The following is a 56596-nucleotide window of genomic DNA, read 5'->3' as shown; positions in this document are numbered from 1 at the left end:
TGATATGTTGAAAAAACAGCCGCTTGACCAGCAAAATTGATAATCAATACCACTTTTATAAGTTAACGTAATGTTAATGTTATGTTCTTGCAGGCGATTAATGGCGTATAACTGCATCAGCTAAGCGATTTATCAGGCCTGACCATAAATTTAAGGTAAATATTGCTGCCTGACACGGTTCGCGATGCGTTTTACCAATAAAATCAAAATTTCTGTTTTATCGCAGTAGATCACAATCGCTATTTTCAGTAGGTTATAAAAAGTTTGTTACTGTTTCATTTTTTCAGTCAATGGAAAAGAAACGGCATGTTTTGCCGCTTAACCGTCGTCTGTAAGAAAAGAAAAACCATCATCAAAAACCGATGGAAGGGAAAACTATGCGTATCGGGGTACCAAAAGAACGGTTTGCCAATGAAACCCGCGTCGCTGCCACGCCGAAAACGGTGGAGCAGCTGCTAAAACTCGGGTTTACCGTTGCCGTTGAAAGCGGCGCGGGTCATCTGGCAAGTTTCGATGACGAAGCCTTTGTCCAGGCGGGTGCAGAAGTCGTAGACACCGCTGGAGTCTGGCAGTCATCCATTATTCTGAAGGTGAACGCACCAGAAGAACATGAAATTGCATTACTCAATCCGGGCACCACGCTGGTGAGCTTTATCTGGCCTGCGCAAAATCCTGAGCTGATGCAGAAATTAGCGGCTCGCAACATCAACGTCATGGCGATGGATTCGGTGCCGCGTATTTCTCGCGCCCAGTCGCTGGATGCGCTCAGCTCGATGGCCAACATTGCCGGCTACCGGGCGATTGTTGAAGCGGCCCACGAATTTGGTCGTTTCTTCACCGGTCAGATCACCGCTGCCGGGAAAGTTCCGCCGGCGAAGGTCATGGTCATTGGTGCCGGCGTCGCTGGACTGGCGGCCATCGGCGCGGCGAACAGCCTCGGCGCGATTGTCCGTGCCTTCGATACGCGTCCGGAAGTGAAAGAACAGGTGCAGAGTATGGGCGCCGAGTTCCTGGAACTGGACTTTAAAGAAGAGGCGGGCAGCGGCGACGGCTATGCCAAAGTGATGTCCGAAGCCTTTATCAAAGCCGAAATGGCGCTGTTTGCCGCGCAGGCCAAAGAGGTGGACATCATCGTCACCACGGCCCTGATCCCGGGCAAACCGGCGCCGAAGCTGATTACCCGTGAAATGGTGGACTCCATGACGGCGGGCAGCGTGGTGGTCGACCTGGCCTCGCAGAACGGCGGCAACTGTGAGTACACCGTTCCTGGCGAAGTGGTGACGACCGCCAACGGCGTGAAGATCATCGGCTATACCGACCTCCCGGGCCGTCTGCCGACGCAGTCCTCGCAGCTGTACGGGACCAACCTGGTCAACCTGCTGAAGCTGCTGTGCAAAGAGAAAGACGGCAATATCACCATCGATTTTGACGACGTCGTGGTTCGCGGCGTGACGGTGGTTCGTGAAGGTGAAGTGACCTGGCCGGCGCCGCCGATTCAGGTTTCTGCCCAGCCGCAGGCTGCGGCGAAGCCCGTTGATGCGCCGAAAGAAGCTGAAAAACCGACCTCCCCGTGGCGTAAATACGCGCTGATGGCGCTGGCGATTATTCTCTTTGGCTGGCTTGCCAACGTGGCGCCGAAGGAGTTCCTCGGTCACTTTACCGTCTTCGCGCTCTCCTGCGTGGTGGGTTATTACGTGGTATGGAACGTTTCTCATGCGCTCCATACGCCGCTGATGTCGGTGACCAACGCAATTTCAGGGATTATCGTTGTCGGAGCGTTATTGCAGATCGGCCACGGTGGCTGGGTCAGCTTCCTGAGTTTTATCGCGGTGCTGATCGCCAGCATTAATATTTTTGGTGGTTTCACCGTTACTCAGCGCATGCTGAAAATGTTCCGCAAGAACTAAGGGGTAGCACATGTCTGGAGGATTAGTTACAGCTGCATACATTGTTGCCGCTATTCTGTTTATTTTTAGCCTTGCGGGGCTGTCAAAGCACGAAACCTCGAAGCAGGGTAACCTGTTCGGCATGGCCGGGATGGCTATCGCGCTGCTGGCAACCATTCTCGGGCCGGATACCGGCAACGTGGCGTGGATCATCCTGGCGATGGTTATCGGCGGCGCAATTGGTATTCGCCTGGCGAAGAAAGTCGAAATGACCGAAATGCCGGAACTGGTTGCGGTGCTGCACAGCTTTGTGGGCCTGGCTGCGGTGCTGGTCGGCTTTAACAGCTACCTGTATCACGAAGCGGGAATGGAACAGATCCTGGTGAATATTCACCTGACGGAAGTGTTCCTCGGCATCTTTATCGGTGCGGTGACCTTCACCGGCTCGATTGTGGCCTTTGGCAAACTGCGCGGCAAAATTTCGTCTAAACCGCTGATGCTGCCGCATCGCCATAAGCTGAACCTGGCGGCGCTGGTGGTTTCCTTCCTGCTGCTGGTGGCCTTTGTTCGCACCGACAGCACAGGAACTCAGGTTCTGGCGCTGCTGGTGATGACGGTCATTGCCCTGGCCTTTGGCTGGCATCTGGTGGCTTCGATCGGCGGGGCAGATATGCCGGTCGTGGTCTCAATGCTGAACTCCTACTCGGGCTGGGCGGCAGCGGCGGCGGGCTTTATGCTCAGTAACGACCTGCTGATTGTCACCGGGGCGCTGGTGGGCTCGTCGGGTGCGATTCTGTCTTACATCATGTGTAAGGCGATGAACCGTTCATTCTTCAGCGTGATTGCCGGCGGTTTTGGTACCGATGGTTCCTCTACCGGCAGCGATGAAGAAGTGGGTGAACACCGCGAAATCAGCGCCGAAGATACCGCGGAAATGCTGAAAAACTCGCACTCCGTGATCATCACCCCGGGCTACGGTATGGCGGTCGCACAGGCGCAGTATCCGGTGGCGGAAATCACCGAAAGATTGCGTGCCCGCGGCATCAAGGTGCGCTTTGGTATTCATCCGGTTGCCGGGCGTTTGCCAGGGCACATGAACGTACTGCTGGCGGAAGCGAAAGTGCCGTACGACGTGGTGCTGGAAATGGATGAGATCAACGACGATTTCACCGATACTGATACCGTGCTGGTTATCGGCGCCAACGACACCGTTAACCCGGCGGCGCAGGACGATCCGAAGAGTCCGATCGCCGGGATGCCGGTGCTGGAAGTGTGGAAAGCGCAAAATGTGGTGGTCTTTAAGCGTTCGATGAATACAGGTTATGCCGGTGTTCAGAACCCGCTGTTCTTCAAAGAGAACACCCATATGCTGTTTGGTGATGCGAAAGCCAGCGTCGACGCAATTCTGAAAGCGTTGTAATGGTTTGCGATCCTAAATAATGTTTGCTTCTGAAGCCGTCTCTGCTGAGACGGCTTTTTTATATATACAGCAAGGTCATGAATTGCTCATAAAGTCGTCAGCCTGGAGTGCTATACTAAGCCTGTTTTTTCATCACTCTGAGGATATTATGGATACCGAATTAACCCCGGCGCAAATGGCAATCGAGTTTCTGCGTCGTGACCCAACAGCGTTAACCCCCGCGCAGTATCTGAAAAAATTCAAACTTCTTGAGCTGGAATTTGCGGATTTGATGTCGCTCTCCTCCAGCGAGCTGAAAGAAGAAATCGATCATGCCTGGCGCTTAGGTATCCATTAAAAGCATTGTTGCTGTATATGTGTTGTCGATGACGGGGCCGAAAGGCCCTTTGTTTTTTCTGTCGCCGGGGAGGCAACACAAAAAAATCCCCCGCCGAAGCAGGGGAGCGTGTTTTACGCAGCATCAACCCGCGGTGGATTAATCGTCATCCTCGTCATCCATTTCAACCGGCGTTTTGTACTGCTCAGGTTTGAGGACCAGCAGGTCGCAGCGCAAATGGTCGATGACCTGCTCGGCGGTATTGCCGAGAAAGGCCGCCGACAGTCCGGTGCGCCCGACGGTGCCCAGCACCACAATCCCCGCCTGCAGGTGTTCAGAGAGGTCAGGAATGACCTCTTCCGGTAGGCCTTTTTCAACGTGGGTGCGGTTCTCATCAATGCCGAATTTTTGCCGCAGCGCCTTCATGGCCAGCAAATGCTGACCGCGAATGGCGTCGTTGTAGATACTGGGGTCAAAATCGGGGAGTTCGATGGCGATATTAATCGGTGTGACCGGGTAGGCGCCCACCAGATGGACTTCGGTATGGTTGACCTGGTCCGCCAGCTCGAGGGTTTCTTTAACCAGTTTTTCGTTTAACGCGTCGTGGTAATTTTCTTCGCTGGCCAGATTGACGGCCACCAGCGCTTTGCCGCCTTCCGGCCACGGCTGATCTTTTACCATCCAGACCGGACATGGACATTTACGCAGCAGATGCCAGTCGGTCGGGGTGAAAATCACGGCCTCCAGCTTGTCATGCTGGTGCGCCATTTTCAGCAGCAAATCGTGTTTGTCGCTGAGGATTTCCTGAATAATGGCTTCGAAGGGGCGATTGTGCCACACCACCTTAATCTCAATGGGAACGCCGGACTCAATATAAAACCGGGCCTGTTCTTTGATCCAGGCGCTACGTTGGCTGATAACGCCCTGGCGCATTGCCGTCCGCTCATCGGGCGACAGCAGGGTTGTCATCTCATAGGAAAAATCGTAGATCGGCAAAAAGGCTTTGATGCGTCCACCAATCCGTTGGTGTAGATACACCGCACGCCGCAATGCAGGCTGGTCGTCCTGATTGGGGTCGATTACTACCAGCATGTTCTGATACTTGGCCATACAGGGTCTCCTTACAACTGTAACCACAGTCTGTAATTAAAAGATAACCTATATGGATGAAATGAAACAGGGGATGACCCTGGCCAGATCAACAAATCAGAAAAAAATGAGCGATCTGGCGGAGGGACAAAGAGGATCAGGCGACGTTGCGGGCCTGACCAGCGAGCTGAGCGAGCAGGTCGCTATTTTCGATGGTGATGTATTTGCCTTTTACCGCCAGCATGCCGCTTTTCTGAAAACGCCCCAGCAGACGGCTGATGGTTTCGACGGTCAGACCGAGATAGTTGCCGATATCACCGCGGGTCATCGTCAGGCGGAATTCGCGAGGCGAGAAACCGCGCTGCGCGAAACGACGAGACAAATTATAAATAAAGGCCGCCAGACGCTCTTCCGCATTCTTTTTAGAAAGCAGCAGGATCATGTCCTGGTCGCCTTTGATCTCGCCACTCATCAGACGCATCATCTGCTGGCGCAGATTTGGCATTTTACCGGAAAGATCGTCCAGCGTTTCGAAAGGGATTTCGCAGACCATTGAGGTTTCCAGCGCTTGCGCAAAGCTCGGATGTAGCGCGGTACCAATGGCATCAAAACCAACCAAATCACCCGCCAGGTGGAAGCCGGTAATCTGCTCGTCACCTTGTTCGGTAATGGTATAGCTTTTAATGGTGCCAGAACGAATCGCATACAGCGATTTCAGCTCATCACCCGCTTTGAATAAGGTTTGCCCTTTCTGGATTGGCTTTTTACGCTCGATGATATTATCCAGCTGATCAAGCTCGTGCTCGTTCAGAGTAAAAGGGATGCAAAGCTGACTAATGCTGCAATCCTGACAATGGATTGCGCAACCGCCAGACTGAATGCGTCGTATAATTCTCTTTTCCGGGATCATAAGTCTGCTCAAGCCTTAATTGATATTGGTCAATTTTAACATCTTTTTGGTGAGCAGGTAAGTCTCGAACCCGTGAAACACGTAATATTAAAAGGGTAAAGCTTTTATCACTTTTATCTCATTGATAAACAATACAATGTTGGTCGGAAGCTTATTGTAAAGTTACCTGATGCTTCCGATAAAAGGCACGTAGCGTCAAAGAAGCAGATACCCCTCATGGCGCAATAACCACTCTTTCCGCTGCACGCCGCCGGCATAGCCGGTCATGGTGCCATTTCGCCCAATCACGCGGTGGCAGGGCACGACAATGCTGACCGGGTTTGAACCGTTGGCCGCGCCGACCGCACGCGCCGCGCCCGGACGCCCCAGTGTTTCCGCCAGCTGGCCGTAATGCATCACCTGACCGCAGGGAATGGTGCGCAGGGCTTGCCAGACTTCACGCTGAAAGGGGGTGCCTGCCGTTGCCGTCGGCAGCGTCTCGATGATGCTGAGATCGCCGGCGAAGTAGGCGTCAAGTTGGCGACTCAGCCCGCCGGGATCGCGGGCATCGATGCGTTGATAACCTTCATGCCGATAGTGCAGATCAAGCAGTTGCGTCATACGGTCGCTATGCTCCTCCCACTCAACGGCGCGAAGGCGAAACTGCTCGTCGCAAAGAATCCATAATGGCCCCAGCGGGGTGTCGATTTTATCCTGAAGCAGTACCAGCATCGTTTCTCCTTGTTACCTGATTAGCAAGATAACTATTGCGCTCTATTGACAAGATATCACGCACGCCGTTCTGGCAACTATACTCCTGAAAGATAATCCACCGCTGTGCGGATAAAGGCCGGGAACAGGGGAAAGAAATGACGCGCGATTTCAATCTGCGTACGGCTGCTGATACGGATAAAATCGCCGATATATCGTCTGCGGAGATGTTTATTTTTGTATTAATTGCGCCGCGCGGGGGCGACGGGTTTTTGTTACTTTTATTCGGCGGCGAATTCCCCTGTGCGGAGGAGCGTTCAGTTCGTTTTTCTCTGCAGTTTGTCATACGCACGCGGATTAGTAAGAACTGGCTAATTCATCGGGAGGCACCCGGCGCCGCGAATAAATATACAGGCATTCCTTGAGTCAATTATTTTGCCAGCACCCCGGTGTTGGCTTTTTTTTACAACCATTAGAGGTATCGATATGCAATATATGCTGACAGGACTTTTAATCTTGATTATCAGTGGGTTATTGTTAAACGCTGTCTCTCTTGTGCTTGAGTCTGTATATAAGATGCTGAAAGAGATGCATTTAAAAAAACGGCATCTTTAAGAATGTCGCAAGACAACCCTGGATGCCGAAAAAATGCGTCTCAGACAAGGCTGATATAATCAAAGCAGGTCTGGAGACGAAGATCCTCTCCAGGTGGTGACAAGTGTCGTCACGCGCGCAGCGGAGGGTGACCAGATTCTGGCCACCCGGCTTTGTCAGGACAGGCGTGGGTAAATTCCTGGCCCGATGGGTAATCCCAGCCAGTACCATATCACCAGCATCAGAAGCCACACGCCGAGGAATATCAGGGGATAGGGCAGGACGAGAGAATAATAGGTGCCGAGTTTCGCATCTGAACGATAGCGTTGCAGGAAGCCCAGAAACAGCGGGACAAACGGCGATACCGGCGCCAGCGGCAGGACCGACGAATCCGCGATGCGGAACAGTATCTGTGCAAAGGCCGGATGAAACCCGAGTAGCATAAACATCGGCACAAAGATCGGCGCCAGAATGGACCAGATTGCCGAGCCGCTGGCGATGAACATACAGAGAAATGCCGACAGTAACGCCAGGCCAACAAAAGCCGGCACCCCGTTCATTCCCGCCTGCTCCAGTAAATCAGTCAGCCCCACGGCCATAAATTTACCCATATTGCTCCAGTTAAAAATGGCAACAAACTGGGCCAACGGGAACACCATAACGATAAACCCGGCCATCTCTTTCATCGGTTCGATCATTAACGGCGGCAAATCTGCCTGACGGCGAATTTTTCCGGTGGCAATACCGTAGGCCAGCGAGACGAAGCAGAAGAAAAAAATAATCAGCGGCACAATGCCTTTAATAAAGGGTGAGGGCATCACCGTATGAGTGACCGGATCGCGCAGAATCCCGTTCTGCGGCACGACCATGATGGCGACCAGAGCGATAAAAACCAATGACGCGATACCGGCTACCCGCAGCCCGAAGCGTTGCTCTGGCGTCAGCGCCGCAAGTCTGTCCTCACTGCGGCCTTCCCATGTTCCCAGCCGCGGTTCAATCAACTTATCGGTGATAAGCCCGCCTACCAGGGTCAGAACGATGACCGAACAAGCCATGAAATACCAGTTGTCGATAACGCTGACATGCAGCGAGCCATCCAGCGTCTTTGCCGCCTCGGTACTGATGCCCGAGAGCAGCACATCGGTTGTGACAATCAGCAAATTAGCGGTGAACCCGCAGCCGACGCCGGCAATCGCCGCCAGTAATCCCGCCACCGGGTGGCGGCCGACGGCGAGAAACATCAGGGCGCCTAACGGCGGCATGATCACCAGAGCGGCGTCGGATGAGATATGGCTAAAAAAGGCGATAAACAGCACCATATAGCTGGCGTAGCGCGCGCTGACGTGCGAGGCCATTTTGACCATCAGCGCCGGCAGCAGACCCACCCGTTCGGCCAGTCCCGCGCCGAGCACCAGCGCCAGAATCGCCCCCAGCGGGGCAAATCCGCTGAAGTTCTTGATGACGTTCGGCAGAAACCAGTGTAGTCCTTCGATGCTGAGCAGGTTTTTGACTACCACGGTGGAGCCGTCTGTCGGGTTGATCACCCCCACGCCAAAGGCCGACAGTGCGGCGGTGGCTACCGCCAGCACCACGATCAGATAAATAAACAGCAAAAAAGGGTGTGGAACCTTGTTGCCGATCTTTTCAACCCAGCTGTACAGCTTCCCGTTGGGGGAAGGCGACGGTATGGATGACATACTCATGGGCATTCCTCAGTCGTTGTTGTGTTAGTTGTGGTGTTTATTGCGTGAGCTATTGTTTTTATTTTAAAGGTGACGGTGTCACGTCTTGCGGGATCGGGCAATGATATGGCCTTTCCGCCAGCTGTTGCGCCAGTTCGTGTTGACTGGCTTGCAGCAGCGCGCCGTCGGTGAGCAGGCGGATCGCCGTGGCGCCGAGCACTTTTCCGGCCAGCAGCATCCCCTTGTGGGCGATGGCCGTGCGGCCCTGGCTCACCAGCTGCCAGGTATGCAGCGGTGTTCCGACGGCAAAACAGGGGCTGAAACATTGGGCGACCGGGGTTTTCCAGCTGACGTCGCCCACATCGGTTGACCCTGCCAGGATATTATCCGTCGCGGCCCAGGGAGCGACTTCATCGATCAGCACCGTGTCCCGGTGGCGGCGGGCGAAGTTTTTTCCCTCTTCGCCGCCGGTGCCGGCGATATTTTTCAGGCTGTTGTTGAGGTCGTTCTCGCTTAATGTTGCACGAATTTGGTCGGCAAACGCGCGATCTTCCTTGCTCCATGACGGCGTGCCGTAGTGGCAAACGGCCTGATACATCGCCGCCTCCAGCGTGCGATTTGGTAAATAGCTGGAGCAGGCCTTCTCGAAACGACAGGTGACCGAGGTTTCAGTCATCAGCGCCGCGCCCTGGGCGATTTTCTCGATGCGGGCATAGATTTGCTGCGCATCCGCCATCTCCGGCGCGCGGATTAAATAGAGCACTTCCGCCTGCGCCTGGACCACGTTGGGGGAAATGCCGCCGCTGTCGGTAATGGCATAGTGGACCCGCGCTTTCTCAATAATATGCTCATTGAGGAAGTTGCTGCCGGTGGTCATCAGCGTAACGGCATCCAGAGCGCTGCGACCCAGATGCGGCGAGTTGGCGGCGTGGGCGGCGGTGCCGCTGAACCGCCAGGCGGCCTGAATGTTGGCCAGCGTGCTGGTGCTGAACATACCGGCGAAGGCTTCCGGGTGCCAGGTCAGCGCGGCGTCCACATCGTCAAACAATCCTTCGCGCACCATAAACGTTTTGCCGGAACCGCCTTCTTCACCCGGACAGCCGTAGAAACGAATCGTCCCACGACCGCCGTGCTGCGCCAGCCAGCTCCGGCAGGCAATGGCGGCGGCCAGCGCCGCGGTGCCCAGCAGATTGTGACCACAGCCGTGGCCGTTCGCCCCTGGGGTTGCGGCAGCAGGATGCGCGCAGTGCGCCTGCTGACTGAGCCCGGCCAGCGCATCATATTCACCCAGCAGGGCAATCACCGGCTTTCCGCTGCCGTAGCTGGCGACAAAGGCGTTCGGGATCCCGCCGGCTTCACGGCAGACCTGAAAATCTTCTGTTTCAAGGGCCAGCGCCAGCCGTTCGGCTGACCAGTACTCCTCAAACCGTGTTTCCGGATGATCCCAGATTGCATCGGCGATGGCGGTCAACTCCCCGGCGCGGGCGGCAATCGCCTCATCAACGTAGCGGTAGAGAGTCTCCATTACACACCTCGTTGCCAGGGGAAATTGAGCGCGGTGCGGGCCAGGGTTTCAACGGCGATGGCCATCACGTTCTCATCAAAGTCGAATTGTTCGTTGTGGTGGCCGGCGCTGAGTTGCGTGCCAAAAACCATATATGAGGCCAGACCATTATGCTGTTGAACCCGGGCCATCATCAGGGTGGCATCTTCTGAGCCGGCAGGCGCGGCAATACGGTCGATAGCCTGTTCCACGCCGGGCACCCGGGCCGCCTGCTCGCGCAGATAGTTTACCCACGCCGGGGAGGGGGCGCTGGAGGTCGCCGCGCCCATCAAACGCACGTCGACGCTGGCCCCGTACATCGCGGCAGCCCCCTGGATAACCTCTTGTGCGCGTTCAAACACATAGCGATTAATGTCTTCCGTGTCACCACGGGTTTCCACCTTCAATAGCGCGCCGGAAGGGACAACGTTCCGCCCGGTGCCTGCCTGCATGACGCCGACGTTGACCCGCGACGCGCCGGCGCTATGCGGCGCGATGGCGTGCAGACCAATTGCCGCCTGCGCCGCGGCGAGCAGAGCATTGCGTCCGTCTTCCGGTTTACCTCCGGCGTGGGCGGCGACGCCGGTGAATACCGCGTCGAATTTGGTGGTAGCCATAAAATTATCGCTGCCGCATACCACCGTACCGGCCGGTACGCCGGTACCGATATGAATAGCGGTAAAGTAATCGACATCATCCACCACGCCAGCGGCGACCATGGCCCGCGCGCCGCGGGTACCTTCCTCCGCAGGCTGGAAAATCAGCTTGATCACGCCGTGCAGCCGATCGGCATACTGTTTCAGAACGTGGGCCAGACCAAGGCCGATAGCCGTATGACCATCATGTCCGCAGGCGTGCATCATCCCAGGGTTACAGGAGGCAAAGTTCTCGCGGAACGGGCGGTGGTGGCCGTCGCTATGTTCATTCAGATCGAGGGCATCCATATCGACCCGAAAGGCCAGCGTGGGGCCGGGACGCCCGGTATCCAGCGTCGCGACGATACCGGTGAAGCCGCCTTCAAACGCGCTCAGCCACGGTTCTGGCGCCCCTTGCTCACGGGCGCGCTGAAAAGCTTTGGCCAGGGTGGCCTCATCCGGTAATCCCATCCGGCTATCGGCATCGATCGCGTCGCGGCCCAGCGTCAGGTCGTAGCCCAGCTGGTGCAATCGTTCTGCAACTTTACTGGCGGTGCGGAACTCGACCCAGCCGGACTCGGCATAATGGTGTAAATCGCGACGCCATTGCGTCATCTCTGGCAGCAGTTGACGGATGTATTCATTGAGTAACGGCATAACCTGTCCTGTCATATTTAAAAATGTGATGAGGTTCACGGTGTGATAGCTTTTACTTATCGCTGACGGGTTTTTCAGCAGCGCATTCTTACGTTGCCACAACGCTTTGCATTACAGTAGATGCCATTTTCTTCTGTTTGATAAACAATGGTTATCACTACGGCGATGTCTTTTCAGATCAAATTTCACCAAATTCGCGCCTTCGTCGAAGTGGCGCGTCAGGGCAGCATTCGCGGTGCCAGCCGGACGCTGGCGTTATCGCAACCGGCCTTGACCAAGGCGATTAAAGAGCTGGAAGAGGGGCTGTCCGCCCAGCTGTTCGTGCGCCGTAGCCAGGGGGTATCGTTAACCGAAAATGGCGAAAGTTTTTATCAGCACGCCAGTTTGATTCTTGAGGAGCTGCGGGCGGCGCAGGAGGATCTGTTACAGCGCCAGGGGGCGTTGACCGGGCAGATCAATATTGGCCTTGGAGCCAGCGTGGCGCGCTCGCTGATGCCCTCGGTGATTGGGCGTTTTCATCAGCAGCACCCGCTGGTGAAGGTGCGTATCATGGAAGGTCAACTGCTGTCGATGATCAACGAGCTGCGGCAGGGGGAGCTCGACTTCACCATCAATACCTATTATCCCGGCCCTTACGATCATGAGTTCAGCTTTGAGAAGCTGTTCGAAAAGCCGTTTGCGGTCTTCGCCCGCGTCGGGCATCCCGCAACCCAGGCGACCTCGATTGAACAACTGCTGCCTTACAGCTGGACCATGCCGACGCCGCGCGGCAGCTACTTTAAGCAGCTCCAGGATCTGTTTAGCCACCGTGCGCAGATCCCGCATGTCGGCATCGTGTGCGAAACCTTCTCTTCCTGCATCAGTCTGGTGGTACAGAGTGATTTTCTGAGTATCTTACCGGTTGAGCTGGGCAGCGACCCGATGATTGCCGACAAGCTGGTGATGATCAAGGTGAGCGAAACGTTACCGAAAGCGACCTATTACCTGATCCAGCGTCGCGACTCGCGCCAGACGCCGCTAACGGCCTCGCTAATCACCCAGTTTCGCCGACAAAGTCGCCAGCAGTTTCCCGCCTGAGCCGGGAGGGTAAATTGTCGCCGGTTGTCGACAAACGCATTGAGGAGGCGGGGCGCGGCGGATATAGTAGCCTCCGGTAGCAGCCGGAGGAGTGCACATGAATCTTGACGACAAATCGCTATTTCTTGGCGCCATGGAGGACGTTCAGCCTCTCAAGCGTGGCAATGACGTGCATTGGCATCCTGAACGCAACCCGCGCCCGACGCAGCGTCTTGATGTCCTGCAGCTCGATAATTTTCTCACCACCGGCTATCTCGATATTCTGCCGCTGACGACGCCGCTGGAATTTAAACGCGAAGGGCTGCAAAACGGTGTGCTGGATAAGCTGCGGCTGGGGAAATATGACCCGCAGGCGAGCCTGAATCTGTTGCGCCGTCCGGTCGAACAGTGCCGGCAAATGCTGTTTGCCTTTGTCGTGCAGGCGCAAAAAGAGGGGTTGCGCAATCTGCTGATCGTCCACGGGAAAGGGCGGGATGATAACGCCCACGCCAATATCGTGCGTAGCTATCTGGCGCGCTGGCTGGTCGAACTGCCCGAGGTGCAGGCGTTCTGCGTGGCCTCGGCACCGCATGGCGGCAGCGGAGCGTGTTACGTCGCGTTGCGTAAATCCGCCGAGGCGAAACAGGAAAACTGGGAGCGCCACGCCAAACGCAGCCGCTAGCGCAGCAGCAGCGTCAGCTCGCGAGCCGCTTTTTGCAGCTCGGGCAGTACTCGTTCCAGCATTTCGCGGGTGGAGACCTGCCCGGCATGCACGCCGACGTTCAGCGCGGCCTGTATCTGGCCCTGCGGGTTGAACAAAGGCACCGCCAGCGAGCGGAGCCCCATTTCCAGCTCCTGATCGTTGAGCGCGTAGCCCTGCTGCTGGACGCGCTTCAGCTCCGCGCGCAGTTTGTTCACTGAATCCACCGTTTGCGGGGTGTAGCGAATCATCGTGACCCGCGCCAGCATATCGTTCAGCTTCTCTTCCGGCAGATGGCTTAACAGCACGCGCCCCATCGAGGTCGCCCAGGCCGGCAGGCGGCTGCCGATATCGAGATCGATGGTCATAATCCGCGAACTGGAGGCGCGGGCAATATAGAGAATATCGTCGCCATCGAGGGTGGCTATCGAGCAGGACTCGTTCAACATTTCACTCAGATGTTTAAGAACAGGCTGCGCCGAACGCGCCAGCGGCGTGGAGGCTAGCCATGCGTGGCCGAGAGCCAGAATGCGCGGGCGCAGCTGAAAGTTTTTGCCATCTTCCGCATAGACGAACCCCAGTTTCCCCAGCGTATACAGGCAGCGGCGCACCGCCGCGCGCGGAATGCCGGTCTTCTGACTGATTTGCGAGATAGACAGAACCGGGCGCTGCGGGGTGAAGGCCTGAATCACTTCCAGCCCGCGGGCCAGCGAGGCCATAAAGTTCGGATCGCCTTTAAACGGATCGCTGTCGCCCGTCAGTAAATCGTCTGGATGCTTCTCCATTTTCTTCTCCATATTTGCCATCGATCACATTCTTTCGCTAAAGATATACGATGTTCGATTATCGCACCATATTTCGATTATCGCCCTTGACCAACATCGTTAAGCGGGTCACATTTTGTGCGAACAACGCATAAAAGTGCGATTACCGCACGTAAAGGAGCGACCTGATGATTGATAAAAGCGTGTCGACGCTAAGTGATGCCATCGCCGGGATTCACGACGGGGCGACCATCATGATCGGCGGTTTTGGTCCTGCCGGTCAGCCAACGTACCTGATTGATGCCCTGATTGAACAGGGTGCCCGCGAACTCACCATTATCAACAACAATGCGGGCAACGGTGAAGTTGGCCTGGCGGCACTGCTGAAGGCCGGACGCGTGAGAAAGATGATCTGTTCTTTCCCGCGCCAGGTCGACTCACAGATTTTTGACGATCTTTATCGTCGCGGCAAAGTGGAGCTCGAACTGGTCCCGCAGGGTAATCTCGCGGCGCGAATCCAGGCCGCCGGCGCCGGTCTGGGCGCGATTTTTACGCCGACCGGCTACGGCACGCCGCTGGCTGAAGGTAAAGAGAGCCGCGAAATCGATGGTCGTCATTACGTCCTCGAATACCCGATCAAGGCCGATTTTGCCCTGATCAAAGCGCATCAGGCTGACCGTTGGGGCAATCTGGTGTACCGCAAAGCGGCGCGCAACTTCGGCCCCATTATGGCCACCGCCGCAAAAACCACCATCGTTGAAGTCTCCCGTCTGGTGAGTCTTGGCGACCTTGACCCGGAAAATGTGATCACGCCGGGGATTTTCGTCCAGCGGGTGTTCTCGCTGGAACACCTGACCACCGCACAACGCGCCTGAGGAGCCAGCCATGCAAAAACTAACCCGTGATGAAATGGCCCAGCGAGTGGCGCGCGATATTCCTGAAGGGGCCTATGTCAATCTGGGCATCGGTTTACCTACGCGCATCGCCAACTATCTGCCGACCGACAAAGAAGTGTTTCTGCACAGTGAAAATGGCCTGCTGGGGATGGGGGGCAAGCCGCAGCCGGGCGAAGAAGACCCCGAGCTGATTAATGCCGGTAAAGAGTACGTGACCCTGCTTAAAGGCGGCTGCTTTTTCCATCATGGCGACTCATTCGCCATGATGCGCGGCGGCCACCTCGACATTTGCGTACTGGGGGCGTATCAGGTCTCCGCCAGCGGCGATCTCGCCAACTGGAGCACCGGCGCGCCGGACGCGATCCCGGCGGTGGGGGGGGCGATGGATCTCGCCATCGGCGCCCGTCAGGTGTTTGTGATGATGGATCATCTGACCCGCGACGGCGAGTGTAAGCTGGTTGAACAGTGCAGCTACCCGCTCACCGGAGTGGGCTGCGTCAGCCGGATCTACACGGACCTGGCAGTCATCGACATCACGCCGGCCGGCCCGGTGGTACGCGAAATTTTCAACGGCCTCTCTTTTGAGGAGCTGCAGCGCATCACTCCGGTGGCGTTGACCTTCGAACATCTGGCGGAAAGCGCATAAGGAACCTATGATGAATCAGGCATTTATCTGTGATGCGGTGCGTACACCGTTCGGACGTTTTGGTGGTACGCTGGCGACGATGCGCGCCGATGATTTGGCCGCTCTGCCGCTGAAAGCGCTGCTGGCGCGTAACCCGGGGCTGGATCCCGCGCGCATTGATGATGTGATTTACGGCTGCGCAAACCAGGCCGGGGAAGATAACCGCAACGTTGCCCGCATGGCTCTGCTGCTGGCCGGGCTACCGCAAACGGTGCCGGGCAGTACCATTAACCGGCTGTGCGGCTCCAGCCTTGATGCGATCGGCGTCGCAGCGCGCGCCATCAAAAGCGGCGAAACTCAGCTGATGATCGCCGGCGGCGTGGAGAGCATGTCGCGCGCGCCGTTCGTGATGGGCAAGGCGGAGAATGCCTTCAGCCGCAACATGCAGATTGAAGATACGACGATCGGCTGGCGCTTTATCAACGCCCGGATGAAAGCATTGTACGGCGTGGATTCGATGCCGGAGACCGCCGAGAACGTCGCCGCTGATTTTGCCGTTTCGCGTGCCGATCAGGACGCCTTTGCGCTGCGTAGCCAGATGCGTACCGCCGCGGCGCAGGAGGCCGGCCGGTTTGCTGATGAGCTGATAACGGTCTCTATCGCCCAGCGAAAAGGTGATCCGCTGCTGTTTACCCGCGATGAACACCCGCGCAGCACTTCTGCGGAAGCGCTGGCGAAACTCAAGGGGGTAGTGCGCCCGGACGGCTCGGTGACCGCGGGGAACGCCTCCGGGGTGAACGATGGCGCCTGTGCCTTGCTGTTGGCCAGCGAATCGGCGCTGAGGGCCAACGATCTGCACCCCCTGGCCCGGGTTGTCGGCGTGGCGACGGCGGGTGTGGCGCCGCGGATTATGGGCTTCGGACCGGCTCCGGCGGTACGTAAAGTGCTGGCGCAGACCGGGCTGACGCTGGAGCAAATGGATGTGATTGAATTGAATGAAGCGTTCGCCGCACAGGCGCTGGCGGTGACCCGCGATTTAGGGCTGGCCGACGATGCGCCCCACGTCAATCCCAACGGCGGCGCCATTGCGCTGGGCCATCCTCTGGGGGCGTCGGGCGGGCGTCTGGCGATGACCGCCGCGTATCAACTACGTCGCACCGGTGGGCGCTATGCGCTGTGTACCATGTGTATTGGCGTCGGTCAGGGCATTGCGCTGATTATTGAACGTGTTTAAGGAGCCAACATGAGTTTGTTGACCCCCATGCTGCGCAGCAGTCCGCTGACCGCCTGGTTTAGCGATGCGCAGCGGGTGCAGGGGATGCTGGATTTTGAAGCGGCGCTGGTCCGCGCGCAGGCATCCTGCGGCATGGTGCCGCAGGATGCCGTCGCCCCCATCGTCAGCGCCTGCCAGCATTCGGCCATCGATTTTCCGGCCCTGGGGCTGGCCGCCGCCAGCGCGGGCAACCTGGCGATTCCGCTGATGAAACAGCTCACCGCCCGGGTGAAGACGCAGGATGCCGGGGCGGCACGCTATGTTCACTGGGGGGCGACCAGCCAGGATGCTATCGATAGCGGACTGGTCTTGCAGCTGCGCGGCGCGCTGGACGAAACGGAACGGCTGTTGCAACAGCTGATTGACGGCTTCGCCATGCAGGCTGAACGCTATCAGAACACGGTCATGCCCGGTCGTACCTGGATGCAGCACGCGCTGCCGGTCACCTTTGGCCTGAAGCTGGCGGGCACGCTTGATGCGCTGCTGCGCTGGCAGCAGCGTTTGCGGGAGATGCGACCGCGGGTGCTGGTGCTGCAGTTTGGCGGCGCGGCGGGTACCCTGGATTCGCTGAAAGCCGATGCATCGCCGGTTGCTGCGGCGCTGGCCAGCCAGCTCGGGCTGACTCTGCCGGATACGCCGTGGCACAGCCAGCGTGACCGGCTGCTTGAAGTGGGGGCCTGGTTTGCTGGCCTGTGCGGCACGCTGGGCAAATTTGCTAACGATTTTTCCCTGCTAATGCAAACCGAAGTGGCGGAAGTCAGCGAACCGGTTGCGGAAGGGCGCGGCGGATCGTCGACCATGCCGCACAAACGCAACCCCATCGCCTGTAGCGCGATTTTAACCGCAGCCCAGCGCACGCCAGGACTGGTGGCGACGCTTTACGCCAGCCAGATTCAGCAGCATGAACGCGCCCTTGGCGGCTGGCAGGCGGAATGGGAGACCCTGCCAGAGCTGATTATGCTGGTGGGAGGGGCGCTGGCGCAAAGCGATGCGCTGGTTCGCGAGATGCAGGTCTTCCCGCAGAAAATGCGGGCCGATCTGGAGATCACTCACGGACTGATTATGGCCGAGGCGGTGACGCTGGCGCTGGCGGCGTTTATTGGCAAAGCCGATGCCCATCACCGTATTGAGGCGCTGTGCCGCCAGGCGATCGACGAATCTCGCCCGCTGCAGGCGCTGCTGGAGAACGACCCGCTGGTCAGCCAGCATCTTTCGCCACCCCGTTTAACGCAGCTGCTGGACCCGGCCACGGCCACCGGCAGCGCCGAACGTTTTGTGCGCCAGGTCGTGGCGCGTTACAAGGAGCAACGTGATGAACCTTGATTATCAGCTGGACGGGCCGGAAGGCGCGCCGGTCATTGTGCTTTCTAACTCGCTCGGGACCACCCGCGCAATGTGGCAGCCGCAGATGGCGGCCTTAACCCAACGGTTCCGCGTACTGCGCTATGACACCCACGGCCATGGTAAAACCCAAAAGTCAGGCAAGGTGACGCTGGCGCAGCTTGGTGAAGATGTTATTGCGCTGCTCGATCATCTCAATATCGCCAAAGCCTGGTTTTGCGGTATCTCGATGGGCGGCCTGACCGGGCTATGGCTGGGGCGTTTTGCCGCGGATCGTTTTTACGGTATCGCGGTGGCCAACACGGCGGCGCGGATTGGCGATCAGGCCAGCTGGCTCTCCCGCTCGCGGGCCGTGCGTCAGGAAGGAATGGACGTAGTGGCCGCCGGTGCGGCGGACCGCTGGTTCACGCACGCTTTCCGTCAGAAGGCGCCGGAGGTGGTCGAGGCGCTGTGCCATCAGCTGACCCATAGCAATGCCGAAGGGTATGCCGAGTGCTGTGAAGCCCTGGCGGCGGCCGATTTGCGCAGCGAAGTCGGACAAATTAGCGTGCCGACGCTGATCATTGCCGGTGAAAGTGACCCTGTCACTACCGTTGCCGATGCGCATTTTTTACATCAGCAGATCTCCTCTTCGCAGGTGGTGGTGGTTCCCGCGTCCCATCTGTCCAGTATCGAGTCGCCGGAGGCCTTTAGCGCGGCGCTGTTGGCTTTTTTGCAAGGGGACGATCGTGGACGATAAAACCCGTTACCAGCAGGGCATGAACGTTCGGCGCAAAGTGCTGGGCGATGCCCATGTGGAGCGCACGCTGCACAATCTGACGCCGCTCAATGACGAGTTTCAGGATTTTATTACCCGCTATGCGTGGGGAGAGACCTGGACCCGGCCGGGGCTCGATCACCATACCCGCAGCATGATAACAATCGCCATGCTGATTGCGCTCAACCGCGAAGCGGAGCTGAAAATGCATCTGCGCGCGGCGTTTAATAATGGTGTGACCCGCGATGAGCTGAAAGAGTTGATTATGCACTCCGCGCTGTACTGCGGGCTGCCTGCCGCCAATGCCACGATGCATCTTGCGCAGCAGGTGTTTGATGAGCTGGACGGGAAACCGGCCTGATGCGGTTGTGCTGGCCGGTTTTCGCCGGCCAGCATCGTGACTTATCTCTCTGTTATCTGTGGGTCTTTCGCCGCCGGCGCGGCGTACCAGTCCTCTTTTGCCACCATCACAGCTCCCTTCGGCTGCATAACAAAGTTCGGCGACATGATCTGCACGCCAAATTCATTAAAGACATCCTGAATGTTGCTGTGTAGCACGGTTCGTCCGTCGGCCAGCGAGGTTTCCGCCAGTAGCAGGACCTGCAGCTCATAGGCGACGTACCAGTCCATCAGCCCAAGCTGACGCACCTGCGGCGGCTGGCGGTGGTCGATACCCGGCGCGCGCCGCGCGGCCAGTTCCAGCAGCGCCTGAACCTGTCGCCACGGCGTGTCGTAGCCGATGGTGACGCCGGTGGTCAGGTTAAGGCCGCTTTCGCTGCTTTGTGCGCTGAGGTTGGTGATTTTCCCGCTCACTACCACGGCGTTTGGCACCGTCACGATATAGTTTTCCCGGGTGACGATTTTGGTGGCCAGCATCCCAATTTCACTGACCTCACCCTCATTATCGGCAATCCGAATCACATCGCCTTTGCGCAGCGCGCGCGAGTAAATCAGCACCAGACCGCTCATGGCATGGTTCATGACTCCTGCCGATCCCAGGGTTAACATCAGACCGAAAAAGACGCTAATCCCTTTGAACGCCAGCGAGTTGGCGCCAGGTAAAAAGGGGTAAGCGGCGGAGAGGGCGAAGAGCCAGATGACCACCGAGATAAGTTTGCGCGTTGCGCCTACCGTTTCGGGATGCAGACCCGGAATTTGCAGACGACCGGCTTCCACCTGACTGAGCAGCAGCTTTACCAGACGGATAATAAACCAGGTGATCAGCAAGATAATCAGAACAATCAGCAGCCCGGGTAGCGCCGAAACTATTGCCAGGGCAATCTCCTGCAGGACGCGTACCGACCACTCTCCCAACGATTCGCTCCACACGCGCGTCCAGGGAAACAGGCCGAAGGCCCAGCTTAGCCAGGCATAAAGCGCCACTATGCCCAGCAAAACCATCAGCAGGGCATAGAGTCTGGTTTCGATATTGCCGAGAAACCGCCGCCAGTTCTGGGGGATCCAGCCGCGCTTTTGCAGAATACGCAGCAGAAAATAGCGGCGAACCCGACGCCAGGAGCGCCAGGCGGCGTAATAAAAGGCCGCCAGCAGCAGCGCGCCACCCCCCACTTTAACGACCGCCAGCGTCAGATAGGATGTATTGAACTGTTCACGAAGCGCGGTGCGCTGCGCCTCCATTCGGGCGAGAACCCGCTGGCTGGCCTGGTCGAGGGTCAGGTCGTCACCTTCGTCGAGGTCGGCCTGGCTCAGTAACATAATGGGTTTACCGTTCATAAGGAACAAACGACCCGGCAGGTTGTAGCGCGTGACCGGAACAACCTGCAGCGGCTGGCTGATATCCGCCTCGGTAAAAGCGCGTAGCGTATTGCGAATTCGCAGCACCCGCTCTTCGGGCGTCGTCTGACCGAAGGTCGCCTGTAACATCACAATCGGCTGGTGGAAAATTTTCACCGTACGGGCCTGTTCACGTTCTGTGGGCTGTTGGCGAGGTTCCGCCGCCGAAAGGGGGAACGCCAGGCATAGCGCGAGGCCGGCCAAAAATAACGCCTGTATTTTGTTCATATGCAGCACCCAAAAAAAGAGAATTATCGTTATTTTTCAGGTGGTCAACAGCATTTTCTGACCAGGCCTTGCTTTGAGCATAGACCAGCGATAAGCGAATACAAGCGCGGCGGAGAGGTCGCGAATATCGAGGGCGGGGCCGGCAAACAACCTCGGGCGCGGCGTCTCGCTGCGCTGAGCGGCGGCCTTTGCGCTGACAAAACGTGCGATCTTCTTGACACTGCGTTGACAAATAGATGCCTGGTCAGTAGTTTCATCTGTAATTACTGACCAGGCAAATATCATGAATAACCATCCGGGTATTATTAACAATAAATTTCACTTAGGTTTGTTGATCCATCTGGCTAACCAGTTCAAGGACCAGCTGATTAGCCAGCACTTCTCCGGCATGGACATTACCGCCGCGCAGTTCAAGGTGCTGATCAGTATTTATAAAGGCTTTAACAGTCCGGTCGAGATCAGTAAAAACCTGGTCATGGACGCCGGCGCCATGAGCCGAATGGTGGATCGAATGGTCAAGCGTGAGCTGATCAGTCGCTCCCCCAATCCACAGGATAAACGCCAGGTGATTTTGGCATTGACCGACAAAGGGCTGCTGATTTGCGAGCGCTTTGTCAATGAAGCGCTGGTATCGATCATCAGCGAACTCACCGCCCGACTCACTCCCGATGAATCCCGACAGCTGGTCGATCTGATGACAAAAATGTTGCCAGACGAGATCGTCGCCCCTCATCGCTAATGCATTCAAAAAGGTCCTGACAAGATGGAAACCACTGCGGTACAACAGGCTGAGCGCGGCAGCAAGCGCAAACGTAACTTTATTATTTTATTGATTATCCTGCTTCTGGCCGCCGGTGGCGGGGTGGCGTGGTATTTGCTGTACGCCCGCTACTATGAAACGACCGACGATGCTTATGTCAATGGCAACCAGGTGACGCTCACTCCTCAGATTGGCGGTACGGTCACTCAGGTGACGGTGGATGAAGGCGACTTCGTACAGAAGGGGCAGCCGCTGGTGCTGCTCGACCCCAGCGATACCGAAATTGCGCTGCAGCAGGCGGAAGCCAGTCTGGCGAATACGGTTCGCCAGGTTCGCGGGCTGTACAGCACCGCGGATAACTACCGCGCGCAGGTCGCCGCGAAAAAAGTGGCGTTACAAACGGCGCAAAACGACTATGCGCGGCGGCAGAAAATCTTCCAGAGCGGGGCGATCGCCGCGGAAGACCTGGCGCATTATCGCGATGCGGTCACCAGCGCGCAAAGCGATCTTCTCGCCGCACAGGAAGCGTTGCGCACCAATATGGCCATGGTGGATGACACCGTAATCGACAGCCACCCGGAAATTAAAAGTGCCGTCGCCACCCTCCGTCAGCGCTATCTCGACAATTCCCGCAGCACCATCGTGGCCCCGGTCAGCGGCTATGTGGCGAAGCGCGCGGTACAGCTCGGCATGCGCGTTGATTCCGGCACCACGCTGATGGCTATCGTGCCGCTGAACGAAGTCTGGGTAGATGCCAACTTCAAAGAGAGCCAGATGAAGGGGATGCGTCTCGGACAAAAAGTCACCCTCAACGCCGATCTGTACGGCGATGATGTCGAGTATCACGGCACCATCGAAAGCCTGGGCATTGGCACCGGTAGCGCGTTCTCGCTGCTGCCGGCACAGAACGCCAGCGGCAACTGGATCAAAATTGTCCAGCGTCTGCCGGTCCGTATTGTACTCGATCCCCATGATATGCAGAAAAACCCGCTGCGCGTCGGCCTGTCGATGAACGTCAGCGTCGATATTCGCGACGCCGACGGCCACCTGCTGCCGCAGCAAACCGTTAGCAGCCCGCGTTTCACCACGGACGTGTATCAAAACCCGCTGGCAGAAGCGGACAAACTGGTGGCTAAAATCCTTCATGACAACAGCAAAACGGTAGCCGCCGGCGCCCGTTAAGAGAGACGTTATGCACGATAAGGCTGCCTTTACACCGCCCAATATGTGGCTGGCGGTGCTTGCGCTGTCTCTGGCCACGTTTATGCAGGTGCTGGATTCCACTATCGCCAACGTGGCGTTGCCGACGATTGCCGGCAACCTCGGGGTCAGCGCGGATCAGGGGACATGGGTGATCACCTCATTTGCGGTGTGTAACGCCATCGCGCTGCCGCTGACCGGTTGGTTTACGCGCCGCTTCGGGCAGTTAAAGCTCTTTATTGGCTCGGTGATGATGTTTACGCTGACCTCATTCCTGTGCGGATTTGCCCACAGTATGACCGAGCTGATTATCTTCCGCGCGCTACAGGGCTTTTTCGCCGGCCCTATGTTCCCGATGTGTCAGACGCTGCTGCTGGTTATCTTTCCCGCCAGTAAACGCAGTATGGCGCTGGCGCTGCTGTCGATGGTGACGGTCGTGGCGCCGATTGTCGGGCCGATTACCGGCGGCTGGATAACGGACAACTACTCGTGGCCGTGGATCTTCTACATCAACGTACCGATCGGCATCTTCGCCACTATCGTGGTCTGGACGCAGATGCGTGAACGGGAAGAGACCACCACCCACGCCCCCATTGATTACATCGGGATTGCGCTGCTGGTGCTCGGGGTTGGGTTGCTGCAGGTGGTGCTTGATAAAGGCAATGATCTAGACTGGTTTGCCTCTTCGCAGATCGTTGTGATGTCGACGATTTCCGCCATCTCGCTGGTGTCGTTCGTTATCTGGGAACTGGGCGAGCGTCATCCGATCGTGAACCTGCGCTTGTTCAAAGATCGCAATTTTGCGATTGGTACGCTCTCGCTGACCCTGGGGTACGCGGCTTTTTTTGCTATCAATATTATTCTGCCGCAGTGGCTGCAAACGCAGATGGGCTACACGGCGATCTGGGCCGGACTGGCCGCCGCGCCGATGGGGATCCTGCCGCTGATGATGACGCCGATTATCGGCCGCTACGCCAACAAGTTTGACCTGCGGATCCTGGCCTCGCTCTCATTTTTGACGATGGGGGCCTCCTGCCTGATTCGCGCGCAGTTCAATACCGACGTCGATTTCCGCACCATTGCAGAAGTGCAGCTATTTATGGGGATCGGCGTGGCGTTTTTCTTCATGCCCATTACCACGATTGTGCTGTCAAACCTGAACGGCGCGGAAGTGGCCGAAGGCTCCGGGCTGGCGACCTTTTTCCGCGTGCTGGGCGGCTCTTTTGCGTCGTCGCTCACCACCTGGATCTGGTCGCGTCGGGAAGTTTTCCACCATGCCAACCTGACGGAAAGCGTCTCCGCCTACAATCCCGCGGCGGTGGACTATATCAACAAGATGGGCGGCGCCACGCAGCAGCATATGGCGCTGATTGATAAGAGCATCGAGCAGCAGGCCTACATGATGTCGACCATCGACTATTTCTGGCTACTGGGCTGGGGCTTTATGGCGCTGATCGCGGTTATCTGGTTTGCCCGTCCGCCGTTCAGCCGCGCAGGGGGGCCAGGGGCGCCGTCAGCCGGCCATTAGTCTTCCGGCGGCGAGCGTAAAAAAGGCCGTAACGCACAGCGTTACGGCCCCGAACAGGGTTAATCAGCCAAAATTAGCGCTGTGAACAACCCGCACACTGTTTGTTCTGAATCTGCTGGAAGAAGTCGTTGCCTTTGTCATCCACCAGGATGAAGGCCGGGAAATTTTCCACTTCGATTTTCCAGATAGCTTCCATCCCCAGTTCCGGATACGCCACGCACTCCAGGCTCTTAATACTCTGCTGGGCGAGTACCGCCGCCGGGCCGCCAATGCTGCCGAGATAGAATCCACCGTGTTTGTGGCAGGCGTCGGTCACCTGCTGGCTGCGGTTGCCTTTCGCCAGCATCACCATGCTGGCGCCGTGGGACTGCAGCAGATCGACATAGGAGTCCATGCGCCCGGCGGTGGTTGGGCCGAGTGAACCTGAGGCATAGCCATCGGGTGTTTTCGCCGGACCGGCGTAGTAGATCGGGTGATCTTTCACGTACTGCGGCAGCGCTTCGCCGTTATCCAGCAGCTCTTTGAGCTTCGCGTGGGCGATATCGCGCGCCACAATGATGGTGCCGTTCAGCGTCAGACGAGTGGAAACCGGATGGGCGGACAGCTGCGCCAGGATCTCGCTCATCGGCTGATTCAGGTTAATACTGACCACCTTGCCTTCACCTTGCTCACGCAGCGCTTCCGGGATGTACTGGCCCGGGTTGCTCTCCAGTTTTTCAATCCAGATACCGTGGCGGTTGATTTTGGCCTTGATATTGCGGTCAGCGGAGCAGGAGACGCCCATGCCGACCGGGCAGGAGGCTCCGTGACGCGGCAGGCGAATCACGCGGATGTCGTGGGCGAAGTATTTGCCGCCGAACTGCGCGCCAAGGCCGAGATTCTGCGCTTCCAGCAGCAGCTCTTGCTCCAGCTGAATATCGCGGAACGCCTGGCCGTGCTCGTTACCTTCGGTGGGCAGGCCATCGTAGTAGCGTGTGGAGGCCAGCTTCACGGTTTTCAGCGTCGATTCCGCTGAGGTGCCGCCAATCACGAAGGCGATATGGTACGGAGGACAGGCCGCGGTGCCGAGGGTGCGCATCTTCTCAACCAGGTAGTTTTTCAGCTTCGCCGGAGTAATCAGCGCTTTGGTTTCCTGATACAGGTAGGTTTTGTTGGCTGAACCGCCGCCTTTCGCCATGCACAGGAATTTGTACTCGTCGCCGTCAGTAGCATAAAGATCGATCTGCGCCGGCAGGTTAGTCCCGGTGTTGACCTCTTTGTACATATCCAGCGCGGCATTTTGCGAGTAGCGCAGGTTATCTTCGGTATAGGTGTTGTAAACGCCGCGGGCCAGCGCCGCTTCATCGCCGCCGCCGGTCCAGACGCGCTGACCTTTTTTACCCATGATGATCGCGGTACCGGTGTCCTGGCAGGTCGGCAGCACGCCTTTCGCCGCGATTTCCGAGTTGCGCAGGAACTGCAGGGCGACGTATTTGTCGTTTTCGCTGGCTTCCGGGTCGAGCAGGATTGACGCAACCTGCTTTTGATGGGAAACGCGCAGCATAAAGGCCGCATCGTGGAAGGCCTGCTGGGCCAGCAGAGTCAGGGCTTCAGGGGCAACTTTCAGTATCTCCTGGCCGGCAAATTCGGCCACGGAAACATGTTCTTTGCTCAGCAGATAGTATTCAGTCTCATCTTTTGCCAGCGGAAAGGCTTCCTGGTAAACAAACGGTTTAGTCGACATAGCTTAGCTCCCTAAGAGTAAAACCGCCGGAGGAGAGCCTCCGGCGGTTATGAATCAGAACATCATGGACATCCACGGATAGCCAATCAGCAGCAGGGCGGCCAGGAAGATGGCGCCGAAGATGGTGCCGAGGCGCCAGTAGTCTTTGGTCGGCAGGTAGCCGCTGCCGTAGTAAATCGGGCTAGGACCGGTACCGTACGGCGTGATGATGCCCATCACGCCGAGCGAGGTCACCATCAGCAGGACGAAGACCTGCATATTCATACCCGGAATGGTGGATGCGATAGTCAGCATCGCCGGCAGCAGCGCGGTGGTGTGCGCGGTGGTGCTGGCGAACAGGTAGTGCAGCAGGTAGAACGCCAGCAGCAGCACGATAGTGGCGACGCCCGGGGAGATGCCGCTCATCAGCGCTCCGCCTTCTTTACCCAGCCAGGCGATAAAGCCGGTAGAGGAGAGGCCGTCGGCCAGCGCCACCAGGGTGGCGAACCAGACAAAGGTGTTCCATGCCGCTTTATTGTTGGTGATATCGCTCCACGAAAGTACGCCGGTCCATAGCATCAGCACAATGACCAGCAGGGCGGCCAGCGCCGGTTCAATCCACTCGGCGGCGAAAATCCACATGGCCAGGGCGAAGCAGACGAACACCAGCAGCAGGATCTCATTGCGTGACAGCTTGCCCAGCTTTTCCAGCTCGCGAGCGGCCCACAGCGGCACTTCGTTGTTGACTTTCACTTCCGGCGGATAGAACCAGTAAGCCAGCAGCGGCATCGCCAGAATCAGCAGGATACCCAGCGGCAGGAAGGCGATAAACCAGGTACCCCACGAGATATTGATGCCGACGATGCTTTTGACCAGCGCGAGGGCCAGCAGGTTTGGCGCCAGCGCGGAGAGGAACATCGAACTGGTGATACAAGCTGCGGTAATGGCCACCCACATCAGGTAGGAGCCGATACGACGCGCGCTGGGATCGTTCGGTTTAGAACCGTATAGCGGCGGCAGGTTGGCGATAATGGGGTAGATGGTCCCGCCGCTGCGCGCGGTATTGGACGGGGTAAACGGTGCCAGCAGCAGGTCAGCAAAGGTAATGGCATAACCCAGCGTCAGGCTGCGGCGGCCCAGATATTTCACCAGGATCAGCGCCAGACGGCGACCAAACTGGGTTTTATCGTAGCCAGCGGCGAACATGAAGGCGCCGAAAATCAACCATACGGTGGAGTTACCAAAACCGCTGACCGCCCATTTAAATGAGGCGCCGGCCAGTTTGAATTTGGGGTCGGCCAGCTGCGCTGGGTTGAAGAGCAGCCACTGGCTGCACAGGGCGATGACCACCACCCCGGTAATGCCGATCACGGCGCCCGGCAGGGGTTCAAAAATCAGCCCGACAATGACGCCAACGAAGATAGCAAAGTAGTGCCAGGCATAAGGCGGTAACCCGTCAGGCACCGGCACGAAGAGTAAAAGAACTGCAACAATAATGGGCAGCGCCATCATCAGCAGGCGGTTTTTATTTGCAGCCTTGGGACTGGCGGCACCGGCAGGCGGTATGGTTGTCTGTTTCTCTTTCATAATGAGTATCTGCGAGTAGTTGAAAATACGATGCGTCACGCAATAACCAGTGATTTTTTTAATTTCAAAACTTTCTTTACTTATTAATCTTTGGTTTTTCTGGTTTTTGTGACGGTTATTTAACGCATTTTGCTGTGCGTTAAATTTAATTCGTTGGTTATTTATATATTGCGCTTTGTTGCTTTATTGCAATTGATCAGGATCAATAAATGCGGTGTGTAGAGGTATTTATTTATTTTTAAAATAACCCTGCCGGGTGAGGTGCTTATTTGATTAAAATATCGATAAATGTTAATAAATAATTGGCTTACAAACGTACGCCAAGGGTTTTGTGTTTGTATCTGTATGATATTAATGAGTTTTATATTGTGATTGATATGTGTTGTTTTTTAACAAAGGTGGCTGGCATGTTATCGGTGTTTTGCTTTGTGTGAAAATTGTATTTTTAATTAATAATACAATAGAGGTATTGATGTTATTGGTGGTATTAAATAGTTTTTTAACTAACGTAATTGGTTTGGTAACTAAAAATAGCGCTATATTATGGGCATGACAACAGGAATTAAGAAACACAACCAAAAACAATTCCGTCACCCAATTCTGAATTTTCAATATTTAAAATCTGGAGTGTTAATATGACCAGTAGCCCACGTATATTGCGTCCTTTTACCTTACCGAATGGTACTGAGTTAAAAAACCGTTTGTTAATGGCACCGATGACCACCTGCACCGGCTATTATGACGGCAGCGTCACCAGCGAACTGGTGGAATACTATCGCGCTCGCGCCGGCAGCATTGGCACCATTATCGTTGAGTGCTGTTTTATTGATGATTACGGTCTGGCTTTCCCGGGCGCCATCGGCATCGACAATGACGAGAAAATTGCCGGTCTGGCTAAAATCGCCGACGCCATCAAAGCCGAAGGGTCAAAAGCCATTCTGCAGATCTATCACGGCGGACGTATGGTCGATCCGCAGCTGATCGGCGGCCGTCAACCGGTGGCGCCGAGCGCGCTGGCCGCACCGCGCGAAGGCGCTGCGATGCCGCGTGCGCTGAGCGGCGAAGAAGTTGAGGGAATGATTGCCAAATTCGGCGACGGTGTACGTCGCGCCATTCTGGCCGGTTTTGATGGCGTGGAAATTCACGGCGCTAACACCTATCTTATCCAGCAGTTCTATTCCCCGAATTCTAACCAACGCGATGATCAGTGGGGCGGCAGCCGCGACAACCGTGCGCGTTTCCCGCTGGCGGTCCTCGACATTACCCATAAAATGGCGAGCCAGTACGCCGATGATGCCTTTATTATCGGCTATCGCTTCTCCCCGGAAGAGCTGGAAGAGCCGGGTATCCGTTTTGATGACACCCTGTACCTGCTGGAAAAACTGGCGGCGCGCGGTCTCGACTATCTGCACTTCTCCGTCGGCGCATCTCTGCGTCCCTCGATTGTCGATACCAGCGATCCGACGCCGCTGATTGAAAAATATTGTGCGCTGCGCTCTGATACCCTGGCTCAGATCCCGGTGATGGGCGTTGGCGGCGTGGTCAACGCGGCGGATGCGGAGCAGGGGCTGGATCATGGTTACGATCTGATGGCCGTGGGCCGCGCCTGCATTGCTTATCCGGACTGGGCGGCGCGGATTGCTGGCGGAGAAAATCTCGAGCTGTTTATCGACAGCACCCAGCGCGAAGCGCTGAATATTCCGCAGCCGCTGTGGCGCTTCTCGCTGGTTGAAGCCATGATCCGCGATATGAGCATGGGCGATGCGAAGTTTAAACCCGGCCTGTTTGTGGAAACCGTGCAGGACGATGCCAACGAACTGGTGATTAACGTCAGTCTGGAAAATGACCGCATCGCCGATATCGAACTGGCTGCCGGCCCGCAGCAGAACGTGGAATTCACTACCAGCTTCGAAGAGATCCGCGAACGCATTTTGACCGCCAATACGCCGCACGTGGACGCGATTTCTGGCGCCACCAGCCAAAGTGAAGCGGTGAAAAAAGCGGTGTCGAAAGCGATGCTGAAATCAAGTAAAGCGCTGGCGCTGGAAGAGGGCGGCGCAGATCTGACGCCGAAAAGCTATGACGTGGTGGTGGTCGGCAGCGGCGGCGCCGGGCTGGCCGCCGCCATTCAGGCGCACGATGAAGGCGCAAGCGTCCTGATCGTTGAGAAAATGCCGACCATCGGCGGTAATACGATTAAAGCCTCTGCCGGAATGAACGCCGCGCAAACGCGCTTCCAGCGGGTAAAAGGTATTGAGGACAGCAAAGAGCTGTTCTATCAGGAAACCTTAAAAGGCGGACACAATAAAAACAATCCGCAATTGCTGCGTCGGTTCGTGGAAAATGCCCCAGAGGCCATCGAATGGCTGGCGCGTCGCGGGATCATGCTTAATGACATCACCACCACCGGCGGGATGAGTATCGACCGTACTCACCGTCCGCGTGACGGATCCGCCGTCGGAGGATACCTGATTAGCGGCCTGGTGCGTAATATCACTCGTCGCGGCATCGATGTGATGCTGGATACGTCGGTGGAAGAGATCCTGATGACCCACGACCAGGTGAGCGGCGTACGTCTGCTGAATGATGAGCAGGAAAGTATCGAGGTGCAGACCAAAAGTATCGTGATGGCGACCGGCGGTTTCAGCGCCAATAGCGCGATGGTGGTAAAATATCGTCCGGATCTGGCGGGGTTTGTCACCACCAACCATAAAGGGGCCACCGGCGGCGGTATTGCGCTGCTGGAACGGATTGGCGCCGGCACCGTCGACATGGGCGAAATTCAAATTCACCCGACCGTTGAGCAGAACACCTCGTACCTGATTTCCGAATCGATTCGCGGCGGCGGCGCCATTCTGGTCAATCAACAGGGGAACCGCTTCTTCAACGAAATGGAGACCCGCGATAAAGTGTCTGCGGCGATCATCGCGCTGCCGGAGCATTATGCTTACATCGTCTTTGATGAACATGTCCGGGCGAAAAACAAAGCGGCCGACGAATATATCGCCAAAGGTCTGGTGACCAGCGCCAGCTCGCCGCGTGAACTGGCGGAGAAACTGGGGATGGATTACCATGCCTTCCTCGCCACGCTGGAACGCTACAACGGGTTTGTTGAAAATCAGCGTGATGAAGAGTTTGGTCGTACCACCGCGCTGCGCGCGCCGGTTAACGAAGGGCCGTTCCATGCTATCCGCATCGCGCCGGGGGTTCACCACACTATGGGCGGTGTGACCATTAATACTGACACCGCGGTACTGGATACTCATCATCAGCCGATTGCCGGCGCTTATGCCGCGGGTGAAGTGGTCGGGGGTATCCACGGCGGCAACCGTATCGGCGGCAATGCCGTAGCGGATATTATTATCTTTGGCACCCTGGCGGGCCACCAGGCGGCAAAACGCGCCAGAGGCTAACGCTCAGTGATAACAGGCCGGGTTCGCCCGGCCCATTCCCGGCGGCGTCTGCCTGCCCGGGTGACACAGAGGAGCTTCAATGATGTCTGGCATCTCTGGCGACCAACGCCTCTATAGCTACTCCGCTGTTTTGATGGGGTCTCCCATCCTGCTCAAACTGTTCTCCCACGATGAAGCCCTGGCTTCCCGCACGTTTCAACTGATTAAACGCTACGAAGACCTGTTCACCGTCAACCGCGCACACTCGGAGGTGATGGCGATTAATCATGCCGCCGGCCGCCATCCGGTCAGCGTCACCCGTCCGGTATATCAGCTTATTAAATGCGCGAAAGCGGCCAGCATGGTGCAGGAGAGCGCCTTTAATCTGGCCATCGGCCCGCTGGTGAAGCTATGGCGCATCGGTTTTAACGGCCACAGCGTTCCGGCGGCGACGGATATCGCCGCGCGCTTAGCGCTGACCCGCCCGCAGGATGTGATCCTGGATGACGCCGCCGGCAGCGTTTTTCTCGCCCGGCCGGGCATGGAGATCGATCTTGGGGCGATTGCCAAAGGCTACATAGCGGACCGGGTCCGCGATGACCTGCAGCGCCAGGGAGTGGACGCGGCGCTGATCAACCTCGGCGGCAACGTGCATACTCTGGGGGCGTGGTCGATTGGGCTGAAAAAACCGTTCGCGGGCGATAATGCGCTGGTGGGCAGTATTGACGTCGTCGGCCAGTCGGTGGTGACGTCCGGCATTTACGAGCGCTATTTTGAGCAGGATGGGCGGCGTTGGCACCATATCCTCGACCCGCGCACAGGCTATCCGCTCGATAACGAGCTGGAGAGCGTAACCATTGTTGCAGATGACTCGCTCGACGGAGATATCTGGACCACGTTGATCTTCGGTCTTGGCGTAGAAAAGGGCTGCGCGGCGCTGCGCCATCGCGAAGACATTGAGGCGATTTTCGTCACCAAAAATCGCGACATTATCCTCTCATCACAGCGCCGCTTTCGTTTTCACTTACTCGACGACAGCTACCGGCTTACTGACTGTACTGCTTGAGCAGGCTGTACTGCTCGGCGACCAGCCGGTAGCGGTAGACGGGACGCCCGGTAGCGCCGTAGTGAATGCTGGTGTAGAGGATATTAATCTGCGCCAGCCAGATCAGGTATTTCCGGCAGGAGACGCGGGAAATATTGACTGCCACCGCCAGTTCATCGGTGGAAAACTCGGTACCCGGATGGGCGTCAATCCACTGACACAGCGTGCGCAGCGTCTGGGCGGTTAAGCCTTTCGGCAGCTTGCGCGCGTCGCTGGCTTCCGGCGCGTTGCCGTGGAGCAGGCGGTCAACATCGGCCTGCTCATAATAGGGCTGTCCGGTCATCAGTTTGCGTTTTTCGCGCCAGGCGGTCAGCGCCTCTTCGAAGCGCGGGAACTGGAACGGTTTGATCAGATAATCGACGACGCCGTAGTGCATCGAGGTTTGCACGGTGGCGGCATCGGCGGCGGAGGTAATCATAATCACGTCGATAGGGCGGCCAGAGGCGCGAATGGTCGGCAGCAGATCCAGTCCGCTGTCATGCTGCATGTAGACATCCAGCAGCACCAGATCGATCTCCTGTCCGCTATCGTTAATCATCTCCTGGGCCTTGCTTAGCGTAGACGCCGTGCCACAGCAGCGGAAGCCGGGAATTCTCGCCACATACAGGCGATTCAGTTCGGCGACCATGGCATCATCGTCAACAATTAATACATTTATCACGCACGTTTCCTTTTACTATCCCAGGGAAGATGAACAAAAAATTGGGTAAAGACGCCAGGCTCAGACTCGACGGCGAGCGTGCCGCCCAGTTCACGGAGCTGCTGGCTGGCGAGAAACAGGCCAACGCCGCGATTCTCACCCTTGGTCGAGAAGCCTTTATTAAAGATGGCATCAATATTAGCAGGCGGGATACCCGGCCCGTCATCGCTGACTTCGCCGCTCAGCCAGCCGTTCTGATAGTGCAGCAGCAGACCGACTTCCCCCTCGCTTTGGCCGCTCATGGCATCCAGCGCATTCTCAATCAAATTACCCAGCACGGTGACCAGCACGGTCACCTGCTTTTCATTTGGGCAATCGGGCACCAGGCTCTCTTCGGCTAAGTTAAGCGTGAAGCCGCGCTCTTTGGCGCGCTGGATTTTACCAATCAGGAAGCCCGCGACCACCGGTGATTTGATACGGTGCTGAATTTCACCTATGTCCGCCTGATAAGTATGGGCGGTTTGCAGCACGTACTCCTCCAGCTTGTCATAACTTTTCATGTTTAACAGGCCAAGGATCACATGCAGCTTATTCATAAATTCATGCGAGGTGGTGCGCAGCGCATCGACATAGTTAACCATACCGTCCAGCCGCTGCAACAGCTGGCTGACCTCCGTTTTATCCCGGAAAGTACTGATGGCGCCGACGATAGCGTTCTGACTGCGCACTGGCACGGTGTTGCTGATCAGCAGGAAGCCGTTGCAGCCGAGCTCGCGGTCATAAATCGGCTCGCCGGTTTGCAAGACCTCGTGCAGATCCGCCAGCAGCGGGGTGTGGGCAATCTCTTTGCCGGGGCCGCTAAGCAGGATCTCGCTGGCCGCCGGGTTGATCAGCGTGACGCGACCTTCGACATCCACCGCGACAACCCCTTCTTTTAACGAATGGAGCATCGCCTGCCGCTGCTGAAACTGCGTGGAGATCTCCTGCGGCTCCAGTCCCAGCAGCACGCGCTTGAGTCCGCGCACCAGGCTCCAGGTACCGATTCCGCAGACCAGGGCGCTGAACAGCACGGTTAACAGCACATCCCAGCGGCCTTTGGCGATCTGCTCATCCACTTTACTGAGTGAAATCCCGACCACCACCACGCCAATTTGCTGCTGCCGGTCGTTGAATACCGGCGTAAAGACGCGCAGCGCCGGAGCCAACACCCCGTGATTGACGGCGACATTCTCTTTGCCGGCAAAGGCAGGCTGAATATCCTCGCCGATAAATCGTTTACCGATAAGCCGGGCATTGGGATGCGAATAGCGCACGCCATGCATATCGGTCACCACGGCATACAGCAGATCGTTACGTCGGGTGATGGCCAGCGCCAGGGGCTGGATAAGTCCGCTCTGCGGCGGCAGCGCCAGGGCCTGTTTCACTTCCGGCATATCGGAGAAGGTGCGTGCGACCGCCAGCGCCGTATCTTTTACGCCGTCGCGGGTGGTGTCGCTGATCTGTATAAACCACAGCGCGTAGACCAGCAGCAGTACCGAACCAATCACGCTGCTAATCATGAGCGTCACGGCGGTACTCAGCTTCATCCTCATCAGACGTTTGCGCGCGGGCGGAATTGACTCCGCGATATCCTTCATACCATCCCCTGAACTGTTCGGCGAAGGGCCATTATCGCTGAAGGTAACCATTTCTTAAAGCTATGTAAAAAAGCAAAAAGACGCTGAAAGAACCGGGAAGCGTGACCCCACTCGCAGGACCTCGCAATAAATATCCTTATAGTGAATAGGGAGTTATTTAAAAGGAGGTTTTTATGAGCAGTAAGCCAACCGCATCAATGATGGAACGACGCCACCCTGAAACTCGTCACATCGACACGCTCGCTACCGTCGATATGCTGACCCTGTTGCACAAAGACAACCGGCAAATTGCCGACGCCGTCGGGGCCTGTTTACCGGAGGTTGCCCGTCTCGTTGATAATGCCGCCGCAGCCCTGAGTCGGGGAGGGCGGCTGGTGATTGTCGGCGCCGGAGCATCCGGCCGCGCGGCGCTACAGACGGTCAGCGAGTATACGCCGGAAGAGAAACATTCGCTGGTTGGGCTCATTGCTGGTGGCCCGGCAGCCGCGCTACAGGAGATGGAAACGGCCGCTAACGATTACGATCTCGGTACGCTTGAGCTGCAGGCTATCCGTTTCAGCAGCAACGATATGCTGCTGGCGCTGACGGTTAGCGGACAAACGCCGTGGGTCTGGGGCGCGATGCGTCACGCCTGGTCGCTCGGCGCGCCAATTGCGGTGCTGACGCAGCAAGCGGAGAGTGAAGCCGCCCAGCTGGCGGATATCATTATTGCGCCGCAAACCGGGCCAGAAGCGGTGGCGGGGTTCGGTAACCCGAAAGCGCAGCTGGCGCAGCGGCAGATCCTCACGATGTTGACCACCGGGCTGGCGATTCGCAGCGGCAGGGTTTACAGCAACCTGCGGGTCGATCTTCAGGCCACCAGCCCGCGCTGGACTGAACGCCAGATTGCCATCGTCATGACGGCCACCGACTGCTCGCGCAGCGAGGCCAAAGCCGCGCTGGCCAGCTGCAATCAGCATGTGCGGACGGCAATCCTGATGCTGATGACCGGGCTAGACGCCTGGCAGGCGCGAGATCTGCTGGCGGAAAATAACGATCGTTTGCGTCTCGCGCTGCAGGAGACAAAGCGTTCGACGCTGAGTCGCGTAAATTGAATGATGCGGCGCGCCATAGCGCGCCGTTATGCTGCGAGCGTGACGTGGTGATAAATAACTAAATTAACCGGCGAGAACTATTTAACCCCTTCATTCCCGCCGTTATTTTCTGAATTTTAGTTTCGCACGCGACATTTTACTTTTTTAAGTTAAAAAAGTATTTATCAGAAATTGATTAACTGTGCGGAAAATGTAAATGATATTTTAAAATATAATAGAAATGCGTTAACATGTTTGCACTTATTTCATTGTGCTATGCGATAATTCTATTATGCCTGCAATAAAAAAATCTCTCTTATCTGTGACCGCACTGGCGATGTTTGTCAGCACCGCGTCGTATGCGAATACCGATGCCGCTCAAAAAACCGATTTCCTGCTGATTGGCGGCGGAATTATGAGCGCCTCCCTTGGCACCTGGCTGCAGGAATTACAGCCGGACTGGAAACAGGTGATGGTCGAGAAGCTGGATGGCGTTGCGCTGGAATCCTCTAACGGCTGGAACAACGCCGGGACCGGCCACTCAGCGAACATGGAGCTGAACTATACGCCGGAGCGTCCGGACGGTTCCATTGATGTCAGCAAAGCGCTGGATATTAACGAGCAGTTTATGATCTCCCGTCAGTTCTGGACGGCGCAGGTCAAACGCGGCATTTTGCACGATCCGCACGCCTTTATTAATTCCACTCCGCATATGAGTTTCGTCTGGGGTGATAATGTGGAGTATCTGCAAAAACGTTATACCGCATTGCAGCAGACCACTTTATTCCAGGGCATGAAATTCTCCACCGATCACGCGCAAATTAAACAATGGGCGCCGCTGGTGATGGAAGGGCGCGATCCGCAACAAAAAGTGGCGGCGACCTGGACTCCGGTCGGTACCGATGTCAACTACGGCGAAATTACCCGTCAGCTGATCGGCAGCCTGAAGAAAAATAATAATTTCTCGCTGCAAACCTCTTCTGAAGTCACCGGCTTTAAGCGTAATGCCGATAATTCATGGCACGTGACGATTAAAAACGTCAATAGCGGTCAGGAGCAGGCGGTCGATGCGAAATATGTCTTTATCGGTGCCGGCGGCGGCGCGCTGAAATTACTGCAAAAAACCGGCATTCCGGAAGCGGATAATTATGCGGGCTTCCCGGTTGGCGGCTCCTTCCTGATGACGGAAAATCCAGCCGTGACCCAGCAGCATCTGGAAAAAGTGTACGGTCAGGCCTCCGTTGGCGCACCGCCGATGTCGGTTCCGCACCTGGATGCCCGTTTCATCGATGGTAAGCGCGTGGTGCTGTTCGGGCCGTTTGCGACCTTCTCTACCAAATTCCTCAAAAATGGTTCATTTATGGACCTGCTGAGCACCACCACTACCGATAACGTGCTGCCGATGACCCACGTGGGTCTCGACAACTTCGATCTGGTGAAATACCTGATTAGCCAGGTGATGTTGAACGATGATGACCGTTTTGCGGCGCTGAAAGAGTACTATCCGGACGCGCGTAAAGAAGACTGGAAACTGATCCAGGCCGGCCAGCGCGTGCAGATTATCAAGAAAGATGCTGACAAGGGCGGAGTCCTGAAGCTGGGTACCGAAGTGGTGGTCGATCAACAGAAAACCATCTCGGCGCTGCTGGGGGCATCACCGGGTGCATCCACCGCGGCACCGATCACCCTTAACGTCCTGAAGCAGATGTTCCCGGAGCAGTTTGCTTCCGCGCAGTGGCAGAGCCGCATTCATGCTATCGTCCCGAGCTACGGACAGAAGCTGAACGATAACCCGGCGCTGACGCAGCAGGTGTGGGATGATACCGCTGCGACGCTGCAGCTGGTGAAACCGCCGGTCATCGACATGAGCAAAACTCAGCCTGCGCTGACCACCGCGAAGCCGGCCGAGGCAAAACCCGCGGAGTCGGCACAGCACGATATGGCGCTGTAATCTGACATAACGTCCGCCACAGAGCATGCCAGTTGGTTTATCGCCGACTGGCATTTTTTTCGTCGGCTGTGCCTGCCATCCTCGTTGCGCGCCCTCTGCGCCGTCTATTCATGAATGCGACTCATAACCTCGATACGGTTACAGGGGATTATCCGTCAGCGCTTTCTCGTTAACATACCTCGCTCTGTAACACTCTCTCCTGACGGATATCTCACATGACTTTGCCGCAAAAAAACGCCGCCAGCGGGCCGCTGTTTATTTTGATTTTAAGCGGGCTGATGGCGTTCGCTTCGTTATCCACCGATATTTATCTACCCGCCATGCCGGTGATGGCGGCGGAATTGCAGGGGGACGCCGAACTGACGATTACCGGTTTTTTAATCGGTTTTGCCGTGGCTCAGCTCATCTGGGGGCCGATCGGCGACCGCCTTGGTCGTCGCACGCCGCTGTTTATCGGTATGGTGCTGTTTATCATCGGCTCCGTGGGGTGCGCGCTCTCCGTCAGCATCGATCAGATTATTTTCTGGCGCGTTTTTCAGGCTCTGGGGGCCTGTACCGGGCCCATGCTGGCGCGAGCGATGGTACGCGATCTCTTTGCCCGGACCCGCGCCGCGCAGATGCTCTCCACGCTGACCATTGTCATGGCCATTGCACCGATTATCGGGCCGCTGCTGGGCGGGCAGCTGATCAGCGTCACCAGCTGGCATGCCATTTTCTGGCTGCTGGCGGGCATTGGCCTGCTGATGCTGCTGGCGCTACGTTGGCTGCCGGAAACGCTGCCGCCGGAGCGGCGCCAGCAGGGATCGCCGCTGAAGGCGTTTCATCACTACGGGCAGCTGCTGCGAAACCGCATTTTCATCCGTTATGCCCTGAGTCTGACCTGTTATTACGTCGCCGCTTACGCCTTTATTACCGGTTCGCCGGATGTCTATATTCGCTATTTCGGCGTTGAACCGCAGCACTATGGCTGGCTATTTGCGGTCAATATTCTCGGCTTGATGACCATGAGCCTGGTTAACCGCCGTCTGGTTCAGCGTTACGCATTGGGGGATCTGCTTAAAGTGGCGCTGGTTGTGGCCTCTCTGGCGATGGTGGCGATGGCATTCAGCGTCAAATTGCATCACGGTGGTCTGGTCGGGATCGCCCTGTGCGTGTTTCTCTTTTTCTCCATGAACGGCGTGATTGCCGCCACCTCAACGGCGGCAGCTCTGGATGAGGCGGGGGAGTTTGCCGGTTCGGCATCGGCCTTCATCGGCGCACTGCAATATGGCAGCGGAATCGTCTCTTCATTGCTGCTGGCCGGGTTACATGATGGTACGCCCTGGACGATGACGTGGATTATGGGGGCCTTTACGCTTGTCAGCCTGCTGCTGGCCTGGACGCCGTCGGCACCGCGGCTTGATGAACTAAACGCATAGCCTCCGGTCGGTTCAGGTTTCTCACCGGCGGCGGTTCTCGTCGCGGGACCACGGAACAGGTGGCTGAACGTGCGCCCCGTTAAAACTTTCGCCGTAGAATGTGGTTATACTGGCTTGAATTAACAAGAAAAAGCGGAAATGCGGGGCGCAAACGATGAAAGACGACATTAATCAGGAGATAACCTTCCGCAAACTGTCGATATTTATGATGTTTATGGTTAAGGGAAATATTGCCAGAACCGCCGAAGCCATGGAGCTCAGCGGAGTGAGCGTTCATCGGGCGCTGCATACCCTTGAAGAGGGGGTGGGCTGCTCGCTGTTTGTGCATAAGGGGAGAAATTTACTGCCGCTACCGGCGGCCTGGACGCTGCTGGAGTACTGCCAGGACGTCACCAGCCTAATGACCCGCGGGCTGGAAGCGACGCGCAAGGTGGCCGGCGTTGGCCAGGGACGTCTGCGCATGGGTACGCTCTACTCGCTGACTCTTGAGACGGTGCCGCGAATTATTATGGGGATGAAGCTACGACGGCCCGAACTGGAGCTCGATTTGACCATGGGATCCAACCAGATGCTGCTGGATATGCTGGAAGACGATGCCCTTGACGCCATTCTGATTGCGACCAATGAAGGGGAGTTCAGCAATTCTGCTTTTGATGTGGTACCGCTGTTTGAAGACGATATTTTCCTCGCCGCACCGGCGACGGAAAAACTCGATACCGTACTGCCTGCCGACCTGCGCGATTATGCCGACCGCAAATTTGTCTCGCTGGCCGAAGGATTTGCCACCTATGCCGGGTTCCAGGAAGCCTTTCAGGTGGCGGCATTCGAACCCGAAATTGTGACCCGGGTAAACGATATCTTCTCAATGATTAGCCTGGTACAGGCCGGCGTCGGTTTTGCGCTGCTGCCAGGGCGTATGAAGAAAGTGTATGAAAACGATGTGCAGCTGTTAAAGCTGGCGGAACCCTACCAGATGCGCCAGCTGATCTCTATCGTCTATGCCCACCATCGTGAACGTGACGCCGATCTGCTGGCGCTGGCGGCAGAAGGGCGAATGTACGCCCGGAGCCTTAACCGTTAAGCCGCTGTGCCAGATGACGGGCGACCTCCACGCCGCTGCTCTCAAGCGCAAGACTCTCTCCCTGCCAGCCCGCCTGACGGGTGAGGCAGGTCAGTACACCGCCGGGCGGCATCTCTATCGCCAGTCGGGCATCGCGCTCCTGGGCGGCGACGACAGCATCCTGCCAGCGCACCGTCCGCGCCATATTCATCGCCAGATCGTCGGCGATCCTCTGCGGATCCCACAGCACCCGCGCGCTAGAACCGCTCAAATAAGCGCAGCGCGGGCGCTGCAAAGACACGGGGGTGAACGCCTGCGCCAGCGCTGCCGCCGGGGCGTCCAGCAGCGCGCAGTGCGATGGAACGCTGACCGCCAGCCGCTGTGCTTTAGTGGCGCCGATGGCCAGCGCTTTCTGCGCTACGCGCGCCATCGCTTCATCGGTACCGGCAATGACAATCTGCGTGTCGGCATTGAGGTTAGCGATGTAGGCCTCTCCCTCGATCAGCAGGGTCTCCACCCGATCCCGCGTCAGCCCCATAATCGCGGTCAGGCCGTAACCGTGCGGATAGGCCTGTTCCATTAAATCGCCGCGTAGCGCCACCAGGCGCAGTGCGCTGGCGAAATCTAACGCCCCGGCGATAACTGCGGCAGGAAAGGCGCCGATCGACAACCCGCTGACGATATCCGGCTGGACACCCAGGCGCTGGAGTTCCCGCGCCCAAGCGACGCCGGTGATGAGCAGGCACAGTTGCACCGCCCGGGTGTGGCTGAGCGCCTCGACGCTATCTAAGGTGACGAGCTCCTCGCCGAGTACGCTGCGGGCCTCGGCGAGGATCGCCTCACGGTTGGGGATGACGCCGAGCATACCCGGACGCTGGTTTCCCTGACCGGGAAAGGTAAAGAGAATTTTCATGCTTCCTCCCTGTGCCAGGGCGTGTGGGTCAGGCGCGCGCCCCGGGACGTTTTCAGCAATACGCGGCCATCGCGCAGCCATTCATTCAACGCAAAGGCGCCGAATGGCGTTTCAATCTGGGTGTCGGCCCGACACGGCAGCTTCGCAACCTGCGCCTGCCACTGCCGTAGCTCTTCTTCGCTTAGCGGCATAGGGGCGCGGATCAGCAAATCGAGATCGCTGTCGGCGTGCAGAACGGGAATTTCGCTGGCCAGCGCATAGCCGGTGCTGCCGGTGATGCCCCACAGCCACGGCCACGCAAAGGTCGTCAGTAAAATAGCCGCCTGAACCGGCGGCTGGGAAACAAACGGCGAGTGCAGCAGACGTTCACGTTCGGTAAGCGCTTCCGGCGTCACCACGCGGGAAACCGCCTCTGCCTTCACCCATCCGGCGGCGCGCTGTTCGCGCTTCATGCCGCGCACGCCCACCGCAATATCATGGTTTTCATTTACATCGCGCCGCACTACCACCGGCAAACCGGGGTGCCACTGGGTTGCCACCCACGCCTCCTCAACGGTCAGTAAGGCGTTAGCGTTGTTCAGCCACAGTAAATCGTGCGGGCGCGGAGTAAAGGTCATATCAGAGTCCGGAAGTCAGAGTAATAAACAGCGGTAACGACAGGATACACAGAACGGAGCTCAACAGCAGCACGGCTTCGGCATCCGGCGACTGGACGCCAAAGCGGTTGCCGAACACCACGCCGAAGAAACCGGCAGACAGGGCAATCATCAGGATAGCGGTGATCGCCACCGAACCGTGCAGACCGAAGGCCAGAACGATGCCCCAGGCGATAAACGGCTGGATGAGCAGTTTGGCAATGGTGGCGATACCGACCATTGCGTTCAGCTTCAGCTTGCGGGCAGAGAGGATCACCCCGGTCAGGAACAGTGCGGCCGCGGTGGCAGACAGGCCCAGCGGTTTGATCGCCGCCAGCAGCAGGTCCGGCATGGTGATGCCGATAGCCGAGAGGATCACGCCGAGCAGTGGGCCCATGACGATCGGTTTTTTCAGCGAGCGCCACATCAGCACCGGCAGCATTGCCAGGGTAGAACCGCTGTTTTCACCGGCGGCGCGCGCTTTTTCACGCTCGAGGATCAGCAGGCAGAACGGGGTCATCAGTACCGAACCGCAGGCAATGGACACCGCCACGGACAGCGAGGTGGCCGGGCTCTCGCCCAGCACGCTGCCGAGAATGGGCAGGCCGAGTGCGGCATAGTTTGGCAGCGCCACGGTGAGGGTCAGTACCGCCGCGTCCTGCGGTGATTTTTTAAAGACGCCGGTGGCCAGGAAGTAGATTGCCGCATAGGTCACCCACATGGCGCCGGTCAGCACCACTATCAGCGGGGACTGCGCGACGATTCCCGCCCACGGCGTCTGTACGGTGGCGCTGAACAGCGCGGCGGGCAGGGCAAAGTCCATCACAAAGATATTCAGCAGCGACACATTTTTGTTGTCGACCATTTTGGCCTTGCCGGCCCAGAAGCCCAGCAGCATGATGAGAAAAATCGGCGCCAGGGCATGAACAATTACATAAGTCATAGAGTAATCACCTGTAGATAAAAAAAGAAATACGCGTCGTCCTTCAAGCTGCCTCTGCGCTGGCTGCCTTCCCGGCCCCCGGTCGCTGACTTCAGCAAACTCATGGGGATTGACTCCGTTGCCGCCTTGAGGCTGCGTGAATGATTGAGCGTATTGGGCTCATTGCGATGTTTTTGATTTTCTAAAAGCAGTGAGCCGTGGGCGCTATGCTGCGCCCGACGGTAGCCGCTTTCGGCAGGTCTTTTTTTACGTACTTCTGATGTTGCTCGTTACCAGCTGGCGCGCATTCGTTCGCGGACCAGGGTAGAGCTCCGGCGATTTTCCGCGCCGAGACGGTTTTTCAGCGTTGGGTCTTTGCGCGCATCGGAAATGGCCTTTTGCACGGTAATCTCCACCAGCGCCAGGTCAGCATCCGACGGGGCATCCGGATTGCTGAGATTGAGCAGGTCGGAGAGCAGACCGAGCGTCGCGTAGTTGCTGACGTCGTAGGCCATGGGGGGAATGGTCGCCGCCAGTTTTTCCAGCGCTTCGACGGTGCGCAGAGTGATACGTGCGGCGGACGCTTTGCCCATCGCATGCACCAGCACGCCCTGGTCGTTGATGGCAATCAGGCGGTTGGCCTGGTAGCCGTGCGCCAGAAACGCTCCGGACATCGCCTTGCCGACAATCAGGCCAATCACCGGATGGCCCGCCAGGCGCGCTTTCGCATAAGCGCCCGCGGCACCGGCCAGCGCCTGGTGGATACCGAACGCCTCTTCGCGGCGGCCATAGGCCTGGCTTGGGACGTCGATGATCGCCACAATCGGGCGTTTCACCTCGCTGTTGGCGTCGGCTGCGAGGGTTTCATTGACCACTTTCGCCAGCGTCCAGCCTTCCAGCAGACCCACTTCGCCTTGGGCGGCGCGCGGGTAGTGGTTGTTGGCATCCGGCACCACGGCGATGAAGCGCACGCTTTCGCCATTCAGCTGTCCGTCGGCGACTTGTACGGAGGCGCACAGGCCGTGCATGCGCGGCGCGTTCGGCGCCAGTTTTTCCAGCCATGCGGCCCCACGGCTATTGGACTGAGTCTTCATTTCTCCTCCCGGGCAAAAAGCTGTTTGATCTGCGCGGTATCCGCCTGCTGGCGGGTATCGAAGTGGGTCAGGCGGGCCAGGTAATCCGCATATTTATCGCTGCGGTTTTGTGCCGGGACGCCCCTGGCAATGGCCTCATTCATCGCTGATTTCACCGCGTTGATGCCGTCGCCGACCAACGCATCGACCAGCCCGCTTGCATAACGGATTTCGCCGCCGGTCATGCTCCAGATAAACGGGCGATCGCGAGAGTCGTACTCGTCAATGCCGGCTTCCTGCTCGATGACCTGCGGGCCGTTGAGGCCCAGACGCGCCTCGCGGGTGACAATCAGATAGCTGCACAGCGCGGCGGCGATGGACATCCCGCCGAAACAGCCGACGGTGCCGGCGATAATGCCGACCACCGGGGTGTAGCGACGCAGGTCGACAATCGCCGCATGAATGTCGGCGATGGCGGCGAGACCGAGGTTGGCCTCCTGCAGACGCACGCCGCCGGTTTCCAGGCACAGTACCGCCAGCGTCGGGATGCCGTTGCGGTTGTCTTCTGCCGCCAGCTCCAGCGCCGCCGCCATTTTCGCGCCGGAGACTTCGCCCATACTGCCGCCCTGAAAGGTACCTTCGATGGCGATCGCCACCGCGGACTGGCCGTTGATGGTGCCGCGAGCGACCACCATGCCATCGTCAGACTGCGGCACGACGCCCTGCGGCGCGAGCCACGGCGACATCATGCCGGCGAACGGATCGAGCAGTTCGCGGTAGCTGCCTTCATCCAGCAGCGTCCGGGCGCGTTCACGGGCGCGTAATTCAATAAAGCTGCGGTCGTTACGCATGGGAAACCTCCTCAAAAACCTGTTCGATGCGAATGCGCGCCACGCCCGGCGTCGCGCCGAAATCGTGAATAATCAGCGTGCCGGCCGGCAGGCCGTTGATCAGATTCAGACGGTCAAACAGCGCGTTCCAGCGGTGAGTGCTGTTGTCCACGGAGGTGGTGATATCGATGTTGAGCGTGTCGCCGACTGCCGCGGTGAACAGCACTTCCATATCACCGGAGCCAACGACGCCTGCCAGGGCTTGACCGCTGAAGGTGCGGCTGGCAGGAAATGACAATGTAATGTGTTCCATAACATCCTCTTTAAATTGAGCAAGACACGGGCTGGCTGACCCTGTCGAGAAACAGCGTGGCGGCGAGCAAATCGGCGGCGCCGCCGGGCGAAGCGTTGAGGGTGAGCAGCTGCGTGTCGAGTTCGGCGAGCGCTTTGCTGCCCTGAACCGTGGCGCTGCCGCCGGCACTCAGCACGGCGCGTGCGCCGGCCTGCATCGCGTTGAGGCCGGCCATTCCGGCGCGTGAAAGAACGCAGGTATCGCTGAGCGAGGTCATGACTGCCATCAGCGCGTCAATACGAGCCGCGTTTTCATCCGCGCCTTGGGCGCGGCTGCGCAAGAGCTGGGGCAGTGCCAGTTTCATCACGTGCGGGAACCCCTGCTGCGCCTCTTCACGCGCGCCCGGTACCCGGTAGCGGTGCGTCGCCTTCAGGCCTTTGCTGAAGACCTTCGGCGCGGCGCTGTCCGGCAGACGGGCGAGCAGGGCGGCGGTGTCCGCGATCCGCTGCGCGCTGGCGTTGACGCTTAACATCGCGCTTGCGCTCACCAGTAATCCCAGCGCCCAAATCGCGCCGCGGTGGGTATTCACGCCGTCGGTGGCCGCCATCATCTGCCGTTCGCCTTCGCGTCCTAAACGGCCAACGGTTTCGCGCAGGGCGATGTCGGCCGGGCGCAGCCAGCTGTGCTGGGCCAGTTGCAGAAACGTCGGGGTCAGGCTGTGCGCCGAGCGCTCCATCAGATCTAACGACAGGTCGTGATGGGCGCCGTTTCCCCGGCTGTCCACCAGACCCGGCTTCGGGCTTAATCGCGCTTCGTCGATCAGGCAGTCGCGGGCGATCAACGCCAGCTTCTCGGTCTGTAGCCCGGCATGAGTCTGTGACAGGAGTTTCATTACCAGCTCCGGAATTTGGCAGGTGGGTTGTAAAGACCGTCGGACCATTCGACCAGGTCGGCAACGCTGCCGGCGGCGAGCAGAGAACGGGTCGCATCGCTGCGGCGAATACCGATATCTTCCGGATAGACCACTTTGCCGCTATGGCGTAGTTCGGCGACGCGTCTGGCATCGACGCCCAGACCGATGTCGGTGATGCCGGCGACTGCGGCTACCATCGCCCGCCGCTCTTCGAGGCTTTCCGCCCGGTAGAGATAGGCGATACCCTCTTCGGTCAGCACGTGGGTGACGTCATCGCCGTAGATCATCACCGGGGCCAAAGGCATGCCGGAGGCTTTCGCCACCTCTACCGCATCAAGTTTTTCCACAAAGGTCGGCTTCACGCCGGCCTGGAAGGTTTCGACCATCTGCACCACCAGCTTTTTGCCGCGTTGCATCGGATCCGGTTCGGTGATCATGTTCAGCCAGGCCGGGGTCGCATGGCGGCGACCGTGCGGGTCATGCCCCATATTCGGCGCGCCGCCGAATCCGGAAAGCCGGCCGCGGGTGACGGTAGAGGAGTTGGCAAGGCCATCAACCTGTAGGGTGGAGCCGATAAACATATCGACCGCGTACTGACCCGCCAGCTGGCAGAAGGCGCGATTAGAACGCATAGAGCCATCGGCGCCGGTAAAGAAAATGTCCGGACGGGCGCGGATGTACTCTTCCATTCCCAGTTCGCCGCCAAAACAGTGGACGCTTTCCACCCAGCCGCTTTCAATGGCCGGGATGAGCGTCGGATGCGGGTTAAGCGTCCAGTGCTGACAGATTTTGCCTCTCAGCCCCAGCTGTTCGCCATAGGTCGGGAGCAGCAGCTCAATGGCGGCGGTGTTAAAGCCGATCCCGTGGTTGAGAGACTGCACCTGATGTTCCGCGTAGATGCCTTTAATCGCCATCATCGCCATCAGAATATGTTCTTGCTTAATCAGGCGTGGGTCGCGGGTAAAGAGAGGTTCAATAAAGAACGGCTTGTCGGCCACCACCACGTAATCTATCCACGAGCCGGGGATATCGACGCGCGGGAGATCGCACTCGTCGTCAACCAGTTCGTTAACCTGGGCGATAACGATCCCGTCGTGGAAGGCGGCGGCTTCGACCAGCGCCGGGGTATCTTCGGTGCTGGGCCCGGTGTAAAGGTTGCCTTTGCGGTCGGCTTTATACCCGGCGATCAGCGCGACGTTGGGTGACAGGTCGACATACAGGCGAGAGTAAAGCTCGATATAGGTGTGAATCGCGCCAATTTCCAGCAGACCATCTTCCAGCAGCTGCGAAATCCGCAGGCTTTGGGTACCGGAGAACGAGAAGTCGAGCTTACGGGCAATCCCTTTTTCAAAGAGATCCAGATGCTCGCTGCGCCCGACGCTGGGCATGATCATATGCAGGTCGTGGATAGTTTGCGGGTTCACTTCCGCCAACATGCGGGAGAGAAAATCGGCCTGTTTCTGGTTATTGCCCTCCAGTACGACGCGGTCGCCCGGTGCCAGCAGATGTTCCAGCGCATCGACCAGCTGGTCGGTGGGGATAACCTTACCGGAGACGTTCGCGGCGGCCAGCCGCCGCTGCTTTTCCGTACGGCGACGGTTCCAGACGCGCCCCGGCGTTTGTTCGGCATTCATTATTAACCTCCTGATTCGACAGATCGTTTTGATTGTCCTGGTGTGGAAGTTAGTGTGCGACGCGCCGGGCAGCGCATCAATTAAGCCCGCTAAAGGATTGTTAGCCTGAGAGTAATAATTGTAAGAGCAATTATGTGACGGCGATCGAAGCGGACGTTCGCTGTGTCGGCTACAGGGGTCCGGAAGGAGAGGAATAAAGGGGAATATCCAGAAATGAGATGGCGTGTCGGCAGGAGATGTCATGCATTGCTGCGCGGGTTAATCGAGCTTATGGCATGAGCGTGAACACCGTTGATAACGCGCAAATGCCGGCTACGCCTTACGCCGGCCGATGAAGCACATCAAAGCGCCGCCGGGCCGACCCGGGTCTCAATAAACCGCCGATCCCTCTTCAGCAATCCTCCCCGGCGGTCGGAGAGTTCCGTTTTAACGGGGTTTGCGGCGTAAACGCCGGGGCCTGAACCGAGACAGGGCGCTGCTTAATCGTCCTGCACTCTGAGCAAAAACTTAAGCACCTCGGCATTAAAAAGCCCTGGCTGCTGTAACGGCGCAAAATGACTCACCCCGGGCAGAATCGTCAGCGTGGCGTTCGGGAGCGTGGCGGCCAGATAGATGGCATGTTCGGGTTTGATAAACTCGTCATGCTCACCCAGGACCACGTTGACCGGCACCTTGATTTTTTTCAGATCGTTGGCAGAGTAATTGGGTTGGGTGCTCATCATTTCCGTTACGGCTGCGACGAACTGGTCAAAGCCTGCAGGCGTGGGCGACAGCGCCATGTAGTCCTGTCGGTGGCGGGAAAAGCAGCGTTCTATCGTTGGGTCAGACTGAAATTCTTTCGTCCCGCTGGGATCCATATTGCAGGCAAAGAAAAGCACGCCGGTAGTCCGCTGCGGATGCCGGGCCGCAAAGATGAGTGCCGTGCAGGCTCCGTCGCTCCAGCCGATAAAGCGGGCCTTGTCCAGCGCCAGTTTGTTCATCACGGCCAGTACGTCCGACGCCATCCTCTCGTAGGTGTAGGGCCGTTGGTCACGTGTGCTGCGGCCATGACCGCGGCTGTCGATCAGCACCACGCGATAACCTTCCTCCACCAGCCTTACCGCCTGATAGCTCCAGTTACCCGAGTGGCCCAGTCCGCCGTGCAGTAAGATCACCGTAGGGCCATCGCCACAGACGGTATACCAGATGCGCGCCCCGTCATGTACCAGCCATCCTTGCTCGACAGCGGGGGGAAGAGGCGGGGTGCCGAATGTCAGAAACACCTTGAGGTCGGGATCGTTGGTCATGAGAAATCCGCAGGCAACAGAGTGTTTAAGCATAGACGAAGAGAAACCTGCCGCTGGCGGCATTGCGCCGCCGGCGTAACGAAGCCTATTTACTTAAATCGCTCAGCAGTATGGCAATACTGCGTCCGCCGGGACTCTCCTCAAGCGCGATTTTAACAATGATCGTCAAGGGGACGGAAAGCAGCATACCTACCGGTCCCAGCAGCCATCCCCAGAAAATCAACGACAGAAATACCACCAGCGTCGATAGCCCCAGACCGCGGCCCATGATCCGCGGCTCAAGAATATTCCCGAAGACCAGGTTAATCACCAGGTAGCCTGCCAGCACCACCAGCGCGTCGTACAGGCCGCCGAACACCAGCACCTGCAAAATAGGCGGAATGGCGGCCAGGACCGAGCCAATATTCGGAATATAGTTGAGGGCAAAGGCCAGCAGCCCCCACATAAAGGCGAAGCGAACGTCGAGTAGCACCAGCATGCCCCAGACCACCATCCCGGTCACCAGACTGATGGCGGTTTTTAGCACCAGATAGTGAGAGACGCTGTCGATCGCGCGCTGTATGGCGCCCATACCTTCCACCGGTCTGGACATCAATTGTTGCAGCTTGGCCGGCAGCTGGGGCACTTCCAGCAGCATAAAGACCACCGTCAGCAGCAAGAGGAAGATTGAGGACATCGCGTTCGACAGCTGGGTAAGCAGGCTGGTCACCATCGTCATGACCGCGTTGGGGTCGATGTATTTATTCAACTCGACAACGGAAACGGTAAACCCAAATCGCTGTAGCCAGGGCGTCACGGTTTGCACCGGCTCGCTGAGCGAGGTGCGGTATTGCGGCAGCGTGCGCGCCAGTTCATTCAGCGAGGTACCTAATGAGGCCAGCAAAATCACCGCCAGCATGACAATCGCGCTGATTAACAACGAAATGGCCAGCACGCGCGGTACCCGGCAGCGCATCATCAGCCGGACCACCGGGTTAATTACCACGGCGAGGAACAGCGCAAGGATGAACGGGACGATAATATCCGCGGCGAAGCGGATACCGGTGAGAATGATGACCAGCATGCCCAGCATGATGACAATCTTTAATCCATTAAGCGTAATGATGGGTTTAGCCATGTGTGTCCCTGAAAAAATGATCGAATTTTCATCACAGTGTAGACCCGAATGCCGGGGTAAAATCAGCAAAAATTGCCTCGCTCAGGCAAGATGTCCGCCCTTGCTAAAACGTCTACGGTGGTGAAAACAAGCCGGTGGCGAAAATAAAATAGTAAAGCGCCATCATAATGGCGATTGACATCAGTAAAAGCTAATCAAAATCAAATGTCAGACGTAAAGAAGTGCAAAGACTTTGAGTATAATGTAGCATTATGGTACAAATTTACTGTGTATAACTACCGAGGACAATACTCATCCGCAATGACGAGAAGCAATACCGCGGATAATTGTAATTTTATGGACAATCAGTTCAGGATGTATATTTCGACTCACCCTGCAGTTTCCTTCCCTGGCTGCCGCTTTGCCGGCGAGCAACACTGGCGCTCCGCGCTTTAGTCCTTTCTCTCTGCCTGAGCTGGCGCACTGCGCACGGCTAAACAATCTTAGAATTTTTCCGGTTTACCTTCGCTGTAAGCCGCGGTGGATTATATTCTCTAGCAGGAGAAGGATTATGTTTTATTGGATATTATTAGCTTTAGCAATCGTTGCTGAAATTACCGGCACACTTTCTATGAAATGGGCCAGCGTCAGCGGTGGGCACACAGGCTTTATTTTAATGCTGGTGATGATTGCGCTTTCCTATATATTTCTGGCTTTTGCCGTTAAAAAAATCGCCCTCGGTGTGGCCTACGCCCTGTGGGAGGGTATCGGTATTTTACTGATCACGTTATTCAGCGTTCTGCTGTTTGATGAAGCGCTTTCGTTGGTCAAAATGGCGGGACTGGCGACGCTGGTGGCCGGGATCGTACTAATTAAATCCGGTACCCAAAAAACGCTGAAGCAGCCAACGGAGGCGGCCCATGCAACAGTTTGAGTGGATTCACGGCGCCTGGCTGGCGCTGGCCATCGTGCTGGAAATTGTCGCTAACGTCTTTTTGAAATTTTCAGACGGTTTTCGTCGTAAAGTATACGGCATACTGTCGCTGCTGGCGGTGCTGGGCGCCTTCAGCGCGCTCTCCCAGGCGGTGAAGGGAATTGACCTGTCGGTGGCCTATGCGCTGTGGGGCGGTTTCGGTATTGCCGCCACCATTGCGGCAGGATGGATTTTATTCGGCCAACGCTTAAATCACAAAGGCTGGATCGGCGTGATATTGCTGGTGACCGGAATGGTGCTGATTAAACTGGCGTAATGTGATGCCGCCTGCTTGCGCGGGCGGCAAAATTTGTTCTCTGTATTATTCTTTAAAAAAGAGTACTGGCGGCGCGTTTACCTTCAGCCGTGATGAGGACAAAGCATGGTTAATTTGCCTGGCTGGCGCAATCTTCCCTCGGCCAAAACGCTTTCGGTCATGATCTTCCTTGCCGGTATCGGCCTCATTGTTTCTGTTATTTCTTTAATCTATCTTTCCCAGCATCTGATTAGCATTAAAACCAATGAAATCGACAGGCATCGCTCCGTTCTTTCCGTGGATGGCGCGGTGCAAACATCGGTGAACCGCGTCCTGTCGCTGGTACTGGATAACTCGATTTGGGACGACGCGGTTAAACAAACCTACGCCCCCATGCTGAATGCCGGCTGGCTATATGACTCCTGGGGTTCGGGCTTCAAAATCAACAATCTTTACGACGGTACCTTCGTGCTCGATCAGCATTATCGCGTGCTGTGGGGGTCGTTTCGCAGCCAGGCCTTTAACGAAACCGACACGCGCTTTTTTGGCAGCGGCTTGCAATCACTCATCGCCCGGCATGCTGAAGCGTTGCGCAGCGGCAAAGGCGCCTACGCCGGTATTACCCGCACCCGTGAAGGCATTGCCTTTATTGGTATTGGACTGATTCGCCCGACGCTGGGGCGCTTACAGGTGCATGATGATACGCGTCGCTACCTGGTGGTCACCCGGCATATCAATGCCGAGATGCTGCAAAAACTGGGGGATACTTTTCAGATTAGCGGTCTGCATGAGACGCAGAGGAGCGGTGAGTACAGTATTCCGCTGCGTACCAATGCCGGGGAGATCATCGGCTATCTCAGCTGGCAGCCGCGTCTGCCCGGCGCGGAGGCGGCGGAGGCGGCGTCGAGCAGTATCCGACTTATCGCCCTGATGGCCGCCAGCCTGATCCTGCTGTTTATTCTCTTCAGCTGCCTCGGGCTGTACAAACTGTCCTGTGGAGAGACGCTGGCGCGCAAAATCGCGCTAACCGACTGGCTCAGCCAGTTGCCCAACCGCCGGGCGCTGATCGGGCGGTTGAATCAGGAGTGCGATAAGTCGCAGCATGAGACCCAGTGCGTGGTGTTTATTGATCTCGACGGGTTTAAGGATGTCAACGATAACTACGGGCATGATGTCGGCGACGCGCTAATTGCCCATATTGCGCGGGAGCTGCAGGAACGGGTGCCGGGCGACGGCCTGCTGGCCCGCATGGGCGGTGATGAATTTGCCATGACCATCAGCGGGGAGCAGGCGGTGGATCACGCATCGGCCTTTGCGTGGGCGGTGCTGGAGATGCTGAAATCGCCGGTGAAGCTCAATGAGCGGAAAATTTACATCAGCGCCAGCATCGGCATTGCCAGCGGCACTCCCGCATCCTGTTCGAGCACCGAGCTGTTTCGCCGGGCCGATATTGCGATGTATCACTCGAAAAAATCAGGGAAAGGGCGCACCTCCTGGTATGACGAGACCCTCAACGATACCCGGCAATATCAGCTGAATATCGAAAACGGCATTCGCCAGGGGCTGGAAAACGATGAATTTGATGTCTGGTACCAGCCGATTGTTAACGCCGATACTCTGGTGATGGAGGGCGTCGAAGCGCTGCTGCGTTGGCCCCGCCGGCCGGAAGGACCGCTGTCGCCGGATGTCTTTATCGGCATCGCGGAAAGCAGCGGTCTGATCTATGCGCTGGGACAGTTTGCGCTCTATCGGGCCTGTTGCGATCTCCAGGCCATCGGGGAATTGATGCTGTCGGTGAATATCTCGCCCGCACAGTTTCGCGACCCGGAGTTTGAAACGCGCGTCGTCCAGGTGCTCGCCCGCTGCCATTTTCCGGCCCGCCGTTTGCAAATCGAGGTGACCGAGAGCTATGTGATGGAAAATCCAGCCCGCGCCCTTGCGGCCATTGAAAATTTGAAGGCGCTGGGAGCCGCGGTGGCGCTGGATGATTTCGGCATTGGCTATTCCAGCATCGGCTATCTGCGCAGTTTTCGCTTTGACACGCTTAAAATTGATAAATCGCTGGCCGGGCTGGTGGATGTGGATGCCCAGGCCGCGGAACTGGTTCGCGGGACCGTGCGTATCGCCGGAGCGCTGGGAATGACGGTGGTGGCCGAAGGGGTTGAGAATCAGCAGCAGCTGGCGCTGCTGCGGCGCGCGGGATGCGATCGGTTGCAGGGTTTTTACTTCAGCGAACCGATGCCGATTACGTCATTGCTACAGCTGCGCCAGCAGCAGGGCTGATGGTTTACTCGCTGGCCAGCGCTTCCAGCTTGTCACGAAAACCGGTCACCGAAATCGCCCGGTTATCCGCCCGCCAGCGATCTTTCGCACCGGGCGCTGAGCTCTGTACGGCAATGACCTGCCAGCCGGTATCGGTTTTCAACAGCAGCGGCGAACCGCTGTCGCCGGGGAGCGTATCGCACTGATGGGACAGCACCGTGGTCTGCGCCCAGCCGGTCACAATGCAGTCCTGATGGCTGTACAAATTATCCAGATGGTCTTCCGGGTAGCCGGACTGGGTGACTTTTCTTTCCGACACCTTCAGCGCGGCGGTGAGAGCGGCCTTATCGCCGCTGAATAGCGGGATCGGCGTGATTCCGCCCGGCGCGTAGCGTAAAACGATTAAGCCAAAGTCCCAGGGGGCGGCGGCCGAGGGGACAATCCAGCCGTCGCCATCGGCTTTGAGCCGTTTGCCCAGCGACGGGTCGACGCGACCTTCAATGCCGTGAATCTCATACACCCAGCCGCCCTTGCGCGAAATAAAGCGCAGCGCAACCGGTTTATCCGGCTTGCCTTTTGGCGGCGTCAGCAGACAGTGACCGGCGGTCAGCGCCAGATTCGGCGAAATGAGGGTAGCGGTACACAGATTGCCGCTGGCCGTTTCTAATTGGCCAATGGCATCCCAGGGTTCCTCCGCCGGATTGTTGACCGGTTTGCGATCGTCATGACCGAAAAAAAGCGTCTTGATATCTTTCGCACTCATGCTGTCATCATCAGCGTGAGCAAACGGGGACAACAAACAAAATGAACACAGCAATAACAGTACGTCTCTACGCATATCACTCTCTGGGGAGAAATTATGTTTCTACATTGCATCCTTTCGCGCGCTTCACGCGGTGAAGGCGCCGGGATGATTTTGTGTATATTGACAGTAGCAGGAGATTTAAGTTTATGAAAGTTAAGAGTAATTTTAATCAAAGCCAACGGCGGACAAAATTACCTCAAAACGGCTCTTTTATGCGGAAGAATGAAGATAACTCAACCGGTTAGCGCGCATCTCTCCATAGCGTTATTTCCGCAGAAAGCGCTAGCGGAAGCAACATAAATCGGGTTACGGAAAGTACCAAATCAGACGAAAATTAAGCGACAGGGTCGCGCCGAGGGGGCGGGAGTTTATTTCGTGGACAGCGACGATGAACAACAAAAAGTAAACATCGCCTCTGCGAAAAATGCACTTCTTTACATCATTCTCAGTTGTTTTCAATGTGAAACATTTTCTCACCGCAAATATTGTTATTCCTCTCTGCCGTTGAACAAACAGAGATGTTATCCCGGCGATGATATCAGCTAATTCTTATCTCCGGTTTCGGGAGGATGTATGTCTAAAAAAGGTATTCGTGCGTTAGTTTATGTTTCTCTCGCGTCGGTTTTCATCTGGGGCGCGGCGGGATATCTGGTGGTACAGGCTGTTCATGTCATGTAAACCGTCAGGGCCGCTGTCACTTTGGCGCCTGGCCCAGGCGGGTTAATCCGTCAGGGAACGGCGCCGGGATATGCTCGAGTAGAAATTGATACAGCAGGGCGACAGGCTGTGGATTAAGCGTCTTTTTTGGCCACACCAGGTAATAGCCCTCGCCGGTTGCAACGGCCTGCGGGAACGGCAGCGCCAGCAGGCCGCTGCGAATGGCTTCCAGACTCAAAAAGAGATCGCCCACCGAGACTCCGTGGCCGCTCATGGCGGCCATCGTGCCTTGTTCCAGACTATCAAAGACGATTCCCCGGTGTATTTCGGTCGGCGATAACGCTCCGGCATGCTGTAGCCAACGTCGCCAGTCCCGGCGATCGGTCGTCGGATGAATCAGCGGGCAGGCGGATAACCCCTGGCGAGCGGCCTCGACCATGGCCGGGGCGCAGATCGGAACCAGCCATTCGGCAAACAACAGCCGGTGACAGGTCTCTTCGCCGAAATGACCATCGCCGAGCAGAATCGCGCAATCATAAGGCTCACGGCTGAAGTCTACGCTGTCTCTGTCCATCCACACGCTGCTCATCTCTATTACCGGTCGCGGATGGTGTTGGCGAAAGCGCTGCAACACATCCAGCAGCCAGCGCATGGTTAATGTCGATGGCGATTTCAGCCGCAGTTTGCCCGCCTGATGCCGCAAGGTCTGGCAGGCGCTGTCGATGGCGGCAAAGTTTTCCGCCAGCGCGCTGGCGAGCTGCCTCCCGGCATCGGTGAGCTCCACTTTTGGCCCCTGACGGGTAAACAGCCGGCAGTCAAACCAGGCCTCGAGCGTACTGATATGACGGCTGATCGCCCCGGGGGTAACGTGCAGCGCGGCGGCGGCTTTGCTAAAGGAGCCAAGGCGGGCGGCGGTTTCAAAAGCGCGGAGGGCATACAGCGGCGGCATCGACATAGCGGTCAGCTTTTTATGTTGAGTTAAACTCACATTCAAACTCACCATTTGTCGTTTTTCAATCCTGAAATCTAAATAGAAAATGCGCTGACCTAAAAAAAGAGAGTGAGTCAGTATCATGAACTATGCATTGATGGCGGGATACAGCATGACGGTGCTGGCGCTGATTGCTACGCCGGGCCCGGTAGTGCTCCTGGTGACCGGCTGCGCCGCCAGAGACGGGACTTCATCAGCACTGCGTACGATGATGGGCAGCAATCTCGCGTCGCTGGTGCTGATGGCCGTTGCGGCGGCAATGTTGACCGGCGCCGTGGCGATCCATCCCGATATTCTGCTGCTGTTAGCGGCGCTGGGATCCCTCTATATTACGTGGCTGGCCCTGAGTATGCTGCGTGCGCCGCATATGGCGCCTGGCGCGGCGACCGCGCGAGGCGGCGTGTGGTCCGGATTTGTGACCGCCCTGAGTAATCCCAAGGACATTCTGTTCTTTGCCGCGTTTTTCCCGCAGTTTATCCACATTACCAGCGATGTCGGCCTGAGCCTTGGTCTGTTGAGCATCATCTGGGTGGCTATCGATCTTGGGGTGCTGTCGTGCTACATCCTCGCCATTCGACGCTGGCTGGCCCCGGCGCATACCCATCGCTTAACGACAATTGCCGCCTGTTTTTTGCTGATCCTTGGGGTGTATGGCGTGGGGATTCATGGCTGGCTGCTGGCGGTTCGTTAGTGCTTTCCCGCAACAGGAGGGGCAGCGGTCTGAGTGAGTGGCCTTGTGATCAAAACCAGCGCCTTGATGTGGTATTCAGCGCTCAATCCAGGCGGTACGGCAAGGGAGAGCAAGGTGGACGGCAAAAGCGTGGTGAGACGTCGGGCCGGAGAGTCGCCGCGCAGCGTGATGACGCGCCGTCTTATTCAGTAGAGGAAAAAGCGGGTCGCAATCAGCGCGCAGAGAATTAACAGGATCAGGATGAGCTCAAAACGATAGCGCCGAAGCATAAGTGCCCTCCAGAAAAAAACGGCGCTGAAACAGCGCCGGTTTATGATTAACCTGACTTAGCGGAAGAATTAAGCAGCCGGTTGTGCAGCCGGTTTAGCGGCCTGATGTTTAGTGGTTTTGTGGTGTTTTTTTGCTGCCTGAGCTTTCTGCGCTACCGGTTTAGCCGCGGCTTTGTGGTGCTTTTTCGC

General features: G+C 57.4%; 53 protein-coding genes and 1 pseudogene. 27 read left to right on the top strand and 27 right to left on the bottom strand.

Going from position 1 to position 56596, the window contains the following annotated elements:
* Nucleotides 1-377 precede the first annotated feature (377 nt).
* The 3 genes from pntA (at nt 378) to AC007G_RS24585 (ending at nt 3643) form a co-directional block, all read left to right on the top strand.
* Nucleotides 378-1907: a Re/Si-specific NAD(P)(+) transhydrogenase subunit alpha gene (gene pntA, locus AC007G_RS24595; protein ID WP_142630765.1), complete on the top strand. Its 1530-nt coding sequence runs from the start codon at nt 378-380 to the stop codon at nt 1905-1907.
* A 10-nt stretch (nt 1908-1917) separates the two neighbouring features.
* Nucleotides 1918-3306, top strand: a complete 1389-nt coding sequence (gene pntB / locus AC007G_RS24590; RefSeq protein WP_004862561.1) for a Re/Si-specific NAD(P)(+) transhydrogenase subunit beta — start codon at nt 1918-1920, stop codon at nt 3304-3306.
* A gap of 148 nt (nt 3307-3454) precedes the next feature.
* Nucleotides 3455-3643 (top strand): YdiH family protein, encoded by a 189-nt coding sequence (locus tag AC007G_RS24585; protein WP_004862559.1) that lies wholly within the window; start codon nt 3455-3457, stop codon nt 3641-3643.
* Nucleotides 3644-3781: 138 nt separating this feature from the next.
* Here the strand turns inward: AC007G_RS24585 and uspE are convergent, their stop codons facing one another.
* From uspE to ogt, 3 genes are all read right to left on the bottom strand, one after another.
* Nucleotides 3782-4732: a universal stress protein UspE gene (uspE, locus tag AC007G_RS24580; protein WP_004862557.1), complete on the bottom strand. Its 951-nt coding sequence runs from the start codon at nt 4730-4732 to the stop codon at nt 3782-3784.
* A gap of 136 nt (nt 4733-4868) precedes the next feature.
* Nucleotides 4869-5621 carry a fumarate/nitrate reduction transcriptional regulator Fnr gene (gene fnr / locus AC007G_RS24575; protein ID WP_004862555.1) on the bottom strand — a complete coding sequence of 251 codons (753 nt, stop codon included), beginning with the start codon at nt 5619-5621 and terminating at the stop codon, nt 4869-4871.
* A 195-nt stretch (nt 5622-5816) separates the two neighbouring features.
* Entirely contained in the window at nt 5817-6332 is a 516-nt protein-coding gene (gene ogt / locus AC007G_RS24570; protein WP_032696064.1) for a methylated-DNA--[protein]-cysteine S-methyltransferase, read from the bottom strand.
* Between the two features lie 137 nt (nt 6333-6469).
* Between ogt and AC007G_RS24565 the strand changes: the two genes are divergently transcribed.
* The gene (locus AC007G_RS24565; RefSeq protein ID WP_032687448.1) at nt 6470-6736 is read left to right on the top strand and encodes a hypothetical protein; all 267 of its coding nucleotides are present in this window, start codon (nt 6470-6472) and stop codon (nt 6734-6736) included.
* A gap of 345 nt (nt 6737-7081) precedes the next feature.
* Here the strand turns inward: AC007G_RS24565 and abgT are convergent, their stop codons facing one another.
* The 3 genes from abgT to AC007G_RS24550 are packed head-to-tail and all read right to left on the bottom strand — an operon-like array spanning nt 7082 to nt 11422.
* Nucleotides 7082-8608 (bottom strand): p-aminobenzoyl-glutamate transporter, encoded by a 1527-nt coding sequence (gene abgT / locus AC007G_RS24560; RefSeq protein WP_032687449.1) that lies wholly within the window; start codon nt 8606-8608, stop codon nt 7082-7084.
* 58 nt (nt 8609-8666) lie between these two features.
* The gene (locus AC007G_RS24555) at nt 8667-10112 is read right to left on the bottom strand and encodes a M20 family metallopeptidase (RefSeq protein ID WP_047664998.1); all 1446 of its coding nucleotides are present in this window, start codon (nt 10110-10112) and stop codon (nt 8667-8669) included.
* The gene (locus AC007G_RS24550) at nt 10112-11422 is read right to left on the bottom strand and encodes a M20 family metallo-hydrolase (RefSeq protein ID WP_032687452.1); all 1311 of its coding nucleotides are present in this window, start codon (nt 11420-11422) and stop codon (nt 10112-10114) included. The genes AC007G_RS24555 and AC007G_RS24550 overlap by 1 nt, the downstream gene beginning before the upstream one ends.
* Nucleotides 11423-11587: 165 nt before the next feature.
* On the opposite strand from AC007G_RS24550, the gene AC007G_RS24545 reads away from it, so the two are divergent.
* Entirely contained in the window at nt 11588-12499 is a 912-nt protein-coding gene (locus AC007G_RS24545) for a LysR family transcriptional regulator (protein ID WP_032687454.1), read from the top strand.
* Nucleotides 12500-12596: 97 nt separating this feature from the next.
* Nucleotides 12597-13160 carry a DNA endonuclease SmrA gene (gene smrA, locus AC007G_RS24540; RefSeq protein WP_032687455.1) on the top strand — a complete coding sequence of 188 codons (564 nt, stop codon included), beginning with the start codon at nt 12597-12599 and terminating at the stop codon, nt 13158-13160.
* Here the strand turns inward: smrA and AC007G_RS24535 are convergent.
* Complete coding sequence (locus AC007G_RS24535; RefSeq protein WP_032696070.1) at nt 13157-13963, bottom strand: IclR family transcriptional regulator domain-containing protein; 807 nt, start codon at nt 13961-13963, stop codon at nt 13157-13159. The genes smrA and AC007G_RS24535 overlap by 4 nt on opposite strands.
* 167 nt (nt 13964-14130) lie before the next feature.
* Here AC007G_RS24535 and AC007G_RS24530 point away from each other — a divergent pair, with 167 nt between their 5' ends.
* The 6 genes from AC007G_RS24530 to pcaC are packed head-to-tail and all read left to right on the top strand — an operon-like array spanning nt 14131 to nt 19195.
* Nucleotides 14131-14817 (top strand): 3-oxoacid CoA-transferase subunit A, encoded by a 687-nt coding sequence (locus AC007G_RS24530; RefSeq protein WP_032687457.1) that lies wholly within the window; start codon nt 14131-14133, stop codon nt 14815-14817.
* A gap of 10 nt (nt 14818-14827) precedes the next feature.
* A complete protein-coding gene (locus tag AC007G_RS24525) occupies nt 14828-15484 on the top strand; it encodes a 3-oxoacid CoA-transferase subunit B (protein ID WP_032687458.1) in 657 nt (218 codons plus the stop codon).
* A 10-nt stretch (nt 15485-15494) separates the two neighbouring features.
* Nucleotides 15495-16697, top strand: a complete 1203-nt coding sequence (gene pcaF, locus AC007G_RS24520) for a 3-oxoadipyl-CoA thiolase (RefSeq protein ID WP_032687459.1) — start codon at nt 15495-15497, stop codon at nt 16695-16697.
* A 9-nt stretch (nt 16698-16706) separates the two neighbouring features.
* Nucleotides 16707-18059, top strand: a complete 1353-nt coding sequence (locus AC007G_RS24515) for a 3-carboxy-cis,cis-muconate cycloisomerase (protein ID WP_047664997.1) — start codon at nt 16707-16709, stop codon at nt 18057-18059.
* Complete coding sequence (pcaD, locus tag AC007G_RS24510; protein ID WP_032699707.1) at nt 18049-18816, top strand: 3-oxoadipate enol-lactonase; 768 nt, start codon at nt 18049-18051, stop codon at nt 18814-18816. Before AC007G_RS24515 ends, pcaD begins: the two co-directional genes overlap by 11 nt.
* Nucleotides 18806-19195, top strand: a complete 390-nt coding sequence (pcaC, locus tag AC007G_RS24505) for a 4-carboxymuconolactone decarboxylase (RefSeq protein ID WP_004862525.1) — start codon at nt 18806-18808, stop codon at nt 19193-19195. The genes pcaD and pcaC overlap by 11 nt, the downstream gene beginning before the upstream one ends.
* A 41-nt stretch (nt 19196-19236) precedes the next feature.
* On the opposite strand, the gene AC007G_RS24500 is transcribed toward pcaC, so the two are convergent.
* Together AC007G_RS24500 and AC007G_RS24495 are read right to left on the bottom strand one after the other, a co-directional pair.
* Complete coding sequence (locus AC007G_RS24500; RefSeq protein ID WP_142630764.1) at nt 19237-20856, bottom strand: mechanosensitive ion channel family protein; 1620 nt, start codon at nt 20854-20856, stop codon at nt 19237-19239.
* Between the two features lie 36 nt (nt 20857-20892).
* Complete coding sequence (locus AC007G_RS24495) at nt 20893-21141, bottom strand: hypothetical protein (RefSeq protein WP_064793621.1); 249 nt, start codon at nt 21139-21141, stop codon at nt 20893-20895.
* On the opposite strand from AC007G_RS24495, the gene AC007G_RS24490 reads away from it, so the two are divergent.
* Genes AC007G_RS24490 through AC007G_RS24480 form a run of 3 tightly spaced genes read left to right on the top strand, consistent with a single transcriptional unit; the run spans nt 21140 to nt 24344 of the window.
* Nucleotides 21140-21595 (top strand): MarR family transcriptional regulator, encoded by a 456-nt coding sequence (locus tag AC007G_RS24490; protein ID WP_032687465.1) that lies wholly within the window; start codon nt 21140-21142, stop codon nt 21593-21595. The two genes, AC007G_RS24495 and AC007G_RS24490, sit on opposite strands and share 2 nt — an antisense overlap.
* A 24-nt stretch (nt 21596-21619) precedes the next feature.
* Nucleotides 21620-22798, top strand: a complete 1179-nt coding sequence (locus AC007G_RS24485; RefSeq protein WP_032687466.1) for an HlyD/EmrA/EmrK family protein — start codon at nt 21620-21622, stop codon at nt 22796-22798.
* A gap of 10 nt (nt 22799-22808) precedes the next feature.
* Nucleotides 22809-24344 (top strand): DHA2 family efflux MFS transporter permease subunit, encoded by a 1536-nt coding sequence (locus AC007G_RS24480; RefSeq protein ID WP_046852378.1) that lies wholly within the window; start codon nt 22809-22811, stop codon nt 24342-24344.
* Nucleotides 24345-24417: 73 nt separating this feature from the next.
* Here AC007G_RS24480 and fumA read toward each other — a convergent pair whose 3' ends face one another.
* Nucleotides 24418-26067: a class I fumarate hydratase FumA gene (fumA, locus tag AC007G_RS24475; RefSeq protein WP_142630763.1), complete on the bottom strand. Its 1650-nt coding sequence runs from the start codon at nt 26065-26067 to the stop codon at nt 24418-24420.
* Between the two features lie 54 nt (nt 26068-26121).
* Nucleotides 26122-27633 carry an anion permease gene (locus AC007G_RS24470; RefSeq protein WP_032687499.1) on the bottom strand — a complete coding sequence of 504 codons (1512 nt, stop codon included), beginning with the start codon at nt 27631-27633 and terminating at the stop codon, nt 26122-26124.
* A gap of 635 nt (nt 27634-28268) precedes the next feature.
* Here AC007G_RS24470 and AC007G_RS24465 point away from each other — a divergent pair.
* On the top strand, nt 28269-31046 hold the full coding sequence (locus AC007G_RS24465; RefSeq protein ID WP_046852379.1) for a flavocytochrome c: 2778 nt from the start codon (nt 28269-28271) through the stop codon (nt 31044-31046).
* 82 nt (nt 31047-31128) lie between these two features.
* Nucleotides 31129-32091: an FAD:protein FMN transferase gene (locus tag AC007G_RS24460; RefSeq protein WP_142630791.1), complete on the top strand. Its 963-nt coding sequence runs from the start codon at nt 31129-31131 to the stop codon at nt 32089-32091.
* Here the strand turns inward: AC007G_RS24460 and dcuR are convergent.
* Entirely contained in the window at nt 32072-32791 is a 720-nt protein-coding gene (dcuR, locus tag AC007G_RS24455) for a two-component system response regulator DcuR (protein WP_032687473.1), read from the bottom strand. The two genes, AC007G_RS24460 and dcuR, sit on opposite strands and share 20 nt — an antisense overlap.
* Nucleotides 32788-34407: a sensor histidine kinase gene (locus AC007G_RS24450; RefSeq protein ID WP_032696079.1), complete on the bottom strand. Its 1620-nt coding sequence runs from the start codon at nt 34405-34407 to the stop codon at nt 32788-32790. The genes dcuR and AC007G_RS24450 overlap by 4 nt, the downstream gene beginning before the upstream one ends.
* Nucleotides 34408-34580: 173 nt before the next feature.
* Between AC007G_RS24450 and AC007G_RS24445 the strand changes: the two genes are divergently transcribed.
* The 4 genes from AC007G_RS24445 to AC007G_RS24430 all read left to right on the top strand — a co-directional run bounded on the left by AC007G_RS24445 (nt 34581) and on the right by AC007G_RS24430 (nt 39930).
* Entirely contained in the window at nt 34581-35501 is a 921-nt protein-coding gene (locus AC007G_RS24445; protein WP_112150494.1) for an N-acetylmuramic acid 6-phosphate etherase, read from the top strand.
* 271 nt (nt 35502-35772) lie between these two features.
* On the top strand, nt 35773-37431 hold the full coding sequence (mqo, locus tag AC007G_RS24440; protein WP_142630762.1) for a malate dehydrogenase (quinone): 1659 nt from the start codon (nt 35773-35775) through the stop codon (nt 37429-37431).
* A 215-nt stretch (nt 37432-37646) separates the two neighbouring features.
* Nucleotides 37647-38849 (top strand): multidrug effflux MFS transporter, encoded by a 1203-nt coding sequence (locus tag AC007G_RS24435; RefSeq protein WP_142630761.1) that lies wholly within the window; start codon nt 37647-37649, stop codon nt 38847-38849.
* Nucleotides 38850-39003: 154 nt separating this feature from the next.
* Nucleotides 39004-39930 (top strand): LysR family transcriptional regulator, encoded by a 927-nt coding sequence (locus AC007G_RS24430; protein ID WP_032696083.1) that lies wholly within the window; start codon nt 39004-39006, stop codon nt 39928-39930.
* Here the strand turns inward: AC007G_RS24430 and mdcH are convergent.
* From mdcH to AC007G_RS24380, 10 genes are all read right to left on the bottom strand, one after another.
* On the bottom strand, nt 39920-40822 hold the full coding sequence (gene mdcH, locus AC007G_RS24425) for a malonate decarboxylase subunit epsilon (protein ID WP_142630760.1): 903 nt from the start codon (nt 40820-40822) through the stop codon (nt 39920-39922). The genes AC007G_RS24430 and mdcH overlap by 11 nt on opposite strands.
* On the bottom strand, nt 40819-41439 hold the full coding sequence (locus tag AC007G_RS24420; RefSeq protein WP_032687480.1) for a malonate decarboxylase holo-ACP synthase: 621 nt from the start codon (nt 41437-41439) through the stop codon (nt 40819-40821). The genes mdcH and AC007G_RS24420 overlap by 4 nt, the downstream gene beginning before the upstream one ends.
* A 1-nt stretch (nt 41440) precedes the next feature.
* Entirely contained in the window at nt 41441-42400 is a 960-nt protein-coding gene (locus tag AC007G_RS24415; protein WP_032687481.1) for an AEC family transporter, read from the bottom strand.
* 269 nt (nt 42401-42669) lie between these two features.
* Nucleotides 42670-43473, bottom strand: a complete 804-nt coding sequence (gene mdcE, locus AC007G_RS24410) for a biotin-independent malonate decarboxylase subunit gamma (protein ID WP_142630759.1) — start codon at nt 43471-43473, stop codon at nt 42670-42672.
* Nucleotides 43470-44303: a biotin-independent malonate decarboxylase subunit beta gene (locus AC007G_RS24405; RefSeq protein WP_064385709.1), complete on the bottom strand. Its 834-nt coding sequence runs from the start codon at nt 44301-44303 to the stop codon at nt 43470-43472. The genes mdcE and AC007G_RS24405 overlap by 4 nt, the downstream gene beginning before the upstream one ends.
* Nucleotides 44296-44595 carry a malonate decarboxylase acyl carrier protein gene (mdcC, locus tag AC007G_RS24400; protein ID WP_032696086.1) on the bottom strand — a complete coding sequence of 100 codons (300 nt, stop codon included), beginning with the start codon at nt 44593-44595 and terminating at the stop codon, nt 44296-44298. Before mdcC ends, AC007G_RS24405 begins: the two co-directional genes overlap by 8 nt.
* Nucleotides 44596-44605: 10 nt before the next feature.
* Nucleotides 44606-45466: a triphosphoribosyl-dephospho-CoA synthase gene (locus AC007G_RS24395; RefSeq protein WP_142630790.1), complete on the bottom strand. Its 861-nt coding sequence runs from the start codon at nt 45464-45466 to the stop codon at nt 44606-44608.
* Nucleotides 45466-47121 carry a malonate decarboxylase subunit alpha gene (mdcA, locus tag AC007G_RS24390; RefSeq protein ID WP_032699724.1) on the bottom strand — a complete coding sequence of 552 codons (1656 nt, stop codon included), beginning with the start codon at nt 47119-47121 and terminating at the stop codon, nt 45466-45468. Before mdcA ends, AC007G_RS24395 begins: the two co-directional genes overlap by 1 nt.
* Nucleotides 47122-47600: 479 nt before the next feature.
* Entirely contained in the window at nt 47601-48407 is an 807-nt protein-coding gene (locus tag AC007G_RS24385) for an alpha/beta fold hydrolase (protein ID WP_112150496.1), read from the bottom strand.
* 85 nt (nt 48408-48492) lie between these two features.
* Nucleotides 48493-49524, bottom strand: a complete 1032-nt coding sequence (locus AC007G_RS24380) for an AI-2E family transporter (RefSeq protein ID WP_142630758.1) — start codon at nt 49522-49524, stop codon at nt 48493-48495.
* A 204-nt stretch (nt 49525-49728) separates the two neighbouring features.
* Here AC007G_RS24380 and AC007G_RS24375 point away from each other — a divergent pair, with 204 nt between their 5' ends.
* The 4 genes from AC007G_RS24375 to AC007G_RS24360 all read left to right on the top strand — a co-directional run bounded on the left by AC007G_RS24375 (nt 49729) and on the right by AC007G_RS24360 (nt 53015).
* Nucleotides 49729-49959 (top strand): protein YdgV, encoded by a 231-nt coding sequence (locus AC007G_RS24375; protein ID WP_071999983.1) that lies wholly within the window; start codon nt 49729-49731, stop codon nt 49957-49959.
* A 115-nt stretch (nt 49960-50074) separates the two neighbouring features.
* Nucleotides 50075-50437: a multidrug/spermidine efflux SMR transporter subunit MdtJ gene (gene mdtJ / locus AC007G_RS24370; protein WP_032687490.1), complete on the top strand. Its 363-nt coding sequence runs from the start codon at nt 50075-50077 to the stop codon at nt 50435-50437.
* On the top strand, nt 50424-50753 hold the full coding sequence (gene mdtI, locus AC007G_RS24365) for a multidrug/spermidine efflux SMR transporter subunit MdtI (protein WP_004862469.1): 330 nt from the start codon (nt 50424-50426) through the stop codon (nt 50751-50753). Before mdtJ ends, mdtI begins: the two co-directional genes overlap by 14 nt.
* 105 nt (nt 50754-50858) lie before the next feature.
* Nucleotides 50859-53015, top strand: coding sequence for a putative bifunctional diguanylate cyclase/phosphodiesterase (locus AC007G_RS24360; protein ID WP_047664988.1), 2157 nt, complete (start codon nt 50859-50861; stop codon nt 53013-53015).
* Nucleotides 53016-53019: 4 nt separating this feature from the next.
* On the opposite strand, the gene AC007G_RS24355 is transcribed toward AC007G_RS24360, so the two are convergent.
* On the bottom strand, nt 53020-53832 hold the full coding sequence (locus AC007G_RS24355; RefSeq protein WP_032687493.1) for a trypsin-like serine peptidase: 813 nt from the start codon (nt 53830-53832) through the stop codon (nt 53020-53022).
* A 661-nt stretch (nt 53833-54493) separates the two neighbouring features.
* Nucleotides 54494-55411 (bottom strand): LysR substrate-binding domain-containing protein, encoded by a 918-nt coding sequence (locus AC007G_RS24350; protein ID WP_046852390.1) that lies wholly within the window; start codon nt 55409-55411, stop codon nt 54494-54496.
* 118 nt (nt 55412-55529) lie between these two features.
* On the opposite strand from AC007G_RS24350, the gene AC007G_RS24345 reads away from it, so the two are divergent.
* Nucleotides 55530-56138, top strand: coding sequence for a LysE family translocator (locus tag AC007G_RS24345; RefSeq protein WP_032696092.1), 609 nt, complete (start codon nt 55530-55532; stop codon nt 56136-56138).
* Nucleotides 56139-56171: 33 nt separating this feature from the next.
* Nucleotides 56172-56330, top strand: a complete 159-nt coding sequence (locus AC007G_RS24340) for a hypothetical protein (RefSeq protein ID WP_155417118.1) — start codon at nt 56172-56174, stop codon at nt 56328-56330.
* On the opposite strand, the gene ydgU is transcribed toward AC007G_RS24340, so the two are convergent.
* Both ydgU and AC007G_RS24330 read right to left on the bottom strand, forming a co-directional pair.
* Nucleotides 56324-56407, bottom strand: a complete 84-nt coding sequence (ydgU, locus tag AC007G_RS24335; RefSeq protein ID WP_099130682.1) for a small membrane protein YdgU — start codon at nt 56405-56407, stop codon at nt 56324-56326. The two genes, AC007G_RS24340 and ydgU, sit on opposite strands and share 7 nt — an antisense overlap.
* Nucleotides 56408-56476: 69 nt before the next feature.
* A pseudogene (locus tag AC007G_RS24330) lies at nt 56477-56596 on the bottom strand (acid resistance repetitive basic protein Asr); the annotation flags it as partial.

The organism is Klebsiella sp. CSG-1 (assembly GCF_056521145.1).
This window is presented reverse-complemented; position numbering and strand designations above follow the sequence as displayed.

What these genes read in the sequence shown, in the direction of transcription:
- pntA (WP_142630765.1), top strand. Translation starts at nt 378, where the DNA reads ATGCGTATCGGGGTACCAAAAGAACGGTTTGCCAATGAAACCCGCGTC.
- pntB (WP_004862561.1), top strand. Translation starts at nt 1,918, where the DNA reads ATGTCTGGAGGATTAGTTACAGCTGCATACATTGTTGCCGCTATTCTG.
- AC007G_RS24585 (WP_004862559.1), top strand. Translation starts at nt 3,455, where the DNA reads ATGGATACCGAATTAACCCCGGCGCAAATGGCAATCGAGTTTCTGCGT.
- uspE (WP_004862557.1), bottom strand. Translation starts at nt 4,732, where the DNA reads ATGGCCAAGTATCAGAACATGCTGGTAGTAATCGACCCCAATCAGGAC.
- fnr (WP_004862555.1), bottom strand. Translation starts at nt 5,621, where the DNA reads ATGATCCCGGAAAAGAGAATTATACGACGCATTCAGTCTGGCGGTTGC.
- ogt (WP_032696064.1), bottom strand. Translation starts at nt 6,332, where the DNA reads ATGCTGGTACTGCTTCAGGATAAAATCGACACCCCGCTGGGGCCATTA.
- AC007G_RS24565 (WP_032687448.1), top strand. Translation starts at nt 6,470, where the DNA reads ATGACGCGCGATTTCAATCTGCGTACGGCTGCTGATACGGATAAAATC.
- abgT (WP_032687449.1), bottom strand. Translation starts at nt 8,608, where the DNA reads ATGAGTATGTCATCCATACCGTCGCCTTCCCCCAACGGGAAGCTGTAC.
- AC007G_RS24555 (WP_047664998.1), bottom strand. Translation starts at nt 10,112, where the DNA reads ATGGAGACTCTCTACCGCTACGTTGATGAGGCGATTGCCGCCCGCGCC.
- AC007G_RS24550 (WP_032687452.1), bottom strand. Translation starts at nt 11,422, where the DNA reads ATGCCGTTACTCAATGAATACATCCGTCAACTGCTGCCAGAGATGACG.
- AC007G_RS24545 (WP_032687454.1), top strand. Translation starts at nt 11,588, where the DNA reads ATGTCTTTTCAGATCAAATTTCACCAAATTCGCGCCTTCGTCGAAGTG.
- smrA (WP_032687455.1), top strand. Translation starts at nt 12,597, where the DNA reads ATGAATCTTGACGACAAATCGCTATTTCTTGGCGCCATGGAGGACGTT.
- AC007G_RS24535 (WP_032696070.1), bottom strand. Translation starts at nt 13,963, where the DNA reads ATGGAGAAGCATCCAGACGATTTACTGACGGGCGACAGCGATCCGTTT.
- AC007G_RS24530 (WP_032687457.1), top strand. Translation starts at nt 14,131, where the DNA reads ATGATTGATAAAAGCGTGTCGACGCTAAGTGATGCCATCGCCGGGATT.
- AC007G_RS24525 (WP_032687458.1), top strand. Translation starts at nt 14,828, where the DNA reads ATGCAAAAACTAACCCGTGATGAAATGGCCCAGCGAGTGGCGCGCGAT.
- pcaF (WP_032687459.1), top strand. Translation starts at nt 15,495, where the DNA reads ATGAATCAGGCATTTATCTGTGATGCGGTGCGTACACCGTTCGGACGT.
- AC007G_RS24515 (WP_047664997.1), top strand. Translation starts at nt 16,707, where the DNA reads ATGAGTTTGTTGACCCCCATGCTGCGCAGCAGTCCGCTGACCGCCTGG.
- pcaD (WP_032699707.1), top strand. Translation starts at nt 18,049, where the DNA reads ATGAACCTTGATTATCAGCTGGACGGGCCGGAAGGCGCGCCGGTCATT.
- AC007G_RS24500 (WP_142630764.1), bottom strand. Translation starts at nt 20,856, where the DNA reads ATGAACAAAATACAGGCGTTATTTTTGGCCGGCCTCGCGCTATGCCTG.
- AC007G_RS24490 (WP_032687465.1), top strand. Translation starts at nt 21,140, where the DNA reads ATGAATAACCATCCGGGTATTATTAACAATAAATTTCACTTAGGTTTG.
- AC007G_RS24495 (WP_064793621.1), bottom strand. Translation starts at nt 21,141, where the DNA reads ATGATATTTGCCTGGTCAGTAATTACAGATGAAACTACTGACCAGGCA.
- AC007G_RS24485 (WP_032687466.1), top strand. Translation starts at nt 21,620, where the DNA reads ATGGAAACCACTGCGGTACAACAGGCTGAGCGCGGCAGCAAGCGCAAA.
- AC007G_RS24480 (WP_046852378.1), top strand. Translation starts at nt 22,809, where the DNA reads ATGCACGATAAGGCTGCCTTTACACCGCCCAATATGTGGCTGGCGGTG.
- fumA (WP_142630763.1), bottom strand. Translation starts at nt 26,067, where the DNA reads ATGTCGACTAAACCGTTTGTTTACCAGGAAGCCTTTCCGCTGGCAAAA.
- AC007G_RS24470 (WP_032687499.1), bottom strand. Translation starts at nt 27,633, where the DNA reads ATGAAAGAGAAACAGACAACCATACCGCCTGCCGGTGCCGCCAGTCCC.
- AC007G_RS24465 (WP_046852379.1), top strand. Translation starts at nt 28,269, where the DNA reads ATGACCAGTAGCCCACGTATATTGCGTCCTTTTACCTTACCGAATGGT.
- AC007G_RS24460 (WP_142630791.1), top strand. Translation starts at nt 31,129, where the DNA reads ATGTCTGGCATCTCTGGCGACCAACGCCTCTATAGCTACTCCGCTGTT.
- AC007G_RS24450 (WP_032696079.1), bottom strand. Translation starts at nt 34,407, where the DNA reads ATGAAGGATATCGCGGAGTCAATTCCGCCCGCGCGCAAACGTCTGATG.
- AC007G_RS24445 (WP_112150494.1), top strand. Translation starts at nt 34,581, where the DNA reads ATGAGCAGTAAGCCAACCGCATCAATGATGGAACGACGCCACCCTGAA.
- mqo (WP_142630762.1), top strand. Translation starts at nt 35,773, where the DNA reads ATGCCTGCAATAAAAAAATCTCTCTTATCTGTGACCGCACTGGCGATG.
- AC007G_RS24435 (WP_142630761.1), top strand. Translation starts at nt 37,647, where the DNA reads ATGACTTTGCCGCAAAAAAACGCCGCCAGCGGGCCGCTGTTTATTTTG.
- AC007G_RS24430 (WP_032696083.1), top strand. Translation starts at nt 39,004, where the DNA reads ATGAAAGACGACATTAATCAGGAGATAACCTTCCGCAAACTGTCGATA.
- mdcH (WP_142630760.1), bottom strand. Translation starts at nt 40,822, where the DNA reads ATGAAAATTCTCTTTACCTTTCCCGGTCAGGGAAACCAGCGTCCGGGT.
- AC007G_RS24420 (WP_032687480.1), bottom strand. Translation starts at nt 41,439, where the DNA reads ATGACCTTTACTCCGCGCCCGCACGATTTACTGTGGCTGAACAACGCT.
- AC007G_RS24415 (WP_032687481.1), bottom strand. Translation starts at nt 42,400, where the DNA reads ATGACTTATGTAATTGTTCATGCCCTGGCGCCGATTTTTCTCATCATG.
- mdcE (WP_142630759.1), bottom strand. Translation starts at nt 43,473, where the DNA reads ATGAAGACTCAGTCCAATAGCCGTGGGGCCGCATGGCTGGAAAAACTG.
- AC007G_RS24405 (WP_064385709.1), bottom strand. Translation starts at nt 44,303, where the DNA reads ATGCGTAACGACCGCAGCTTTATTGAATTACGCGCCCGTGAACGCGCC.
- mdcC (WP_032696086.1), bottom strand. Translation starts at nt 44,595, where the DNA reads ATGGAACACATTACATTGTCATTTCCTGCCAGCCGCACCTTCAGCGGT.
- AC007G_RS24395 (WP_142630790.1), bottom strand. Translation starts at nt 45,466, where the DNA reads ATGAAACTCCTGTCACAGACTCATGCCGGGCTACAGACCGAGAAGCTG.
- mdcA (WP_032699724.1), bottom strand. Translation starts at nt 47,121, where the DNA reads ATGAATGCCGAACAAACGCCGGGGCGCGTCTGGAACCGTCGCCGTACG.
- AC007G_RS24385 (WP_112150496.1), bottom strand. Translation starts at nt 48,407, where the DNA reads ATGACCAACGATCCCGACCTCAAGGTGTTTCTGACATTCGGCACCCCG.
- AC007G_RS24380 (WP_142630758.1), bottom strand. Translation starts at nt 49,524, where the DNA reads ATGGCTAAACCCATCATTACGCTTAATGGATTAAAGATTGTCATCATG.
- AC007G_RS24375 (WP_071999983.1), top strand. Translation starts at nt 49,729, where the DNA reads ATGTCAGACGTAAAGAAGTGCAAAGACTTTGAGTATAATGTAGCATTA.
- mdtJ (WP_032687490.1), top strand. Translation starts at nt 50,075, where the DNA reads ATGTTTTATTGGATATTATTAGCTTTAGCAATCGTTGCTGAAATTACC.
- mdtI (WP_004862469.1), top strand. Translation starts at nt 50,424, where the DNA reads ATGCAACAGTTTGAGTGGATTCACGGCGCCTGGCTGGCGCTGGCCATC.
- AC007G_RS24360 (WP_047664988.1), top strand. Translation starts at nt 50,859, where the DNA reads ATGGTTAATTTGCCTGGCTGGCGCAATCTTCCCTCGGCCAAAACGCTT.
- AC007G_RS24355 (WP_032687493.1), bottom strand. Translation starts at nt 53,832, where the DNA reads ATGCGTAGAGACGTACTGTTATTGCTGTGTTCATTTTGTTTGTTGTCC.
- AC007G_RS24350 (WP_046852390.1), bottom strand. Translation starts at nt 55,411, where the DNA reads ATGTCGATGCCGCCGCTGTATGCCCTCCGCGCTTTTGAAACCGCCGCC.
- AC007G_RS24345 (WP_032696092.1), top strand. Translation starts at nt 55,530, where the DNA reads ATGAACTATGCATTGATGGCGGGATACAGCATGACGGTGCTGGCGCTG.
- ydgU (WP_099130682.1), bottom strand. Translation starts at nt 56,407, where the DNA reads ATGCTTCGGCGCTATCGTTTTGAGCTCATCCTGATCCTGTTAATTCTC.